The organism is Campylobacter sp. P0085 (assembly GCF_002139495.1).
In the GTDB taxonomy this organism is placed as follows: domain Bacteria; phylum Campylobacterota; class Campylobacteria; order Campylobacterales; family Campylobacteraceae; genus Campylobacter; species Campylobacter devanensis.
The window spans coordinates 173,015-221,334 of record NZ_MJKB01000005.1 but is presented as its reverse complement, the minus strand read 5'-3'; the positions used below and the strand labels follow the sequence as shown (position 1 = coordinate 221,334).

Below are 48,320 nucleotides of genomic sequence, written 5' to 3'. Positions count from 1 at the left end.
AACCCACAAATTTAATCACACCCCCATAATATTTTAATATCTCATCCAATCCAATCTAAATCCACTCTAAAAATTATAAAATCACTTAGCCTAAATCTATAATATATAATCTAAATTTTATAAATTACTCAAATTTATTAAAAATTTGCAATATTTTCTTCAAATTTATCAAAATCCCCCCCCCCATATATAAACTTTTTAATATTTGGTTCGATATAATAAAAACACACCCTAAATGGATTTAAGTTTTATAGGGAAATCTTAACACAAAGGAAAAATTATGAGCTTTAGAATAAATACTAACATCGCAGCGATGAATGCTCACGCAAACTCACAAATCACAGATAGAGAGCTTACTAGCTCACTTGGTCGCCTAAGCTCAGGTCTTAGAATTCAAACAGCAGCTGATGATGCATCTGGTCTTGTTATTGCTGATTCACTAAAAAGCCAAGCTAGCTCTTTAGGTCAAGCTATATCTAATGGTAATGATGCAATTGGTATTGTTCAAACTGCTGATAAAGCTATGGATGAACAGATTAAAATACTTGATACTATTAAAACCAAAGCTATCCAAGCAGCTCAAGATGGTCAAAATGCTGATTCTAGAAGAGCACTTCAAAATGATATATCAAGACTTCTTGAAGAACTAGATATGATAGCTACTACTACAAGCTTTAATGGCCAACAACTACTAAATGGAAATTTTTCAAACAAAAACTTCCAAATTGGTGCTTATAGTAATGAAACTGCAAAAGTAAGCATAGGTGCTACAAACTCAAATACAATTGGGCATACTAGGTTTGAGACTACAAGAAATGCTGTTGTATCTAATATTTCAAATGTTAATGATTTAACTGTAAAACTTAGCGGAATTGATGGCTATCCAAATGGTTACACTTTTCAAGTTATACCAGGTAATGTATTAAGAACTGATGGCTATAAAGCCGTAGCTGATATGATGAATGGCGTTTCAGATAAAACCGGTATTAGGGCAAAGGTTAATAATACTCAAATTATGAGTCAGGCTGTAGCTGCTGGAACTATTAAAGGTCTTACTATCAATGGCGTAACAATAGGTAATATTAAAACTCAAGTAAACGATGCCGACAATGCTTTAACTGCAGCAATCAATGCTAAAAAAGATGAAACTGGAGTAGAAGCAAGCTTGCAAAATGGTCGTCTAGTATTAGCTGCTAAAGACGGTAGATCTATTAGAATTGGCGCCATTTCAACAGGTGCTACTGCCTTAATGGGCGCTAAAGCTGGTGCTTCAATGGCCAGTATATCTACAGGTAAAAATGCTCATAGTGCTGGTTTAGTAATGTTGGGTCAAATTACCTTTATTCGCCAAGATGCTAGAGACATTAAAATCGGTTTAAATGGTATGTCTACAATATCAGGATTAGGTTTTAGCGATGCTGTTATATCGCTTGCTAGTGAGGCATCTAAAGCCTATAACCAGGCTAGTGTAAATTTAAAATATATGAATGCTGGAACAATAACCAAAGAAATGGCTCAAGCTATGGGCTTTTTTGATGGTAATGTTTCTCAAGCAAATTTATATACAGACCAAGCCGGTGGCGTAAATACTTATGGTGGTGCTCAAGCTATGGTTGATGTAGCTGAAGCAGCTAGAAAAACTCTAGATAAATTAAGAGCTGACCTAGGTTCAGTCCAAAATCAATTAGTAGCTACTATAAATAATATTACAGTTACCCAAGTAAATGTAAAATCAGCTGAATCTCAAATAAGAGATGTAGACTTTGCTAGTGAGAGTGCAAACTTCTCTAAATTTAACATACTAGCCCAAAGTGGAAGCTACGCTATGAGTCAGGCAAATGCTGTACAACAAAATATATTAAGACTACTACAGTAGCTTAAATTTAAATCTTTAATAGCTTAAATTTACTCGCAATGCTTAGCCATTGCGAGGGTTTATTTAAACATAAAATCTAAATTTATTTTATCGCTTTATTTTTTCTTTTTACACTCTAAGCTAACTTGGTTATCTTTTTGACTAAATTCATATGTATATTGGCTAGTTTCTAGCGTGATTACTGGCTCGCATTTTGGACGCTTGTTGGCTGCGATTTTATTTAAAATCCATTCGTAATTATTAGCTACAAGTAGTTTAATGCTCATATCCATTCCGTGAGATAGATTTTTGATAAATTTACCATCAACTCTAGATTTATCGCTTACGATATCAAGAGTAGCATCAAAGCCATTGGCTTGTAATTGCTCATAAAATTTAATCTTTTCATCAATTGGTGCTACACTATCACCTTTTACATGGTAGCATTTAAAAATCGGTTTTGGATAGTTGCTAAGTACTTTTAGATGATTAGGTTCATTGACGTCTCTAATCTCATATCTAGAGCGACTAAAATAGTTTGGGCTTTGCGAATTTGATGTCCAAAATGTCTTATCTGAGACGCATAGGTGAAAGTTTTCATTATCTCTACTATCTCGCCTATATCTCATAAAATCAATCTCTTTACCAAATCCAATAGTACGGAATGTTCCTGGCTGGTAGTCTTTTTTATCAAATATTTCAGTGCTTAGGTTCCAACCGCAATTATCCAAAACAGCATCTACAGCCCATGGGGCAAATTTAGCACAGAGATTAGCTATATATCCGCCATGGCTTGAGCCTACATAGATTGCAGCAAGCTGCCCATTTTGACAATTAGGATGAAGCTTAAATGGAGGATTGTTTTTAATATATAAAACTGAATTTACCACATCAAGTGCAGCCATTAGGCCAAAGTTTTGATACTCGCCATTTGGTGGAGTTAATGTCATATGCATAGGCATTTTAAAATCTCGTATAAGCTTGCCAGTTAATTTTTGCATTCCAATGAAATTATATAGATGCTCATTGACAAAGTCCCAAATCTCTTCTGATTCCATTTTGGTTAGTTCTATATTATCTGGAATTGGATTGCCAATATTCTCAGCTACTGTTTTAAGGATTAACTCATCAATCTCATCAATGCTAAATTTTGCCACTGGTGGATTGCTTTTGACACCAAAATAATTAACTGTAATTACAGCAGCATCAAGGTCTCTTGCTATGCTATGAGCTAGATTGTCTCTATAATAGGTGTCACCATCTTCGCCAAGACCTGGAATAACAGCTATAAGCGCTCTAATCTCTTTAGTGCTATCATAGGTGAGCTTAAACTCAAGCTTTGAGTTACGCTTTATATCTAGTTCAGCGTCGTTTATTCCATCTATTTGATAGTCAATTGTCTTTATCACTTATTGCCTTTATTTTTAATTATTCTTAGTGCATCTTGGGCGATGGCTAGCTCTTCGTCAGTTGGGACTATGGCTATGCGGACTTTGGAGTCGATTTGGCTTATGCGTCGTGGTTCATCTTTTGACTCTTTATTTTTAATTTTATCAATTTTGATATCAAAAATCTCTAGACCTTCGCAAACTGCCTCTCTGATTCTAGCGTCATTTTCGCCAATTCCAGCAGTAAATATAATTGAATCGATTTTACCTAAAATTGCAATATACGCACCAATGAATTTTTTCACCTTTAGCACAAACATATCAAACGCAAGCTTAGCATTCTCATCTCCTGCATCCATCTTTTGTTCTATTATACGCATATCGTTGCTACCGCCGATGGCTAATAGGCCAGATTTTTTATTCATTATATTATCAACTTCTTTAGCGCTTAAATTTGCATTTTCCATCAAAAATGGCATAATCGCTGGGTCTATGCTTCCGCAGCGTGTTCCCATCATTAACCCTTCAAGCGGAGTTAACCCCATTGTAGTATCTATACATTTGCCATTTTTTATCGCTGCAATACTAGCACCATTTCCAAGATGTAGAGTGATACAGCTAAATTTATCATAATCAATATTTAAGATTTTAGCAGCTGCTTTAGAGACAAATTGATGAGATGTACCGTGAAAGCCATATTTGCGAATTTTATATTTCTCATAAAATTCAATCGGCAAAGCATACATATATGAGCTTTTTGGCATAGTTTGGTGAAAGACTGTATCAAATACAGCGACATTTGGGATATCTGGGCGAACTTTTAGCGTCTCTCTCATTCCAGCTAGGTGAGCAGGATTGTGAAGCGGAGCTAATGGTATAAGCTCTTCAATCTTTGCCATTACACTCTCATCTATTAATACTGCATCACTAAAAACATCAGCACCTTGAACGACTCTGTGACCTACACCATCAATTTCATCTAAGCTATTTACTACTCCAGAATTAAATAGCAACTCATTCATAATATCTATACCTTGAGCGTGATTGGCTATGGGCCTAGATATCTCTTTGATACTTCCATGAGCGGTGGAGATTTTAGCAAAGGAGTTATCTGAGCCTATTTGTTCAATTAGTCCTTTGCACATTACGCTCTCATTTTTCATATCATAGAGTTTAAATTTAATAGAACTACTACCAGAGTTAATAACTAAAATTTTCATCTACTCTCCCTGGATTGCGCTAATTAGTGCAGTATTTACGATATCTTCGACCAAGCAACCACGACTTAAATCGTTAATTGGCTTATTTAATCCTTGCAATATTGGCCCAATAGCTAAAGCATTTGCTGTTCTTTGGACTGCTTTGTAGCAGATGTTTCCACAATTTAAATCTGGAAAGATAAATACATTTGCATTTCCGGCAACTTTTGAATTTGGTAGTTTTTTGGCTGCTACTACTGGATCAATGGCTGCATCAAATTGGATTGGACCTTCTACATCTAGGCTTGGGTCTAGCTCTTTTAAGATTTTAGTAGCCTCTATAATAGCATCAACGCTTGGGCCACTTCCGCTATCTCCTGTAGAGTAGCTAAGCATAGCAACTTTAGGTTCAAAGCCAAACTCACGAGCTGTAGCAGCTGTAGCAATAGCAGCACCGGCTAGATCTTTTGGTGTAGGATTTGGCATAATAGCACAATCTGCATAGAAGTGAATTTGGCCATTAGCACACATAATAAAGCTACCACTAACGCTAGTAACGCCAGGTTTTGTTTTTATAAATTGCAAGGCTGGACGGATGGTTTGGGCTGTAGTTGTACTAGCGCCACTTACCATTGCGCTTGCTAGTCCTTTATACACAAGCATAGTGCCAAAATATGTTCCATCTTTTATTAGTTCTTTGGCTTTTTCTAGCTCCATACCTTTACTTTTACGAAGATCATAAAGAGTAGTAGCAAATTCTTCTAAAAGTTCACTATTAGCTGGATTTATAATTTTAGCTTTGCTCAAATTTAGCCCTAATTCATTAGCTCTTTTATTGATATCATTCTCATCGCCAAGAAGAATTAAACTAATAGCACCGCTATTTAGCAAGATATCGCACGCTTTAAGAACTCTATCATCATCGCTTTCTGGTAATACTACAGTTTTTAGCTTTTGGGCAGCTTTTTGATAGAGTAGGGTTTCAAATTTAAGAGGAGTTATATAGTTGCTTTGAGTATTTTTAATCTCATCAATGCTTTTTAATGATTTAAATCCAAGCAGCTTAGCTTTATAAGCAGTTTGATTGCTAAGCAAAAATGGAGCATTTAGATTGCGAGCAAGCAATGAGTCAAGGAGTTCATCGCCAGATCCAATTATTATTATAAACTCAGCCTTAATGCTACTGAATTTATCCATTACAGCTTTGATTAGTTCATTTTCTTTGCCTGAATTTAGTAGAGTGATTGCTTCATTAAGAGTGAAAACTTTAAATTCGCCATCATCGCTAATGGGTAAAATCGTAACACCTTGGCTAAATTTAGAGCTTAAAACATCTCTAAATTCACCATTTTCATAGTCGCTTTTTAAGATATAAATCGATTTTAGCATTGTTTTATCCTATATTTGGTATTATTTTAACGAATTATTAGTATATTGTATCATAAAATTGAGAGTTATTTATGAAAAAAGTTTCTTTTTTTACACTAATTTGCGTTGCAGGCATTGGGCTTGGCGGTTGTACAACTGGGGCTGATCCACACATTTCAATGGCACCACCAACATATGTAGAAGAGTTGCCAAGTCGTGTTCAAGGTAATGGAGTAGGAAATCCTGGAAGTTTATTTGGTAAAGGGGATAATCCGCTATTTTCTGATAGAAAAGCGATGAATGTCAATGATATTGTAACGGTTATAATTAGAGAAAATGCCAATCAAAGCTCACAGGCTGATCGCTCAACCTCTAAAGATAGCTTAACATCGCTAAAAGGTGGAGCATTTACTACGCCTGAAGGCTCACCATTAAAAGGACCACTAAATGATATTAATAAAATAGCTGGTATAGGATTTAGCGCTGGAAGTGGTAGTAGCTATTCAGGTGGGGGTTCAACTAGTAGGACTGAGGCATTTACTACTACGATTTCAGCTAGGATTATTAAAGTTTTAAGCAATGGTAATTACTTTATCGAAGGTAGTAAGGAAATTTTGCTAAATAATGAAAAACAGATAATGCAAATTAGTGGAGTGATTCGTCCATACGATATTAGCCAGTATAATGAGATTGAATCTAGACATATATCTGATGCTAAAATATTATATAAAACCGAAGGCGACCTTCAGCGTGCGACTGATAAACCATGGGGAACTCGTGTTTTAGAGACGATTTGGCCATTTTGATTTATTAATTTATAAATTTATAATTGCTAGGGTAACAATTTGGTTACCTTAGCAATTGAATTAACTAAATTTAGTATAAATAGCAGATAGATATCTATTATCTACAAATAGCTTTAAATTTGCTCTTTGCTTTTTTCAAGTACCGAGCAGAGTCTAACTCCATACAAAAATATAATCCACGATATATATATCCAAAGTATAAAAAATAGTAAAATAGAAAATGAGCCATATATACTAGCGTAAGTTTTATTATAAAATGAGTATTGGATAAAGCCCCATTTTGATAGCGACCAAGCGAGCGAGCTAATAAATGAGCCAATGGCTATGCTTTTAAATGATAATTTTTTGTTGATACTAATTAGATATGTAATAGCAAAAATTGCCCAGATTATAATATGAGGAAATATAGCTAGAAAATTTATCGAACTGGTAAATTCACTGCTTTTTAGTGTGTTTTGAATGAAATTTGAAATCCAAAATGATAAGCCAAGCCCTAAAGGCATAAGGGTAGTAAGTGTCCAGTAATTACTAAGACTTTGCCAAAATCCTCTTTTTGGCACATTAGAAATTCGTGATATAACATGATCATATTCACTAAAAAACATCAAACTAGTAAAAAATATAGCTACAACTCCCATCACTCCAAGTGAGCTAGAGTTGCTTAAAAATTGATCTAGATATTGGGTGATATTTTGACTTGGGAGCAAGTTTGAGTAGATAAATTCCTTTATTTTAGCATAATAATCAGCAAAATTTGGCATAGTAGTAAAAATACTAAGCGATACAAAAATAATAGGAATAATTGAAAGCAAAGTGTGAAAGCTAAGACTAGAAGCAAAATGAAATATCTGCTTATCTCTTAGCTCTTTTATAATAATCTTAGCAATTTTTTTAGCTTCTTGCATTAAAGTCCCATTTTAAATGGATTTAAGATATTATTTGGGTCAAATGCTCTTTTAATAGATCTAAATAGCTCCATCTCTCCATCGCTAAAAGCTAAGCTCATAAATGGTGCTTTAGATATCCCAATGCCATGTTCGCCACTTAGCGTTCCACCAAGCTCAACAGTAGCCTTAAAAATCTCAGTAATAGCCTCATGACCTCTTTCTACTGCTTTTGGATCGGATTTATCTACCATAACATTTGTATGGACATTGCCATCACCAGTATGGCCAAAGCATGGAGTCACTACATCATATTTGGCTGAAATTTGAGCTATTTTATCAAGAAGCTCAGGAAGCTTAGAGCGTGGAACGGTGATATCTTCATTTAGTTTTAGGCTGCCATACATTGTGATTGCTTGAGAGCAGTTGCGTCTAGCAAACCATATATCAGCGCTCTCTTGTTCATCTTTTGCTACTTTGAAATCTATAGCTCCATTTTGCATAAAGCAATCTTTGATAATTGCTAAATCTCCATCAATTACATCTAAATTTGGTCCATCCACATCACTAATTAATATCGCTCCAGCATCAGTTGGTAGGCCTTTGTTGAATTTTTGTTCAACTGCTTTAATGCTTAAAGAGTCTAAAAACTCCATCGCCACAGGGGTTACGCCAGCGGCCATTGTCTTATATACGGCATTCATAGCTGAATTCACACTAGGAAATACCCCCATAGCGGTCTTTTTGAATTTAGGTTTGGCGATTAATTTTAGAGTTATTTCAGTAATTACTGCTAAGCTACCTTCACTAGCTATCAAAATCCCAGCTATATTATATCCGGCGACATCTTTTATCGTTTTTTTACCGGCTCTTATAATCTCTCCATTAGGCAATACCGCACGCAAAGCCATCACATAATCTTTGGTAATTCCATATTTTGCAGCACGCATTCCGCCGGCATTTTCACTGACATTGCCACCTATGCTACTATAATTTTCACTAGCAGGATCAGGCGGATAAAATAGCCCCACTTCTAATGCAGCCTTTTGTAAATCCATATTTATCACTCCGGGTTGGACTACGGCTACCATATTTTGCATATCTATCTCTAAAATTTTATTCATATGCTTCTCAAAGCTTAGCACCACTCCGCCACCACTAGCCAAGGCACCACCAGTAAAGCCACTCCCAGCGCCCCTTGGGACGATTATTATCTTATTTTCGTTACAATATTTTAAAATTTCACTTACATCATTTTCATCTCTTGGGAATAAAACACCATCTGGTTCATATCGCTTTTTGGTTGCGTCATAGCAGTAGGCTATCTGATGGGCTTTGTCAAATTTGGCATTATCTTGACCAATTAAATTTTCAAAATATTTTATATGTTTAGAATCCATACTTATCCCTTATCTAGCTAAAAGTTTATTGTAATATTTGTCATAATTGCCGATTTTAGCACCATCAAGTTTCCAAAATACTGTATCTATATTTTTAATTCTTGTATAAAATGGTACTTCATAATAATCTACACTGCCAGTTTTAAAGCTTTGCAAAATTTCAAAACTACCACAATCAGCAAAAACAGCCTCTTTATCAAGTGCTATAAATATCAGCCCAGCTGCATTTTGTGCGCACATTTTACGAAAATCAGATCGGCTTGGGTTTGGCTTATACTCATAGCTTAAATAAGCAGCTATAATATCGGGATGAATAAAATCAATATTACTAAAAGCTTTAGTAACTTGATCATAAATTTCTTTGTTTGGGACTACGATTAAAGATCTATTATACATAAAATTTAAAATTACTTCATCGCCAGCTTGTGGCAAGATAGTAGGGAGTGGAAGTGCTGTTTGTTTAAGCTGGTCAAATAGCTCAAATCTTAAATTTGCATAGCCATCTTTTTTGCTAGTTACAACTGCCCTGGCTATTATGGTTTTGCTGCCATCTTTTAATTTGTGTAACACAACACCACTTGAGCCAACTATAAAGCTATTATTATCTATAATTGTAGCGCCACCTTGAGTAGTATTTAAAATTAGATTGTAGCTTGGTTTTAGATCAAATTTAGCTCCAAAACTAAATGAATATATAGCAAAGATTAAAACTATAATTTTTTTCAATTGCATCCCCTTTTTGATACTTTTTATAAATTTGGCCATAATTATATCTTAGTTTGGGTAAATGTTTGCAATGTGTAAATAATTTTGAGTTATAATTACAATATTAATCTGCTTCTGTTGAGGTTTTTGATGAAAAAATTTATCTTATCTATTTTAGCTTTTATGAATTTGCATGCAGTAACTACAAGTGTTGAAGAGCTGACATGGCCGCAAGGTGATACATTTTTAACCTTTTTAGAGAGACATAATATACCATTATCTATATATTATAATCTCTCAGGCGAGGATAAAGAGTTAGCTAGCGAGTTAAGCGCTGGGACGAAATTTCAAATTTTGCGTGATTCAAATAATAATATTAGTCAAATTTTATTACCTATTAGCAATGAGATTCAAATTCATGTTTTTAAAGATTTTAATAACCATTATAGTCTAGATTTTATCCCAATTGTCTATGAAAATGAAAATTTCATACTAAATGTAGAGATAAATGACTCGCCATATAGAGAGATAAAAAGAGCAACAAATGATGAAGCGCTAGCTAATTCGTTTAATAAAGCTTTTAGTGGAAGCGTAAATTTTAAAACGCTTCAAAAGGGCGATCGACTGGCTATAGTATATGAGCGTAAAAAGCGCTTAGGCAAATATATCGGCGAGCCAAATATTAAAGTTGCTATGATAGAGACTAGGGGAAAGCCAAATTATATATATAAATTTAATGATGCGTTTTATGATCCTAATGGAAGAGAGCTTGAAAATTTCTTATTGATTAAGCCTGTGCCAAATGCTAGAATTAGCTCAAGATTTAATCCTAAAAGATTTCATCCAGTATTAAAAAGATATAGAGCGCATTTAGGTACTGATTATGCTGCGCCAAAAGGGACAAAAATTTACGCTGCTGGTGATGGCATGGTAAGCTTTGTAGGTAATAAAGGCGGATATGGCAAGACTGTTACTATCCAGCACTCAAGTGGATATATGACACTTTATGCGCATTTAAATGGTTATGCTAAAGGTATTAAAAAGGGTAAAAAAGTCAAAAAAGGTCAGTTAATAGCCTATGTAGGAAGCACTGGTTTAAGCACTGGACCGCATCTACACTTGGGATTATACAAAAATGGCAACGCTATAAATCCAGAATCTGTAGTCAAAATCACAAAATCCGAGCTAAATAAAAACCAAAAAATTGAATTTAACAAGTTAAAAGAGAGTCTAAATAATCAAATTCAAGCTAGTTTCAAAGATCATATAAACAAAGCACCGCTTGAAGATATAGCAAATATAACAGAGATATAATCATGCCAAATTCAAATTTAGAAGAGGTAAAAGAACAGCTTCAAAAACATATCGTAGATGAGAATGAGTTAAGTCCAGCTGATGTAGCAAGCCATTTAAAAAGGCTAAAAATCCTTGATGAGGATGAGTATGCTAAGTATTTAGAAAAGCTTGATGCGCAAACTCTTGGTGAAGCAGCTATGGAGATGCCTGATCACATGCTGCGAGATGTGATAGAAAATCTTCCAAATGACAAGATAGCTGAAGCAATCGATGAGCTTGAGAGTGATGACGCTACTGATCTTATACAGACTATAGAAGAGATAGATGAAGAGAAAGCCAAAGAACTTTTTAGCTCACTTGAAATAGATAGCCAAAAAGAGATTAGTAAGCTTATAAATTATGAAGAAAATGAAGCTGGTGCATATATGCAAACAGAGCTATTTAGTGCTAGATTAGATGAGAGTTTAAGTAGTGCTATAGCTAGATTTCGCATAATGAAACAAGAAGATAAGATAGAAAATGTATTTTCTTTGTTTGTTGTGGATAATGAAGGGGTATTAAAGCACACAATTGCTCTTGAGGATCTTATAACATATGATTTTGATTTAAATTTAAGCCAGATAGTAAATCAAGATGAGGAGAGATTTAAACCACATTTTGCTATTGATAGTGATGATATTAAAGTAGCTGTGGATATTATTATGGATTATGATTTGAGTGCTATTGCTGTGACTAATAGAGCTGGTGTGCTACTTGGTCGTATCACAACAGATGATATTCACGATTTTTTAGAAGAGAGTGCAACTGAGCAAATCTATAATCTAGCAGGGGTTGATGATGATGCTGAAGAAGAGGGATTAGTAAAGACTGGTCGTGCTAGGGCTGCTTGGTTATTTGTGAATTTAATCACGGCGATTTTGGGTGTAATTGTGATTGGCTTTTTTGAAAAGTCTATTGAGAGCTTGGTTGCTTTAGCTGTTTTGATGCCAATAGTTGCTAGTATGGGTGGCAACGCTGGTAATCAAACACTAGCTGTTACTGTAAGGAGATTGGCTCTTGGTGAGATAGGGATTGGGGATTTTTGGGTAGTGCTTAAAAAAGAGATTATAATGGCTATTTTTAACTCTTTTATCTTTGCTCTGTTTTTAGGTATTTTGGTGGGGCTTTGGTTTGATAAGCCAATGCTTGGAGTAGTCATAGCAATAGCGCTTGTGGCTAATATCATTATGGCGGCATTTTTAGGGACATTTATCCCACTTAGTTTAAAGAGAATAGGGCTTGATCCCGCTGTTGGTAGCACTGTGTTTTTGACTACAGCGACAGATATTATAGGATTTTTTGTATTTTTAGGATTAGCGACATGGATTTTACTATAAGTAATTTAAGGGTTATACCATTAAAAGAGTCAAAATTTGTAAAGCCTTTTAGTATCTTATATACTCAAGATGGCAAGGATAAACGCTGGGATTGCGTAGAGGCGCATGATAGCGTAAGTTGTCTTTTATATCATAGGGAATTTGATTCATTTTTGTTTGTTAGGCAGTTTCGTCCGTCTGTATGGTACTATCAAGATAAAAATCAAATTCAAAACAAAAACGGTCTTACATATGAGCTTTGTGCGGGTATTATGGATAAGGGGCTAGATGCTAAAGCAACTATAATCGAAGAGATTATGGAAGAAACCGGATATAGTATAGATAATATAGAGCGAGTTACTAGCAGCTTTACTGCACTTGGATTTGGGGCTAATTGTCAGGTTTTATTTTATGCTCAGATCGATGAGAGTATGAAGCTAGGCTTAGGTGGCGGGATAGATGATGAGAAGATAGAATTAGTTTTTATAAAACGTAGTGAGATTTTAGATTTTATCTATGATGAAAGCAAGATAAAGGCTCCAAATTTACAATTTTCTATCCTTTGGTGGATGATAAATAAAAAGGCTAAATTTGATTAAAGCCATTTTGGATTTTTAGTGAAGCTCACACTCAGCCAAATTTTATAACTTGGGATATCTAATCCCTGTTCTATCTCATCTCTGATTAGATCCATCTCATCTATATTTTGAATTTTAAATGACTCTCCCATTAAGATATTTACCTCAATCATAAAAAATCTTCCGCTTTTTGCTACATGCGTATCATAGTCGCTAAAATTATATTTTTTGGATATATTTTGAAGTAGGGTATCTATCTTATCATCCATATCTTTTGGTGCAACCATAGCTAAATCAGCTAAATTTTTTATAAAAACCTTAAGTGGCATAACACCTAAAATCATTGAAAGTACTACTAAAAGTCCTGGATCAAGGTATTTAGCCCATTCTGATTGGCTCTCTCTATCAAATAGCCAAACTGTTCCAAAAACTACAAATCCACCTAGATATAGCACACTATCAATTAGCCACTCAAGACTATCAACTGAGATTAGAGGAGATTGTAAAATTTTGGCTTGATATGATGTAAAAAGCCAAATTCCAATAGATAAGATCATAGATAAAAATGAGTAAAGCATAGCCTTATCAAATTCAACTTCATATCCACCAGATAAAATCGCCTGAATTCCATTAACCATCGCATACATACATAACAAGAGTAAAATTAGGCTTTTAAATAGATTTACCATTGGCTCAAAGCGCATATATCCATACTGAAAGGTATCATCATCTTCTTTGTATATAAATTTAGATGTGATAACGCTAAGTAGTATTAAGATAATTGATAAAAATGCTACTAATCCATCAAAAATAATTGCCTTAGAACCAATATAAATTCCATAAGCAATTCCAAAAACTGCTAGCACTACAGCACAAGCTAGTGAAATCTTTAAAACAAACTGCTCTTTTTTACACTGCATTAAAGGCTGTTCGACATTATTTCTAACTTTTTTATATTTATTATGTGGACGCTTTATCATCTTCTATCACGCAGTTGTACTTTCATTTAATGATTGATTGTGATGATGTGCAAATATCATCTCAGCAACCTTTAGCATACCTTTAGTTATATTCTTCATCAGTGCCGTATCATTCATAAGAGAAGTTGCCATTTTATTGGTAATTTTTTTATTTATGATTAGCACATCAAAGTCAAACTCACTATCATATGCATTGTAAATTTTGCGTAGATTTTTTATTTGAGCTTCTAACTCATCTATATCTTTAATGCTTGCAATATTATACATAATGCGAAGGCACTCTAACATCTCAACTCTTAATCTATCATACTCTTCTTTGGCATATTGGTTAGAACTAGTGATATATTTAAAGACATTTGGTTGAGTATTTTTCATATCCTTTAGCGTCTCAGCCATAATTAGTGCTGCATGTCTAATATCCATAAATTTACTTAACTGTTCAGGTTTTGCATTGGTTCCAGCTAATATAGCGTAGTCGATGATTTGACTATAAATCTCTTTAAATCTATTGTTATATAGTTCATCATAATCCATTTTAATTGGAGTTTGGCGTAGCTTTATTATATCTTTTGCTGAAATATCACTATTTTGGATATCGCTGTTACTTATGCTAATAGCTTTAGCTATAATGGAGTTTGCATTAGAATAAAGATGTAAAAGCTCCTTGCCAAGTACTTCAAGCGCACTATCAGGGAATTGCAAGGATTTCTCATCAAGATATTTAGCGCTATCGATTTTACTTCTTTTGCTTGAGTCTTTCATATATTTATTTAAAAGTTTTTCCATAAATGGAATAAGCGGGTAAAATATAATAACCCCTAATGCGTTAAAATATGATAAGAATACTGCTAGTCTAAGAGTGTAATCATCATCTGCGATTCCAAAATATGTACTAGTTACATCAGTAATATACATAAAAGGTACGATTAGTATAACGCTAATAATTGCACATGTTACATTAAATAACACATGAGCAACAGTGAGCTTTTTACCCTCCATATTTGCATTTAAGGAGCCAATAATTGCCATCACAGTTGAGCCGACATTTGAGCCAATGGCAATACCAACAGCATTATCATAGGTTATCTGTCCTGCACTTAGTGCTGCTAAAGCTAGAGTAAGAGATGCGTGCGAGCTTTGGATTAATACTGTAACTATAATTCCTACAAAGGTATAAATAATCAACCCAGCCATTCCAGACATCGCAAATTGCGATAGATCAATGCTATCTTTGATATGATCAAAGCCGCCTTTCATATAAGATATTCCAAGAAATAAAAGACCGATACTAAATAAAAAATATCCAAAACCTTTAATTTTTTCAGTTTTATTTACCATACATAACATACCTATAACTATTAAAGGCATAGAGTAAGCAGCGATATTTACCTTTAGACCAAAACCAGCCAAAAACCAGCCAGTAGTAATAGTGGCTAAATTTATTCCATAAATGATAGCTAAACCTGAGGCTAATGTGATTAGCCCAGCACTTAAAAATGATATTGCAAGAACGCTAACAAGGCCGCTTGATTGCATTACTGTAGCGCTAACTGCACCAAATAAAAAGCTTTGGAAGTTTCTTTTTGTCATTTTTTTTAAAAATTTATCTAGACTTGCCATCATAGAAAAACTTTTTTCTAATACACTCATAGCATATAAAAATATACAAATTCCAAAAATAATAGTAAGAAAGCTTTGGCTAAGATACATTAATACGCAGGTTAAACCAATAAAACCAAAAAATAGAATATTTTTCATTAAAATCCTCTTGAATTTTTCTCTAACAATATATGACTTAAAAATATTACAAAGAATATCTGTAAAAATAGTCCAACAAATGGCACTAATGTTAGAATATAAAATAGTACTGAAGCGCTAAAAAATTTAACCCCACCACCTTTTTGCATATCTATTTCAAAGATTAAGCTATCAGAAGTATTACTAGCTATATCAATGAGCATTAGGCGATAAAATAGATAAAAAAATGGTAAATTTAGAATAAATAAATTTAACACAGGAATAAATAAAAGGGGTATGCATATTAAAAATATTAGAATAAATTTAATAATCGTAATACCAATTAGCTTAAAAACATGCATATTACTAGGTAGTGGAGTTGAGTTATAGCCATAATACTTATCGTTTATATATTTAACTACATATGGTGTTAAAAATCCAGTTATAATACCTGCAATTGCTACACTTAATAAAATAGCTAAAAATATACTAATTATATAAAATGATGAAGTTATCATAAACTGCACAACGCTAAGAGATAAAAGCCACGCTATAAATCCATCTCCATTAGCATATGCTTCAATGCTAGGACGGGCTAAAATGCTAAAAACATCACCGCCAAAATATATCACTAACCCAATCAAGCCTCCAAGTGAAATAAAAAGCGGCAAAAATGAAAGTGCTAAAAATCTAAAAGTTAAAAAGTCGCTCAGCGAGCGTTTGATTATACTATTCATTGGATATTTTGGTAGGCAGTTTTAAGTTTAGCGTAAATTTCATCTACGCTACTAGCGCCATTTTGTAAAATTTCATTCATCACAGCATTATCCTCTACACCATTCCAAATTTTTATATAACTTCCATCTTTATAGCCGTGATCTTGACGGAATTTATTTAAAACATTTTTGCCAATATAGATATTAAATAGCTTTTGTAAATTTACTCCACATTTTAATGAAACCCTAAAATAATCTCTTAAAAGGTCGAAGAAATTTATATTAAATCCACTGCAGCGATTTATAATTAACTCAGTATCGTTTATAATTTCATAGATACTATACTCTTTTATATTATATGGCTCTTTACAAAACTCATTAAATCCACTAGTTGATACTATATCATCAGTTAAATTATCAATATCGCCAAGGGAATTTATCTTATACTTCTCTAGTCCAAGACTCATAATAAAATGCCAAATATCAACAATTTCAATGGCAACATTGTCTACATCTAGTGGAGAATTTATAGCCTTCCAATGTTTCCACGCAAAGCTATCAATTAGCTCAGCACACTCCATATAAATGCAACGTTTCCAGCTAATTAATTTACCATCTTTAGTATGCCCCATCTCCCAGCCAATACCATTAGTATCATCATTTAATTGCTGTTGGAGATTTAACATCTCTTTTATTAAATTTCTATACATCATAATATACGCCTTAAAATTTTAAATTTAAGATTATACAGTAAATTTGTTTAATTATATATGAAATTTGGCCTAAAAAAGCTTGCTAAAGTAGCAAGCTTATGCATAATAATTTAGATTATTTTGCGGTTTTAGCATATTTTCAAATAGCTTTTGAGTCTGTTCTAGTAGAGATTTATTTAAGTTGTTATTTTTAGTTTTATGTTCTTTTAGCATCTCATCAAACATATCTAAAAGTGAACTTTTTAACTCTATTTTAGCATCATTGCTATTTAAATTTGGTAACTCTTTTTTGAGTGAATTTGCAATATTTGAGATAGTTTCATCGCTAAAAGGTTCATTTTCTTTGATATGTTTCATAAAATCATCGATTTTTGGGCGGAGTTCTTCTAGCGCTTTTGCAATCTCTAATTTATCTTGCTCACTTATACCATTTTGACTATTTAGCTCAAATTTATACCCATATGTATGGCGTAGATTTAGGCTTTGTTCGTTTGAATTTTTGGAGTTCTTGCTTGAGTAGGCTAACTCTTTATTATCATACATCGCAAGATTTATGGTATCGCCAGAGCTAGTTTTAAATGAGTAGTTAAACGCATTATATGAAGCGTTTGCGTAGCTGTTTGTAATCATTGAAAATCCTTAAAATTTTATAGTATATCGGTTAAAATGCGATATATTTTAAGCCAAATTTGGCTAAAATTAAGCAAAAATAGTGCCAAAATGGATGAAAAATGGATGAAAAAATAGCTAAATTTATAGATAGTCAGCATATTTTAACCCTTGGAGTAAATGGGAAAAGTGGCGCATATCTATGTAGTTGTTTTTACGCTTTTTTAAAGCCAAATTTAATTATTGTTGCTTTTGGCGATGATAGCTATCATGCTAAAGTGATTCAAAATGATAGTAGGGTTTTTATAAATATTGCCTTGCAAACAAAAATAGTTGGCAAAATCCAGGGTCTTCAAGCGAGTGGGTCTATATATCTAGTAGATAATGAAGTGGAGAAAAATGCATATATATCACGCTTTATTTATGCTAAGCTAATGAATTTAAATTTATATAAAATAGAGTTAAAGTGGCTCAAATTTACAGATAATACCTTAGGATTTGGTAAGAAAATTGAGTTAAATTTAGCTTGAATTATTGGCAACTTGCTTGATTAATTTACCTAGCGTTTTTTTACTAATTGGCTTTACAAGAAATGCAAGTACTCCAAGCTCCATTGTCCGTTGACGAAGAGTTGCATCAGTGCTAATTACGATAATTGGAATATCTTGGAGATATTTACGACTTTTAAAATTATGTAAAAATTCAAAACCATTTAATCTTGGCATATAGATATCTAAAAGTATTAAATTTATATCAAATCGCCTCTCTAAAATTTCCATAGCCTCAAGCCCATCACTTGCTGTAGTAATGCTAGAGATATATAAATTATCAGATAAAATCAGCTCTAAAAGCTTAATGCTTATTATATCATCATCAATTGCTAAAATATTTAGTTTTGTCATTGGATTAGCTCTTTTATCTGATTTTCTAAATTAGATTTACTAATATTTGTGCTAATTAGCTGAGTAAATTGGGCTTGAATTTGTGTTGGGATTTTGCTGTTTGGTTCGATAAATAATACGACTTTACTCTCAAAATTATGCAGTTGGGAGCTATTTTTGATAATATTTAAAATTCTATTAGCATCAAAAAAGCTTGCTGTATAATCTATCAAAACCAACTTGTATGCTCTATTTTGCGTAGCCTCTTCAAGCTCATCAAATGAATCGACAGTATCTATCGTATGGCAGACTTTTGATAGTACAGCGTGATAAATTCTATTTTCCATTTTGCTCTTTTTAAATAATAAAATATCTCTTGTGCCATCTAATGCATTAAGTGGATCTTTATTATCAATACTTGCTAAGATTTCGATAATTTGCGATTTTAAAAGCGGCTTTTGTAGATAATAATCAAATAGCAAGTTTGTTTTATTAATTTGCTCTTTAGAACTTGATAACATTGCAATTATCGGTGTTCGTTCGATATCCTTTTCATCTTGAGTACTAATGATATTTGTAGCAGCAATTAGCGCATTTTGTTTATCTAGTGCAATATCTGTAAAAATTGCATCATAATTATTAATTAAAGTAAGCTCATATAAGCTTTTACCATCATTTACTACATCGACACTGGTACAAATTTCTTCAAACATCTCTTTTGTTTTTTTACTCTTATCATTTGTGCCTATTAGAATTTTTAGGTCATATTTTTGAGTTGATTTTAGGCTATTTAACAAGGCATTTATTAACGAGATTAAGCTAGGACTAAAGCCGTGATTAAGATCGCTAAATTCGATATCTTTTGAATCTTTTTCATTTTTAAATTTACCAATTGCTGGGCTTAAATTTGGTTCAACTATAACTCCAAGATAGTTTAAATATAAATTTATAATTTTTAAATTATCATCACTTATTCCTTCAGGAATGATTGAAACTTTTGAACCTTTAAAAAGATTTGCATAGCTTTTATCTACATTTGAGTGGAGTTTTAAGGTTAGATCTAGACTAAATTCGCTTCCAATTTTTAGCTGGCTTTTGACATTAATTTTGCTATTTAGCATTTTAGCATATTGGCTAATAATACTAAGCCCAAGACCGGTTCCACCATATGTTTTAGTTGCATTTTCATTGGTATAGAAGTTATCAAAAATCTTGCCTAAAGCATTTTGAGCAATACCAATTCCAGTATCTTTAACCATAAAGCTAAAGCTAATATTACCATTTGTGGATTGTAATTTTTTTACATACACGGTAATTTGTCCGCCACTTTGGGTAAATTTAATAGCATTATCGATTAGATTTATAGCGATTTGTTTAATTTTGTCTTCATCGCTAAAGACAGTTACCATCAATTCTGGATCGATGTAGTAGGTTAGGGTTAAATTCTTAGCCAAAAGTCTATTAAAGTAGGAGTTAATAATCTCATCAAATAGAGTATAAAGGCTAAAATCACTCTCATAAAGCTCGACATTTCCACCTTCAATTTTTGCCATATTTATGATGTTATTAATAGCTTTTAGTAGGTTTTGGCTACTTTGTTCAATTATATCAATTAACTCTTTTTCATCTTTACCTAGTGAGCGGCTCTTTAATAACTCACTAAAGCCTAAAATACCATTTAATGGCGCTTTAATCTCATGAGATATATTAGCTAGAAATGCTGTTTTAGAGCGGCTATCACTTTGGGCGATATCTTTTTGAGCGATTATTTTATCTAAGGCTTCATTTATAATTTTATGACCATTTTCTAAAGTTGCAGTTTGAGTAGATTCTAGCGGGTTGGTAGCCGATACGGATTTGATTTTATCGATAATTTTTGATAGGTTATCAATATTGGCTTTTATATAGTTTTTAGTATAGTATGATACTAGTGATAAAATTATACTAATAATCCAAACAATAAAAGCCAAAATAGAATCTATCCATAAATCTTTTTCAAATTCATCTAGCTCAGTTTTGATTTGAGAACTGATTACATCTTGTATTTGATATGAAAATTCTAATTCATCACTGATTAAATCATAATATTTTTGTGCTAAATAAATACTTGGTTCACCATTTTTAATCAACTCTATTGTAAAAGTACTTAGGTTGTCTATAACTTGCTTATAATTTTGGCTTTTAAATATCGCTTCTATCTGTTTTTTTGCATAACTATCAGGTAAATAGCCGTAATTTAATCCATTATTTCTAATCAAATCTAGCCACAATAAAAGCTCTTGTGTATTAAGTGCTCTGTGATTAATGATATTAGCTACCAAATCACGCTTGGCACTAATTGAAATGCTATTAGAATAAGAGGATATAAATGTAAAAATAAATAGATTTAGCCTATTTGATAGATCATGATCCATCAGGTTAAAAATTTCATTTTTAATCAGCAAGTTTAAATCTCTAAAGTAGCTTAAAACTTCGGAGTTATTTAAATTTACATCATCTAGCGTGTAGCGAATTTGAGGTAAGGACTCTAAGCGGTTTAAAATCTCGTTTAAGCCTATTTCGTTACTATGTAGCTGTTTGATATGTTCTATTGTATGGTCAGTAATTTGCCGATTGACATTTTTGCTATTAGTATCATTGATTATCATCTCTTTATCTAACTCTTTTGAGAGATTGGCAAGATCTAAAGCAATTGAAAATTCATGGCGTAGTTCTTTTAAATTCATACTAAGATTATATTGAAAAATTAGATACCAACTAGATATCAAAAATATTACAAATAGTGGCAATGTCGCAATTAAGCGTAAAATTCCAAGTAAGCTAAAGTATGATCTCATTGCATCTCGCTTTGAATTATATTTTCTATATTTGTTATAAAATTAGTATATTTATAAAATTCATCATTTAGTAGCTGTTCATCGCTAGTTGCTTGAATATTAATTAAGATTTCGCAAAATTCGGTTAGTTTTAATTTTGTTGCTAGTTGGGCAAGCTCTCTTATAGTATCATTTGCATCAATTAGTAATAGTTTTGCTTCATATAATTTTTCATAGTTTTGACGGGCAAATTGGGTAAATTCTAGCATTCTACGCTTGAATTCGGTTGCATCTAAACGGCTAATATATAAAATATCCCAAAGCCATCTATTTTTATCATTAACATATGATAGACGATTTCCATCAAATAATAATTTAACACTGTAATAATGTTCATTTACATCCTTTAAATTTACCACCTCTACAGCTATTTTTACACTCATTATCTCGCCATTATCAAGCTTAATTTGCATATCTTGGATATTACTTTGAGATTGAGAGATTATTAGGTCTATGTAGTGATTTTTAGCATTATATAGCGGACTAGTCTCTAAAAAATAGTCACTAATATCATTACAACTCCTAAAAAAATCCTCTGGATTTAAAAAGCCAAAAAGCGAAAGTCCTTCGCTACTAATACCAATCATTTCATAGTTTTGATTATAAAGTATCATCTTAAATTCCAAAATAAATTTCTTGATTTTAGCGTAATTTGCTTTAGATTGAATTTAAATAGATATAGCTAAATTAAATTTATAAAAATTCAAAGCAGTTTAAGTAAAATTTAGGTAGAATCCAAAACTTAATTTTTACCTAAAGGAAAAGTTTATGAAAAGAACTTATCAACCACATAAAACACCTAAAAAACGCACTCATGGCTTCCGCGTTAGAATGAAAACCAAAAACGGTCGTAAAGTAATTAGCGCTAGAAGAGCAAAAGGTAGAGCAAGACTAGCTGCCTAAGAGCTAAATTGAAAATTAATAAATTTGACTCTATTAGAGATAGTAAAGAGTTTAGCAGAGTCTATCAAAGTGCCAAAAAATGGCATTGTGATTTAGCAGTTGTCTATTTTTTAGAGTCAGATACGAGTAGATTCGCCGCAGTAGCAAGTAAGAAGATAGGAAAGGCAGTTGTAAGAAATAGGGTCAAAAGGCTTTTTCGTGCTGCATTTTCCACACTTAGTAGTGATCTAAAAGATGGTATATATATCTTTATTGCAAAAAGCGGAGCAGATAAGGTGCCCTTTGATAAAATTTGCAAGAGTTTTAGATGGGCGTTAAAAAGGATGGACTCTATAAGATAATGAGCGCTCTTATCCTTTAAGTAGATAATTTAGCGCTCTTTTTGTTCATTGTGATTGCAAATTTATAGGCGCAAATTAATGAAAATTGCTACTAGTTTGGTTATTTTTTATAAAAAATATATCTCACCATTATTGCCAAGGTCGTGCAGATACTATCCTAGTTGTTCTGAGTATGCTCTTTGGCAGCTTAGCCATAGCGGGATAGTCGCCTCTATTTTTGCCATTAGCCTTAGAATTCTGCGATGCAATCAACTCTTTAGAGGTGGCATAGATTATCCTATTATTAAGCGAAAATTTACGCCCTCTTATCTATTTTTAAAGCAGAGTTATGTAGAGCCAAAATTTTGGCTTATTCGGCATAAAAAAGATAAATTTTATTTAATAAAAGCATTTGACTTATCAAAGGAAAAGAAGTGTTAGATAAACTCTCAACCCAAAAAAGGCTGATAATAGCCACAGTTATATCTGTCTTATTTTTTATAGCTTATGATGCGTTGTTTGCCCCAAAGCCGTTGATTGATACAAATAAAACAGTAGAACAAAATCAAAGCGCACCAGCTACTAATTTAGCTAACTCTACGACAGATAAAGCAGCTATTGCGCCAAAACAAATTAGTAAAAATATCGCCACAATTGAAGGTGCAACTTATAGCGCTACAATTGATGAGCTTGGAAGAATTAGCAACTTTACACTAAAAGATTCTAAATTTAAAAATGAAAATGGTGAACAAATTTCACTTTTAAAACCTAGCTCGCCACTTCCGCTTGAGATTCGTTTCTCAGATACAGCTATAAATGAAAAAGCCTTTAAGGTTGCTTATACTGTAAGTAGTGATAAAATTGATGCTACTAAGTCCCCGGCCAATATTACTCTTACACAAAATTTAGATTCATTTAGTGTAGTGAAAAATTTAACTTTTCACCCAGATGGATCATATGATATTGATGTTAAGGTAAACTCAAATCACGAGTATTTTATCACTGCTGGATTTCGTCCAATTGTAGCAGTAGATGGATATACAGTTCATGGGGTTTTATTACGCAAAGAAGATGATAGTTTAGAGATTATAGAAGATGGTGATGCTAAGGGGAATGAAATATTTAGAAGTGTTGATCTTTTAGCAAATAGTGATAGATACTATACAACTCTATTTTATGATAATAAAAGATCAATGGAAGTCTTTATCCAAAATGATGCCGATGAGAATACCTTAAGCTTTGCTAGAAATATTGGAAATTTTAGCGCTAAAGGCTATATTGGGCCAAAAGATTATAAAACTTTAAAAGCTATTGAACCAAGTTTAGTTGATACTATTGAGTATGGTTGGTTTACATTCATTGCTAAACCTGCATTTTTATTACTTGATTGGCTATACTCGTTTATAGGCAACTGGGGCTTTGCTATTGTTGCGCTCACTATTATTATTCGTATAGTTTTATTCCCATTAACATATAAGGGAATGGTATCAATGAATAAACTAAAAGAGTTAGCTCCAAGAATGAAAGAGATCCAAACTAAATATAAAGGAGATCCTCAAAAAATCAACGCCCATGTAATGGAATTATATAGAAAGCATGGAGCAAACCCAATGGGCGGATGTTTGCCGATTTTAATTCAAATTCCAATTTTCTTTGCTATTTATAGGGTTTTATTAAATGCTATTGAGTTAAAAGGAGCTGAATGGATATTATGGATTAACGACCTTGCAGAGCTTGATCCATATTTTATTTTACCTATACTTATGGGTATTACGATGTATATTCAGCAACACATCACTCCAACAAATTTTACCGATCCAATGCAAGAGAAGATTATGAAATTTCTACCGCTGATATTTACATTTTTCTTTATTACATTCCCAGCTGGTTTAACGCTTTATTGGTTTATCAACAATCTGTGTTCTATAGCACAACAAATGGTAGTAAATAAAATATTTGCTCGTCATAAAGCTCAAGAGATAGCGGAGAAACGCCATGAGCATTAGGATAGAAGCTAAGGATTTAGAGGCTGCTTATATAAAAGCAGCCAGCCAACTTGGATGCTCTACTATAAATTTAGAAATTACTCCGATTAAGCCATCTAGAAAAGGCTTTTTTGGTTTTTTTCAAAAAGATGGACTTTTTGAAGTTGTAGTTAAAAAAGAGGCTGAAAAAAAGGCTAAAAAATCAAAACCAGAGCGCAGTGAAAGAGAGATAAAAGAGCTAAAACATCATACTCCAAAACCATTAAAGGCTGAAACTAGCAATAAAAGTGAAGATAAATCTGAGCTAAAATCTCAATCAGAACCAAAACTTCAATCTGAGCTAAAAACTGAAAATAGGGCCGAAGTAAGATCGGCTAAAGAACAAATAGCCAAAAAACCAGTACTAAATATCGACCACTCTATATTTGATTCATTTCATAAAATAGATGAAAACAAACCTTCTCAAGATGATATTTTATTAGAAATTAGAGCAGGACTTGATAAATTACTTATAGCAAGTTCATTTGATATTGAAGTAAGTGAACTCTCAATTTATGATGCTGATACTATATATATCAAACTTGATGGAGCTGATGCAGCGCTAATGATAGGTAAGGAGGGCTATAGATATAAGGCGATTTCATATTTATTATTTAATTGGATAAATGCTAGATATAATAAAGGAATTCGCTTAGAGATTGCTGAATTTTTAAAAAATCAAGAGAGTAGTATGGCAACATATTTAAGCGGTGTAATCGAAAGAGTAGAGCTGATTGGAAAGGCTCAAACTAAGCCACTTGATGGTGTTCTTGTTAAGATTGCTTTAGAACAGCTTAGAGATAGATTCCCAGATAAATATGTCGGAATTAAAAATAGCGATGAAGGCAAATTTATCGTTATAAATGACTTTCATAAAAAATGAATATTGTAGCACTTGCGACTCCGTATGGAGTAGGAGCAATCTCGATTATAAGACTTAGCGGCAAAGATGCTCTAAGCATTGCTGATAAAATATGTGGTAGTTTAACGCCTAGAGTTGCGCATCTAAAAGAGTTAAAAGATAGAGATGGCAATGTCTTAGATGAGGCTATTGTTATATATTTTAAGGCTCCATTTAGTTTTACTGGTGAAGATGTTGTGGAGTTTCAAACTCATGGTGGTGTAGTTGTAGCAAATTTAATTATAGATGAAATTTTAGCTTATGGAGCTAGAGTAGCTGACCCTGGAGAATTTAGTAAACGAGCACTACTAAATGGTAAAATCGATTTAGCTAAGGCTGAGAGTATTCAAGGTCTTATAAATGCTAGAAGCGAGGGTGCGGCTAAAATTTTAGCTAGAGTTATGAGTGGTGAGCTTGGTTTATTTTGCGATACTTTGCGTGATGAATTAATTTCAACTCTAGCTTATACTGAGACTTGTATTGATTATGCTGATGATGACTTGCCAGCTGATATAATGGAGCAAATTAAGCTAAAATTAAAAGAAGTATCATCAAAACTAGATCACATAATCTCAATTTCAAATTCCAAAAAAGGCTTAATTGATGGCTATAAAGTAGCTATTATTGGTTGCCCAAATGTAGGTAAAAGCTCAATTTTAAATTCACTTTTAAATTATGAACGCGCTATAATTAGCGATACTCCTGGTACTACTCGTGATACTATTGAAGAGCAGATAAAAGTAGGCACTCATTTAGTACGCATTATCGATACCGCTGGTATTAGGCATAGTGATCATGATATAGAAAATATAGGAATAGAGTATTCTAAAAGAGCTGCTAATAGCGCTGATATAATTATTTGTGTATTTGATAGCTCAAGAGTTAGTAATAGTGAAGATATAGCTATTTTAGATTTTATCAATAGTTTAAATAAAAAGGTGATTTTTGTATTGAATAAATCTGATTTGGAATTTAAATTTGATCTTGATATTGATGGGATTTTGCTTAGTGCAAAAGATGAATGCTCAGCTTTAAAATTTGCACTTGAGAGATATTTAAACTCACAAGATACAAATGAGATAATGCTAAGCTCAAATCGCCAAATAAAAGCATGCCAAGATGCTAAAAATGCAATTGATAGAGCAACCGAGCTTTTAGATGAATCAGTGTTGGAACTATTTGCTTATGAGATAAATAGAGCCATAAAAGAGATAGGAAGCATTACAAAACCACTCCAAAATTCTGAAATTTTAGATAAAATGTTTAGCAGTTTTTGTCTAGGAAAATAAATTTAAAAGGGGAAACATATGGATAAAGAAACGATACAAGCGCATAAAATTAGCGATGATGAATATAAGAAGATATTAGAGATTTTAGGGCGTGAGCCAAATTTACTTGAGCTTGGTGTATTTTCTGCAATGTGGAGTGAGCATTGTAGCTATAAATCATCTAAAAAATATTTAAATGGCTTTCCTACTAAAGCCCCATGGGTTCTTCAAGGTCCAGGCGAGAATGCTGGAGTGATTGATTGCGGTGATGGTATGGCTGCTGTATTTAAGATGGAAAGCCACAATCACCCAAGTTTTATTGAGCCGTTTGCTGGTGCTGCTACAGGAGTTGGCGGTATTTTTAGAGATATCTTTACGATGGGTGCTAGGGTTGAGGCTAGTATGAACTCTTTAAGATTTGGGCAGGTTCGTGGAGATGATAAAACTAATCGCCATCAACGCTACTTAGTAAAAGGTGTAATATCTGGTATTAGCCATTATGGCAACTGCATGGGTGTGCCAACTGTAGGTGGTGAAACTACATTTGATGAGAGTTTTAATGGTAATATTTTAGTTAATGCTTTTGGTCTTGGAATTTGTAAAAGTGATGAGATATTTTACGCAAAAGCCGAAGGTGTAGGAAATCCAGTAATGTATGTTGGGTCAAAAACAGGTAGAGATGGCTTAGGCGGTGCTGTGATGTCAAGCGATAGCTTTAATGAAGAAAATAAATCTCTACGCCCAACCGTTCAAGTAGGCGACCCATTTGCTGAAAAGCTTCTTATGGAGGCATGCTTAGAATTATTTAAGTGCGATTATATTGTAGGAATTCAAGATATGGGAGCAGCTGGTCTTACTTCAAGTAGTTTTGAAATGGCAGGCAGAAGCGGTAGCGGTATGAGAATGTATCTAGATAAAGTTCCTATGCGTGAGAGTGGAATGACTCCATATGAGCTAATGCTTAGTGAATCACAAGAAAGAATGCTAATCTGTGCTAAAAAAGGGTGCGAAGATAAGATAAAAGCAATCTTTGCTAAATGGGATTTAGATGCTGAGATTATCGGAGAGGTAACTGATACTGGCGTGATGGAGTTATATTGGCATGGAGAGCTAGCTGGTAGTGTGCCTATTGCTCCACTTAGCGAGGCTGCTCCTATGCTAGATCGCCCAACTAGCAGACCAAAATATCTTGATGAAATTGCAAAAATTAATTTAGATAATATGCCAAATATTAGTAATCAAGAAGCATTTGAGCTATTAATAAGAGATTTAAATGTGGCAAATAAAAGCCTAATATATGATCAATATGATTCAACTGTAGGTACAAATGTAATTAAAAAAGCTGGCAAACTAGGTGCTGCTGTGATGAGAATAAAAGAAAATGGCAAATCAATTGCTATGGGTATGGAGTGTAATACTAGATATAATTATGTAAATCCAAGAATTGGCGCTGCTGCAGCTGTTGCAACAAGTGGTAGAAAAGTGGCTATGAGCGGAGCTACTCCGCTAGCTATTACAGATTGTCTAAACTATGGAAATCCACAAAATCCTGAAGTAATGTGGCAGTTTGCTAATGGCTGCGAAGGGATTAAAGAGGCTTGTGCTGCGCTTAATACTCCAGTAGTTAGTGGTAATGTAAGCTTGTATAATGAAACTGATGGTATTAGCATTCAGCCAACTCCAAGTATTGTAACTGTAGGTGTAGGTGATGATGCTAATAAAAGCTTAGATAGTGAATTTAATAGTGCTGGCGTGAGTGTTTATTTGCTTGGTAAAACTACTGGTGAGTTTGCCGGATCGCTATATATGAAAGCTATAGCAAATCTATGCGCTGGAGAGCTAAAGGAGATTGATTATAAGGCAGAAAGAGCACTTTGGGATTTAGTAATTGAGGCTAATCAAAATGGAGTTTTAGCTTTTGCCAATAGTGTAGGAGTAGGTGGTATTGCTATAACTCTAGCTAAGATGGCAGCAGTTAGCTCTATTGGTTTTAGTGGAGAGATTAAATTTGATGATGGTCGCTTTGTATTTGATGAGAGTTTTTCTAGGGCAGTAGTAGGTGTTAAAGATGCTATTAAATTTGAAGAGCTAGCTAAAAAATATGGAGTTGAGTTTATTAAAATTGGCTTAAGTGGTGGTGATGAGTTTATTCTTAATGATATTAAAATGGACTTAAAAGAGCTGCAAAATATCTATTTTAGCGAGTTTGCTGCTGTTATTAAAAGTGAAGATTGATAGTGAATATATTTTTAATCTTAATTGGGCTTGTTGTTGCATTTTGGTTGCTTAGTCGAGGGTTTGTTAATTCAAACTCTAAAAAACAAAGCCTTCAAGAGCTTCAATACGATGATGCTAAATATCTTATAATGCTTACTGCAAAAGTCGCCAAAAGCGATGGAGTAGTAAGCAAAGATGAAGCTAATTATATATCACTTTTATTAGATGATATATGCTTAAAGCTTGGAGATGTTAATGTTAGAAATGATTTAAAAGAGCTATATACCTGGCATAAAGATAGCCATAGCTCAGCCTACGCCATTGCTAAAGAGTATAAGCAAAAGATGAGGTTTAGCCAAAAAATCTGGATAAATCGTATAATATTTTTTATGAATTTAGCCTATATTGATGGCGAATTTAATAACAATGAAAAGGCAATACTACAAGAGATTTGCGATGGATTTGGCTTGCATAAGAGTATTGTAGAGGATCTTTTTGCTCATTTTGAGGCTGAATTTAAAAATTTATCTAAAGAAAATACTAATATTGATCCATATGAAGTTTTAGGGCTTTCAAAAGATGCTAGTTTTGAAGAGATTAAGGCTAGTTATCGTAGATTATCTAGAGAGTATCATCCTGATTTTACGATGGATAAAAGTGATGAGATAATTACTCAAGCAACTAAAAAAATGCAACAAATAAATGAAGCATATGATATGTTAAAAGCGAAATTTAAATAAGGAGCGTAGATGAGAGCATTAATTAGTGTTAGCGATAAAAGCGGTATAGTTGAGTTTGCTTTAGGACTTGAGGCTTTAGGTTTTGAGATTTTAAGTACAGGTGGTACATATAAAACGCTAAAAGATAATGGTATTAAAGTTATAGAAGTTAGCGAATTTACTGCTAGTCCTGAGATGTTTGAAGGTAGAATCAAAACACTTCACCCAAAAATCCATGGAGGAATCTTACATAAAAGAGATAATGCTAGTCATGTAGAACAAGCTAGTAAGCACGATATTAAAGGTATTGATTTAGTATGTGTAAATTTATATCCATTTAAAGAGACTACAATCCGTACAGATGATTTTGAAGAGATTATTGAAAACATTGATATTGGTGGGCCTACAATGGTGCGAAGCGCTGCTAAGAATTTTAAAGATGTTTTGATAGTTACTGATATTAATGATTATAATATGGTCTTAAACGCCCTTAAAGATGGCGCTGATAGCTATGAATTTAGACGTGATTTAATGATTAAAGCATATGAACATACTGCAGCATATGATTCTATGATAGCTAACTATATGAATGAGAGATTTAATGGCGGATTTGGTGCTAAAAGATTTATAACGGGTTCAAAAGTATTTGATACAAGATATGGTGAAAATCCTCATCAAAAAGGTGCTGCATATGAGTTTGATAGCTTTTTAAGTTTAAATTTTACTCAGTTAAAGGGTGAAGCAAGTTTTAATAATATGACAGATATAAACTCAGCTGTAGCTATTGCTTCGGCATTTGGCGATGCTCCAGCAGTTGCTATTTGCAAACATGCTAATCCGTGTGGTTTTGCTATTGGAGAAAATGAGCTTGATAGCTATATAAAAGCTCTTAAATGCGATCCTATTAGTGCATTTGGCGGAGTAGTAGCGATAAATGGTACACTTACAAAGGAGCTAGCTCTTAAAACCAAAGAGATATTTATAGAGGTTATAATCGCTGCCAATGTAGAAGAGGGTGTTTTAGAACTTTATAGTGATAAAAAACGCACTAAAATCTTTACACAAAATAATAAATTCCTAGTAACATCTGGCTATAAATGGGATTTTAAACATATTGATGGTGGTTTTGTATTTCAAGAAAAAGATAGCATAAGCGATGCTGAAGTAGATAATGCTAAGCAAGTTACTACAAAAGCAGCAAATCCAGATGAGATAAACGACCTTAAAATTGCATGGAAAATTGCAGCTTTAACTAAATCAAATTGTGTGGTTTATGTCAAAGATAGCACTCTTTTAGCTATTGGAATGGGGATGACTAGCAGGGTGGATGCGGCTCGTGCTGCAGTAGCTAAAGCTAATGATATGGGTATAGATTTAAAAGGTTGCGCATTAGCTAGTGAGGCATTTTTCCCATTTGCTGATAGTATAGAGATAGCAGCAAGTGTTGGCGTTGCAAATGTGATTCAACCAGGCGGTTCAATTCGTGATGAAGATGTAATAGAAGCAGCTAATAAAGCTGGAATGAGTATGTATTTTACAGGCATTAGACACTTCTTGCATTAATTTAATTTGGGTCAAATTCGACCCAAGTTTGCCTATTTTAGGCGAAAATTATCTTATTAAACTTCTAGTAAGAGTTAAAGATGTATAATTTCACTATATTTTATTCAAGGTGAGACAAAATGATTAATACCATAGGTAAGAAAATAGTTCTCAGTATTATTGCTGTGCTATTTATTAGCTTTGTAGTTATGCAGTTTATTATCATAGCTCAATTTAACAGTTCATCTACACAAATTACTAAAGATAGTTTAAATATGCTTAGTTCGTCGATTTTTCAAACAGTTCAGACTGCTATGAATACAGGCGACCCACAAATTATAGAAAAATCAGTTCATGATGCAAGTTTAATTAAAGGCGTAGCATCTTTAAAGATTTATCGTTCTGATGTTGTATCTGAAGGGTTTGGATTAGATAAGGTGGTGCCTAAGGATAATATTATCAAAGAGCAATTTATAAATCCAAAAAATTATACAGAGACTATCAAAACCAAAGATAACCATCAATTAAGATTAGTTACTCCGATTATTGCTAAGAGCGAATGTTTGGCTTGTCATGCTTTATCTAAAGAAAATGATGTTTTAGGCGTGATGGATTTATCATACTCATTAAATGCTATGGATAAAGATTTACGAGATAAGAGTGTTATGTTCTTTTTAATCTTTACTATTTCACTTATTTTAACTGCTATTATTGTTTTGGTTGTACTTCGCAAGGTTGTTATTGCTCCAGTGTTGGAGTTATTAAACCGTGCCAAGGATTTAAGTAGTGGCGATGGCGATTTAAGTGCTAGAATTTCAGTTAAAAGTAGCGATGAGATTGGTCAGACTTGCCAGCATATTAATGTATTTATAGAGAAAATTCAAGACATAGTCAAAAAAGCTCAAAATAGTGCTAAGAGTGTAGAGAATGAGACAATGACGCTAAATGACAACGCCTCAATACTCCTAAATAGCACAGAAGCAGGAAAAGCTCAAGCCAAAGAGTCATACGCAATTAGTAAAAGCATATCCGATGAGTTAGAGATATCAACTGACAAATCAAGCAAAGCAGCCGGCGCTAATAAACAATCTTATGATGAGCTAGAAGAGATGATACACTCTCTTAGCGAAGTTGTAACTCATCTAAATGAAGCAAATGCTAAAGAGCAAGAGATAGCACAAAAAACAATAAGCGTAGTTAGCCAAACCGAAGATATGAAAAAGGTATTAGATATCATAGGCGATATAGCTGATCAAACAAATTTACTCGCTTTAAATGCAGCTATAGAGGCGGCTCGTGCCGGAGAGATGGGAAGGGGATTTGCCGTAGTGGCAGAAGAGGTTAGAATATTAGCTGAAAAGACCAATGAATCCTTAAGCGGTATAAACTCTAATGCTCAAAATATGATAGAATCTACTAGGGAGTTAGGTGTTTCGCTTAATGAAAACGCTAAAAATATTGCACTTATTAGCACAAGTGCAAATGATTTAATGGATAGAGCTAGATCAACCCAAAAAGCTACAAGCGAATCTATGCATATAGTTCAAGAGGTATCATCGATGGCTATAGAGATTAATAAAAAGATAAAGACTCTACTAGATCAGTCTGAAAGCTCTGTAGAAGCATTTGATAATAATGCTAAAATTGTACATCAATTCTTAGAAGTATCAACTAGTCTAAAAGATGTATCTACCAGATTAGAAGATGATCTAAATAAATTCAAAACCTAATTCTAGCTACCCAAGCGGTGGCTAGAATTATAGCTTTTTTTTAACTTAAATTTAATTATAATTAATAATTCAAAGTTACAATTTCAATTTAAAAATATTAAGGATTTGATAATGAAAAATATGGGCGAACCAAGGATAAAAATCGTCGCTATGCCAAGCGATACAAATCCAGCTGGAAATATATTTGGTGGATGGATTCTTTCTCAAATTGACCTTGCTGGGGCTATAGCTGCTAGAGAGTTAGCGCCTATAAGAGTTGTAACAATCTCGATGAAAGAGGTAATTTTTAAAGAGCCAGTATTTATTGGTGATATTGTTAGTTGCTATGCCAAAATAACTCAAGTAGGTCAAACTTCAATCACAACAGTGGTAAAAGTAGTCGTGCAAAGATTAAATTCGCAAGGATTTTGTGAGTGTGTTCCAGTTACAACTGCTGAAGTAACTTATGTTAGCGTAGATGAAAAAGGCAACAAAAAACCAATAGATAGCGATTTAAAGCGATTACACGGATTTTGATTAATAGGCTAAATTTGAGATTTTAGGTGCTCAAATTTGGCTTTAAATTTATTATTATTTACTCTGTATTTTATTGTAAATAGGTGAAATTTACCACTATCTTAATTAGATTAAATGATAGTATTGATATTTTGTAAAAAGTATGTTTGTATAAATTTAACTTATTTTAAGAAAAAAGATATTTTTTGGTAGATAAATAGTAATGCAAGTAGCACAAAAGATAAACAATGCCATTTATCAGTGCTACAAAATAAGAGCAAGGCTAGCTTGTTTTTTGTAGAGTGTTAGATTGTAGCTAAACTAGTTTTTGCTATATCTGTAAAAATTTTCATTTGCTTTAAAATAAATTCACCGCTAAATTATCCAGCTAAATTTAAATTTATAAAGATATAATATAGCTATCAAAATACTATATTTATATTCCAAAGGCAGACAAATAGCAATTTTCCAAGTAACTAACACAATTAGCATCCTAGAAAAGCTCCCACTCAAAAATGGCTATATCTATTATATTGCCAATCTTGATAATTTAAGTGATATAATAAGCCACGGCATTAGCGCTATCTCCACTGACCCAAAGCGCTCCCACGCTGAGCCGATATATGGCAAGGCAATTAGTGAATATGTAAGCCTATATTTCAACCCACGCAACGCCGCCTTATACTCAGCACAAAAGAGTTACAGAAGCAAGGTTATAATCCTACAAATTCACAAAACTGCTCTACTAGCTGATGGAGTGATATTTACTAACGCTAGTGCCACTGCTGCTAGATATGAATGTGCAAATGGGCTTAGCGACTTACTAAATACGCAGTTTATCAGCTGGAGTGAGGTGATGTCAAAAGACTGGAACCACGCCGATAGATCCATCAAACAATCTAAAATAGATAAAATGATGGCCGAGGCACTTGTGCCTACGCATTTGCCAATTGATATGATAGCTGGTATCATCTGTCAAGATAGCTCTATAGCTAAGAGTATTGCTAGTGATTATAATATTACAGCTGTAGCGGATATGGAGTATTTCTTTCCTATTAAGCTATATGCACCACAAAGCAAAGATGAGCTAAAGGGCTTAATTTATGATGAAGATATATATTTAGGCGATATAGATACTAGTGCTATAACTGATATGAGTGAGTTGTTTGCTTGGAGTGGGCGTGAAGATTTTAGTGGTATAGAGAGCTGGGATGTAAGCAGTGTAGCTAATATGAGTGAGATGTTTATAAATTGCTATAATTTCAATCAACCACTTAATAACTGGGATGTAAGCAGTGTAACTGATATGGGTCAGATGTTTATAGGTTGCACAAATTTTAATCAACCACTTAATAGCTGGGATGTAAGCAGTGTAATTGATATGAGTGAGATGTTTGCTGTTTGCACAAATTTTAATCAACCACTTAATAGCTGGGATGTAAGCAGTGTAATTGATATGAGTGAGATGTTTGCTGTTTGCATAAATTTTAATCAACCACTTGATAACTGGAATGTATCTAATGTAAAGTATATGAATTCTATGTTTTATAAAGTTAAGAATTTCAATCAACCGCTTAATAACTGGGATGTAAGCAGTGTAGTTAATATGGGCGGAATGTTTGCTTTTTGCGAAAATTTCAATCAACCACTTAATAACTGGGATGTAAGCAGTGTAACTGATATGAGTGAAATGTTTAGAAATTGCACAAAATTCAATCAACCACTTGGTAGCTGGAATGTAAGCAGTGTAACTGATATGAGTTGGATGTTTTGCCTTTGCGATAATTTCAATCAGCCGCTTAATAGCTGGGATGTAAGCAGCGTAACTGATATGGGTCAGATGTTTGCTGTTTGCAGAAATTTTAATCAACCACTTAATAACTGGGATGTAAGCAGTGTGGCTGATATGAATGGGATGTTTGCTGTTTGCAGAAATTTTAATCAACCGCTTAATAGCTGGAATGTAAGCAGTGTAGTTAAGATGAGCGGGATGTTTTCTAGTTGCGAAAATTTCAATCAACCACTTGATAACTGGAATGTAAGCAGTGTAATTTATATGGAAAATATGTTTGATGGTTGCAAAATTAATGATAAGAATAAGCCTAAATTTACTAATATGTATGATTTGATGGAAAAAGATGATGATGTGATACCATTTTAAAGCTACTTGCTTTGGTCTATTTATTAAAGCTTAGCAAGCACTAGTAAATAATATAATAGCTAAAATTTTATTCATATTTTCTTCTTGTTATTAAAATTTAATTTAATATTTTTTTGGATATATTTCCACTATTATATGAACTAGCTCTTCGTGCTTTGATAGCTCTTTTTTGATAAGATTTATATCAATTGGATTAATGGAATTTAGAGAGATTATACAAGTATATTTGTCATTTGCTACTTTTAGAAGGTGTAGATCTTTGATTTCTATATCACTTCTAAATAGGCGTAAAATATCTACCACTTCGCTAACTATTGGCTCATTCATATTAGCATCAAGTAGTATTTTGCCCGATTGTCTTAATAGCCCTATAGCCCACACTAATACCAAAATAGCGCCAATAATCCCCATAAGTGGATCTAAAAAATCAGCTCCAAAAAGCAGCCCAAATCCCAAAGCCACAATAGCCAAAATAGAAGTAAGTGCATCAGTAAGAACATGTATATAAGCAGCTTTTAAATTCAAATCATCGTGATGATGATGGTTATGATGATGATTGTGGCTAGACCTTAATAGCCAAGCACAGATTAAATTCACTATAAGTCCGATAATAGCTATCAAAATCGCCTCTTTATATGCTATGGATTCTGGATTTATAAACTTTAAAATAGAGTGATAAATCATCAAAAACGCAATCACTAAAAGCGACAAGGCACTAGTGTAACTAGCTAGAATTTCCATCTTATAAGTACCAAAACTAAATCTAGCATCGCTTTTATATCTATTTGACATAATATAAGCAAAATACGCTAGTCCAAGTGCTAATGCGTGAGAGCTCATATGCCAACCATCGGCTAGTAATGCCATAGAGTTAAAGTATATACCGCCTATAATTTCAGCTATCATCATAGATATTGTGATTATCATCGCATATAGCGTGTTTTTCTTGGCGGTAAGATTAGCTGAGTGAAAATTGTGATTATATGAAAAATTTAAAATATTATTACTCATATTAAACCCTTTTTAAAAATATTATGATACTATACCCCAGTATAACTTATAAAAAGATAAAGGAAAATTATGGCTCACATAGTAGCAAATAAAGATAAGCTTCTTTTGCGTATTAAAAAGATAAAAGGGCAAATTTCAGCTTTAGAAAAGGCCTTAGAAGATGAGAAAGATTGCTTTAAAGTACTTCAGCAAATTAGTGCCGCAAGAGGCGCTATCACATCTTTGATGGCAGAAGTCTTGGATGGGCATATCAAAGAGCATCTTGGAAATAGCGTTAGCCAAGAGCAAAGAGAGCAAGAGATAGCAAATTTAACTTCGCTTTTAAAGAGTTTTTTTAAATAATTATTAAAGGGTAAAATAGTCTATTTCACCCTTTAAATTATCTTAAATCATTTTAGCTTGGGCTTTTAAAATCTCTTTATAAAGTTCTCTAAGTTTAGTTGTATATTCTCCGATTTTGCCGCCATTTATGGCCTTGCCATCGGCTTTAATGACTGGCAAAAGGATTATAGTGACAGCACTGATAAAGCACTCATCTGCATTATAGACTTCATCCATACTAAATTTAGGCTCTTGTATTTGTAAGCCAATTTGCTTAGCCAAAGAGTATTTTTTAAGCTATTTTTCTATAAGTTTTTTGTTTAATTTTTCTAAGACATCTTTTAATCCTTTCAAATCATTACAGATGTCATTAGCGATTTCACTAATAAATTTTTCTTCATCTTCATTGTGTAAATAATCTAAAATCAAATCATCAACATTGCTAAATTTTTGATTATAATAATACCATGCCCACCATTCGCCGTTCTTCCAACTTTTACTTTCACAATAATTACTTTTTTGTACAATATCTTGAAAACAACTATTATTTAATTTATCCATTTTTTTATTACTGCGTACTAGACCAAAAATTATGTCATCACATTTATTATTTTGTGATTCTATGCAATAATAGATATAATTGCCATCGTGGTTTTTTTCATTATATTCTTTTAATTTTGTATAAAAAAATTTAGTATACGTTGCTATTTCTGTTATTTCGTGAAATTCTATTTCCCAATCATCTGTCTTTATTGTTTCTTTTAAAGTTTTAGTAACTTTGCTAAACAATTCATTTAATAAATTTATTTTTGCGTTTTCAAACTCATTATGTATAGTTGCGCAAAGCTTATAATTTTTTTTGATTTGTTCTATTATTAAGTTATTTTCCATTTTCTCTCCTTGATTTGTTAATTTTTTTACTGCTTTTTCGTATTGTGATATTAGCACATTTAAATCGGTTAAATTTATAATTTCAGCTTTTATCGCATTTAACCACTTTAAAATTTCATTTTCATATGAAATATGCCTAAAAGCTACTTGATTTTGCCCTAGTTTTAAATAGTCTTTGCCTACTTCATCAATTCCACCTAACTTTTCAATTACATAATCAAAAGGTGTAAGATATAAAACCAAAATTCTTTCATAAATTTCGCTTAATTCATCTTTGTTTTGTTCGTCTATAGTTTTTATATATCTTGCGACTTGTTCATTGTGGTCGCCAGTCCAGCGTTTATTTTCTATTATTATGTGTTTATTGCCATCAGTGATATAAATATCTATGTTTTTATACTCTCTATACACTTGCGAGTTTAAGGTATCAAGCCCAAAATCATCTATACCACACACTTCTATAAATTTATTTAAAAACAAATCACCTTGATAATGTAAGCCCTTAGGGTCAAGTAAAGAGGCTATAAATTTTGAGTGTTTTACCTCTCTTGTTTCAAGCACATCAAAAACATTATAATCATGAACTCCACGAGCCCTACGCTCTTTTACCTTATTTTCATATTCTTTATAAGCCTTTTCAAACTCAGCAAAAAACTCTTGTGTGAATTCAGCCATTTTAACTCCTAAAAAAGATTTGTAATTTTACCATAATTTTAAAAAATATAACGACCAAAAGCGTTCGTATTTTTGCGTTAGAATTCCAAAAAATGATAAAAAATGAGAAATACTCACCAAAAATAAAAGATGAGCTAATAGAGCTTGTAAATAATATAAATTTGATTTTAAGCTATATAAATACTAGCAGTGTAACTAATATGAGTGATATGTTTTATGGTTACAAAATCAATGATGAGATACCATTTTAAAGCTACTTACTTTGGTCTATTTATTAAAGCTTAGCAAAGGCTATAATATTAGCTTTGCTAGGCTTGAGTGATTTAAATCTTTATCATATCTTTATAATTAGAAATTGGTAAATGTGCTATTTATGAGCTTATATTAGCCTCTAGTTTTAAAGCCCTTTTATATAGCTCTCTAAGTTTAGTTGTATATTCTCCGATTTTGCCGCCATTTATGGCCTTACCATCGGCTTTAATGACTGGCAATAATATTATAGTCGCAGCACTTATGAAGCACTCATCTGCGTTATAGACTTCATCCATGCTAAATTTACGCTCTTGTATTTGTAAGCCAATTTGCTTAGCTAAATTTAATAGTCTATTGCGTCTAATTCCAGGTAGAATCTCATTAGATAGTGGTTTGGTGATAAGTGCGCCATCTTTTATGATAAAAGCACTGCTACTGCCAGCTTCAGTTACATATCCATCTTCGACCATAAAGCACTCATCGGCCCCGGCTATCGTAGCTTGATTTTTGGCGTAGCATTGACCTAATAAGGATATGGACTTGATATCTCGTCGCTTCCACCTTATATCAGGTGTTGAAATGATGGTAATACCGCTTTTTGCTGCTGGATGCTCTAGCACACTATCACTAAAAGCAAAGGCCATAATCGTTGGTTTAACCCCTTTTACAAAGCTAAAATCTCTTGGGGCTACACCACGGGTGATTTGGATATATAAGCCACCTTCTTTAAGTGAGTTTATCTCTATTAGATTGTTTAATATACTCTCAAATTCATCATTTGTATAGGGTAAATTTAAGTTAATCTCATTTAAGCTTCTTTGAAATCTATCCCAAAATCCATCTTTTTCTACTATAATTGAGTTTATCACCGGCACAACCTCATAAATCCCATCCCCAAAGATGAATCCACGATCAAATATGCTTATTTTCGCACTATCTTTATCTACAAATTCACCATTTAAAAAGACCTTTTGCATAGATATCAATGCCGCCATTTTAGCTCCTTTTTTAAATTTGAGCTATTTTATCAGATTTTGACTAATTTTTAGATATAATAACATACCAAAAATTATTTAAAAAGTATGAAAATGATAGAGAAAATTAAGCAATTTATGTTTAAAAATTTATTTGTAGTGTCTAAGCAGCCGGTGCTTTTTCGTGATCTTTTAGAGGCGAATTGTCTGTATAATGAGGGCATGCTAATTGATCCTGCTAAGTTAAATTTCCGTTATAGAAATCGCAGATTTTATGCTATTTATGCTCTTCTTTGTTTTATTGTTTTAACGCTTTTTGTATGGATACTTCATATTTTGTTTAGCAAATTTGAAGCTGATTTGCATATATCTGTTATTATTACAGTGATTTTAACTGCTTGCGTGTTTATCGGGTTTGATTATTTTAGAGTTTGGACTAGGAGACTCATTAGCCTTGAGCTGATTCGTGCGGCTTGGAGGGTTCATTTTCCATATTTTCCATATGAGAAATACTCTCAAAAAATTGAGATAATCTACAATGAGGCTATAAAGCTTGAAATTCCACGCAAAGATTTAGAAAAATATGTCTTAGATAGATTAGTTCATGGCATATCATCTGATAAGTAGATCGCTTTGAGCAATTATCCTATCTTGTCTTTTAGCTATCTCTAAGAGCAAAAATCTTATTTTGCTATCTTGACTTAAAATTCTATCTTCCATATTATCATAAAAGTAATATGGGAGTTTATTTACTCTTTTTTCTATCATTTCAAATCTAGTTGAGATTATGTTTATATCTGAATTTAGCGCATCTTTGGTAGTAATTAGTTTATTTGATTGTTTGAGTGAATCGGTATAAACTTTAAGATTACTAAGTAGCGAGCTAATATCTTGTAGATTTTTATAGATTTATAGATATCTTTTAAAATTGCAAAAATTCCAAGTATAATATATAATAAGAAGTAGTAAATTTTAATTTTTGTGAGTGTGTTCCAGTTACAACTGCTGAAGTAGCTTATGTTAGCGTAGATGAAAAAGGTAATAAAAAATTAATATATAAAGATTTAAAAAGATTACATGGATTTTAAGAGTATTATGCCTCGTTTGAGGCATAATAGCTATTTTTTACAACTTTTTTTGCCTATTAGTGAGTATAATGGGCAATATCCATATACTGCAGTAAGCAACGGAACAAGTCCGATTAACCACCACCAGCATTGGCATACAAATCCAAATACAAAAAATATTATAGCTGCTATTATTAGTCTTATAGTTTTATCTAAGTTACTCATATTATATCCTTTTTTTATTTTTAAGCTTTAGCATGTATCATAGCTTGCATAACCATAGGCTTCATTAAATATACCTTAACAGCCCAGTTTAGCCAACTTTCTCTTGTAGAACCCATACATTCTAATGTCGGTGCAGCTCCTTTATAATTAAACTCAACCATAACAGCCTTACCATATCTAGTAAGTAGCGGACAAGCTGTATAGCCATCGAATTTAGCCTCTAAAGGTTTATTTTTTAAGTGAGATAATATATTTGCACCTACAACTGGATATTGTTTGCGTATACTTGCTCCTGTTTTGCCTTTTGGTACTCCAGCGCAATCTCCTAGTGCAAATATATTTGGATATTTTTTGTGTTGTAATGTATATTGATCAACATCAACCCAATTGCCAGCTACATCGCCTTTGCTTGTGTTTAAACCAGCTTGAGTTATAAAATCAGCACTTTTCATTCTAGGCACTACAAATAGATAATCATATGGTATTTCTACTCTCTCTTTTGCTATTTTTTGTATTGAGTCTTGAGTATAAGGCATTAGTTTGTCAAATTTAGCTATTTGATTTATGGTATCAACTTCTACTAAAAGGTGGCGTGTTTTATACTCCATATCTCTTTGTATATACATTTGTTCAATCATCTTAGCGTGTAATGGGCTTGAGAGCATATTTGCACTACCTGTACATAGTATAGTTTTTAAAGATTTTTGGTTATTTTTTTGACCTAAATCATTTAATAGCATATTTACCTTTTTATTTGCTCCACCGCATTTTGATGGTGTATTTGGCTCGGCAAATAGAGCATTACCACCATTTTTAACCAATTCTTGAATAAATTTATTTGATTTTGTTGCTCCATTTGGAGTATATATACTAGTAATTTTAGAGTTAGGATCTTCTATAATATCAGCATTTAAACCTTTTACACTTTGAAAATCATAATACACCCCAGTAGAGATTATTAAATAATCATATTTATAGATATTGCCATCATTTGTTGTAAGTGAATTATTGTTTGGATCTACACTTTGTACATTTTGTTTTACCCATTTTACTTTTTCATTTATTAGATCTGCTTTATCATATTTTGTATCTTTGGTAGTATAAACACCAGCAGCAATTAGCGTAAATCCAGGCTCATAATGCATTGTTTGATTTGCATCATATAAGGTAACATTTGCTTTTGGCATTATATCTATTAGATGAGCACTCATTGTGATACCGCCAAGTCCAGCTCCTATGATAGCTATATTTGGAGATAAATCACTTGCAGCTTTGGCTTGTGTAGGTATAGTAACAGAAGTAGCTGCTAAGGCAGAACCTAAGGTAAATATTTTTAGAGCGTCTCTGCGGGATTTTTGAATTTCATTCATAATATATCCTTTATTAGGAAAATAGATATTATGATTATATATAGATTTTCTATTTTTATCAGTGATAAAGTCACAAAAGATTATAAATTTAAAATAATTATTTTCCCACGCTCTAATTTTATTAGATTCTCTTTTTCTATATCTTTTAAAATTCTTGATACCACCTCTCTTGCAGTACCTAAATGGCTAGCAAGTATTTCGTGTGTAATTTGAATTTGATTATTTGTAGCATTTTGTTTAAGAAAGTCAATAATCCTTTGTGTAATTGGCGTAAATAGAGCTTGTGTCATAACTTTAATAGCGCTAGCTAATCTTATGGATAAAAGCTCTACTACAAAAGATGCTATTGATGGGTATTTATCTTTTAATACTGAAAAGTAACTAGAGTGTAATAATAGTATTTTTGTATCTTTATTGGCTTGTAAATTTAATTCAAGTTGCAAATTATCAGTCATACAATTAGCACAAAGAATGCATTCATCTCCAGAGTTAAGATTAAATACTGTTATCTCTTTTCCTGTTGTAGATATTGCATATGCTCTTAAATTCCCTTTTAATACATATATAAAACCTTGACAGCTATTTTTATCGACTATTACATCATCACCTTTTTTAAATTCCATTATTTTAACATTTGAACTAACAGTATCTAAATCTTCTTTAGACAAATTAAATTTTTTAAATTTATCTATAAATTGCTCTATATCTTTTTTCATTTGGTAACTTTATCACTGAAAATTTGCATTATTTTATCTATAATTCCTTAAAAATATATAAGGATATAAGAAGATGAATAGGCGTAATTTTTTAAAATTTACCCTTATGACTAGTGCTACACCGCTTTTAGCTGATCAAGAAATATCAAGGCAGAATTCTCAGATGATGAGTATAATAGATCTTGATTTATGCGATGGGTGCGAAGGTTTTGAAGTACCAAAATGTATAAGTGCTTGCAAAACACATAATAAAGATAAATTCCCAGATCCTAAAAAGCCTATAATGAATTATTGGCCTCAAAAAAAATATGAAGATTATAGTGATAAAAAAGATATTATAGATAGATTAACCCCATATAATTGGACATATGTTCAAAAGATAGAGATAAATGGTAAAAAGATAAATATACCAAGACGCTGTATGCATTGCGATAACCCTCCATGCCAAAAATTATGCCCTTTTGGCGTTATAAGCAAAGATAAATATGGAGCTGTAGATATTGATAAGGATTTTTGTTTTGGCGGTGCTAAATGTAGAGATGCTTGTCCGTGGCAGATACCGCAGCGTCAAGCTGGTGTTGGATTATATTTAAATATAGCGCCAAAATTAGCAGGTGGCGGTGTAATGTATAAATGCGATATGTGTAAAGATCTGCTAAATAAAGGCGATAAGCCAGCATGTCAAAATCAATGTCCAAAAAAAGCTATAAAATTTGCTCCAAAAAATGAGATAATGAGTATAGTAAATAAAGAAAACAGGCATATATATGGATTAAAAGAAAATGGTGGAACATCTACAATATACTTAAGTAGTGTAGATTTTGAATCTATAAATGAAGCAATAACAAAAAAATATGAAAATTTAACAAATAAAATAGGCAGACCTCATATGGCTAGAGTAGATAGTCCATTACAAAAGAGCGAAAATTTAGCTATGGCTGCAATGATTACTCCACTAGCTGCAATAGGTGCTGCAACTATATCTGCTATAAAATGGAATAAAAAGGATAAATAATGAAAATATATAGACAGAGTTTGCAAAATCGTATCATACATTGGGGAGTTGCTATATCTACTTTTGGACTTATTTTAACTGGTATATTTCAAATGCCAGTGGCTAAAAGATATGGCGTAGCAAATATATGGGAATGGAGTGGCGAGTATTTTGAAGGTCTAGTATTGCATTATATCTTTGCTATAGGGCTTATATTTTTTGGAGTTTATCATATAGTTTATCATAGTTTAAAAAAAGAGTTTGATATCATACCTAAAAAAGGCGATATAAAAAATAGTTATTTAGTTATAAAATCTATGATAACAAAAGATCAAGAACCACCAAACCAAAAATATCTACCAGAACAACGCTTAGCATATATAGCAATTGCTTTTACGCTTTTTATACTAGTATTTACAGGATTAATAAAAACATATAAGAATTTATTAGGATTTGATATAGCAAATTGGGCATATTTTTGGGCGGCACAATTGCATAATTTGGGTATGATACTTATCATAATATTAATTATTGCCCATTTAGCAGCCTTTATACCTAAAATTAATCGCTTTTTGCTTATATCAATGTTTAGTGGCAAGGTAGATGCAAAATACACATTAAAGCGTCATCAATTGTGGAAAGAGGGTATAAAAGAGGCTAATAAAATATTAAAAAATGGCAAGGATAAAAAATGAGTAGAATAAGCAATTTTCCTATTATGTTTTTTGCCATTATAATGGGATTTGGCGGGTTTAGTATGGCTATAAAAAAAGTCAGTGTAGTATTTGAAATTAATAGTTTATATTTTGATATATTTAAAATTATTACATCTGCTATTTTTTTATTGGTTGTATTGTTGTATGCTATTAAAATATTTATAAATATCGATGAAGTAAAAAGTGAATTTAATCACCAAATAAGATTAAATTTCTTTGGTGCGATACCTATATCTTTTTTAATTTTAGCCAATCTATGGCAAAAAAGTATTGTATATGAGTGGTTATTTTATAGTGGTTTAATATTGCAAACCTATATAACTTTTAGGGTTATTGCATTTTGGATTAATAAGAATTTAGAGATCAAGCACTCCAATCCAGCTTGGTTTATACCAGTAGTAGGTAATTTAATAGTTGTTATATCATCAGATAAAAACTATGAATGGTTATGGTATTATTTTAGCATAGGGGTATTTTTTTGGATTATTTTATTTTCTATAATGTTTTATAGAATATTATTTCATGAGCAGCTAGCGCAAAAATTTATGCCTACACTATTTATTATGATAGCTCCTCCAGCTGTTGGGTTTTTGGGATATTATAAGCTTGTAGGATTTGATGTTGCTGCTAATATTATGCTTAATCTTACTATATTTTTTAGTTTTATGGTGATTTATATGTATAAAAATTTTTTAAAACTTAAATTTTTCTTATCATGGTGGGCGTTTATTTTTCCTAGTGCTGCAGCTTCTATAGCGATTTTAGAGGGTTATAATATTAATAACAACATAGCTTTTCTCTATATAGGAATGACTATTTTTATCTTGCTTTGTGTGATGGTTATATATGTATCTTATCATACTGTAAAAAATATTATAGCAAAAAATATATGCGTAATGGAATGATTAAAGAATTTTAAAGTATAATTAGCACTTTTTAATCAAAATTTCAAAAAGGTATATAGTGTTTGAACTTATTGGCGAATCATTAAAATCAGCTGTAAATAAACTTAAATTTGTTGATGATGAAAAGGCTTTAAAAACGCATTAGAAACACTTAAAAAGTCGCTTTTAAAGGCTGATGTCTATTACAAAGTAACAAAAGAGCACGAAGTCTCACGCAAAGATTTAGAAAAATATGTCTTAGATAGATTAGTTCATGGTATATCATCTGATAAGTAGATCGCTTTGAGCAATTATCCTATCTTGTCTTTTGGCAATCTCTAAGAGTAGAAATTTAATCTTTATATCTTGGCTTAATATTCTATCTTCCATATTATCATAAAAGTAATATGGGAGTTTATTTACTCTTTTTTCTATCATTTCAAATCTAGTTGAGATTATGTTTATATCTGAATTTAGCGCATCTTTGGCAGTAATTAGTTTATTTGATTGTTTGAGTGAATCGGTATAAACTTTAAGATTGCTAAGTAGCGAGCTAATATCATGAAGATTTTTATAAATTTCAAGATATCGCTTTAACTCTTTGTTTCTATCGCTTTGGGTAATTGTGTTGTGATAATTGGTAAGGCTATTTGATATCGCATTTTGCTCTATTGAAAATCTGCCTTCGATAACGCTATTACTAAGATTTTTAAATTTAGGTAAAAGATTGATATAGGTATTACTAAGCTTGATCTCATTAGTATGGCGAAATAGTATAAATGCTGCGACAAATGATAGGATAAATCCAATTAAAATATCGATAATTCTAATATATACTACGCTTATTGCATTACCTAAAATAAGAGAATATACCATAGTAAATGCACACATAAAAGCTGCCATAGCATAGGCTGGTGGGAAGTTTTTAAAATAAAAGGCTAGAAAAATACAAACTACACAAAATAGAGCAAATAGATTCTCATTTACTACTATATGAATTAAAACAAATGCTAATGTAATGCCAATTAATGCACCTTTTATATTGGCAATTCCAGTAATTTTAGTCATATATGAGCTATCTTTGCTCATGCTTATTACACCAATTGCGATCCAAACTCCATTATGTACATCACCAAAACTAGCGATGATAATAGCAATGCTTACACCAATAGCTAAGCGTAAGGAGTTTTGTACTATTGGATTATGTAAAGTTATATCTTTTATTGCCTTTTTTAGACTCTTTTTTTCTTTAAATTCAAGCGCAATTTTATCTTCACCGCCATCTTTTATTAGTTCAAATTTGGAGTATAAAACCTCTAAAGATGCCTTAAAAATCTCATAATCACTTTGCCTGGCTAATTTAAGAGCATCTATTTTTAATATGCTGTTTTTATCTATAAATATATTTTTTAATTGAATTAAATTGTTTGTAATTTCGCTATTTAGAGCGTTTAATAAATTCGGATTTTTTATAGATTTAAAATACCTTTGCATAGCAACAAGTAGATGATAAATATCTTCTAATTTATATAGGTAAAAAATTGCCCGTGAGTGGTGAATGATTAGGCGAGCATCTTTTATAGTGGAGCTTTTATGGGTAAATACTTTTTTAATTTCGTTGATATGCTCATCGCATTGTTTAGCTAAATTTAAAAATTCTTTATCACTAATATTTTGGCTCATATTAATTAAATCATCAAGCACCATTGTGCAAGATTTTTTAGTAAATTTACCATATGTGCCAAAGCGTGTAAGCCTAAAAGTAATAGCAATTATACTCCCAGCTATAAAGCTTTCTAAAGAGTCTGCAAGATTCCAGCTAGATTGGTTTGAAGCAATGATAGTAAGAAGCCCAGTAGCATTTACAATTGTAAGTATTTTATTTAAATTTTGATTAAAAAGAGTGCTAAACCCTACAAACATCATCCAAATTAGCGTAAAAAAGCAAAATAGCCAGCTAAATTTAAAAATAGTACTTACAAATAAAATTGCAAAAATTCCAAGTATAATGTATAATAAGAAGTAGTAAATTTTAATTTTTGTGCTACCATCAAGAGAAGCTAAGAAAAATATTATCATAGATGAATTTGCAGCATATACCATTCCTAAAAATCCACCAAAAAAATTCCCCGCAAAGCCGCAGATTAAGATTGATATAGTTGCCTTAATTGAGTAATTTAGCGCAAACCACGATGGGTCGTAGTGGTTTAGAAATTTAACCACTTTTTGCATTAGTCGCTCATATTATCTATAATTTGATTTTTATATCTTATAAATTCCAAATCTCTTTTTAGTAGTTTATGTTCTTCTTTTAGTACATTTAGCTTGCTTTTTAGTTCGGCAATATCTTTGCTAGTATAGTAAATTTCATTACTAAAATATACTTTTGGTAGAGTAATTATAAGAATAATAAATAAAATTATATATCCAATAATTAATCTCTTAAAGCTTAAATTCTCTTCATTTTTAACTCTACGAGTGTTGCTTTGGAGTAGGTTTTCTTTATCAGTCATCTTTGCCTCTTGATATCAAAGATTCTCATTTTTGAACATGCTGACCTTGAGTTTGCTTTTATCTCTTGAGCACTTGGCGTGATTG

Annotated in this window: 49 protein-coding genes and 1 pseudogene (1 of these 50 cut by a window edge); 25 read left to right on the top strand and 25 right to left on the bottom strand. The window is 32.3% G+C overall.

Features of this window, described 5'->3' with window-relative positions; all coding sequences use genetic code 11:
• Positions 1-280 precede the first annotated feature (280 nt).
• The gene (locus CIGNP85_RS07290; protein WP_086287681.1) at positions 281-1,876 is read left to right on the top strand and encodes a flagellin B; all 1,596 of its coding nucleotides are present in this window, start codon (positions 281-283) and stop codon (positions 1,874-1,876) included.
• Positions 1,877-1,971: 95 nt separating this feature from the next.
• On the opposite strand, the gene CIGNP85_RS07285 is transcribed toward CIGNP85_RS07290, so the two are convergent.
• From CIGNP85_RS07285 to pta, 3 genes are read right to left on the bottom strand one after another with little or no spacing between them, the layout of a single operon-like run.
• Positions 1,972-3,264: a DUF2920 family protein gene (locus CIGNP85_RS07285; protein ID WP_086287679.1), complete on the bottom strand. Its 1,293-nt coding sequence runs from the start codon at positions 3,262-3,264 to the stop codon at positions 1,972-1,974.
• A complete protein-coding gene (locus CIGNP85_RS07280; protein WP_086224869.1) occupies positions 3,261-4,463 on the bottom strand; it encodes an acetate kinase in 1,203 nt (400 codons plus the stop codon). The genes CIGNP85_RS07285 and CIGNP85_RS07280 overlap by 4 nt, the downstream gene beginning before the upstream one ends.
• On the bottom strand, positions 4,464-5,831 hold the full coding sequence (pta, locus tag CIGNP85_RS07275) for a phosphate acetyltransferase (RefSeq protein ID WP_086241000.1): 1,368 nt from the start codon (positions 5,829-5,831) through the stop codon (positions 4,464-4,466).
• Between the two features lie 71 nt (positions 5,832-5,902).
• Here pta and flgH point away from each other — a divergent pair, with 71 nt between their 5' ends.
• Positions 5,903-6,616 (top strand): flagellar basal body L-ring protein FlgH, encoded by a 714-nt coding sequence (gene flgH, locus CIGNP85_RS07270; protein WP_086241001.1) that lies wholly within the window; start codon positions 5,903-5,905, stop codon positions 6,614-6,616.
• Between the two features lie 113 nt (positions 6,617-6,729).
• On the opposite strand, the gene CIGNP85_RS07265 is transcribed toward flgH, so the two are convergent.
• Genes CIGNP85_RS07265 through CIGNP85_RS07255 form a run of 3 tightly spaced genes read right to left on the bottom strand, consistent with a single transcriptional unit; the run spans position 6,730 to position 9,626 of the window.
• On the bottom strand, positions 6,730-7,521 hold the full coding sequence (locus tag CIGNP85_RS07265) for a YhjD/YihY/BrkB family envelope integrity protein (protein WP_086224866.1): 792 nt from the start codon (positions 7,519-7,521) through the stop codon (positions 6,730-6,732).
• The gene (locus CIGNP85_RS07260; RefSeq protein ID WP_086287678.1) at positions 7,521-8,900 is read right to left on the bottom strand and encodes an FAD-linked oxidase C-terminal domain-containing protein; all 1,380 of its coding nucleotides are present in this window, start codon (positions 8,898-8,900) and stop codon (positions 7,521-7,523) included. Before CIGNP85_RS07260 ends, CIGNP85_RS07265 begins: the two co-directional genes overlap by 1 nt.
• Before the next feature lie 9 nt (positions 8,901-8,909).
• A complete protein-coding gene (locus CIGNP85_RS07255; protein WP_236844777.1) occupies positions 8,910-9,626 on the bottom strand; it encodes a plasminogen-binding N-terminal domain-containing protein in 717 nt (238 codons plus the stop codon).
• Between the two features lie 129 nt (positions 9,627-9,755).
• Between CIGNP85_RS07255 and CIGNP85_RS07250 the strand changes: the two genes are divergently transcribed.
• The 3 genes from CIGNP85_RS07250 to CIGNP85_RS07240 are packed head-to-tail and all read left to right on the top strand — an operon-like array spanning position 9,756 to position 12,855.
• Complete coding sequence (locus CIGNP85_RS07250; RefSeq protein ID WP_236845611.1) at positions 9,756-10,919, top strand: peptidoglycan DD-metalloendopeptidase family protein; 1,164 nt, start codon at positions 9,756-9,758, stop codon at positions 10,917-10,919.
• A 2-nt stretch (positions 10,920-10,921) separates the two neighbouring features.
• Positions 10,922-12,277, top strand: coding sequence for a magnesium transporter (gene mgtE / locus CIGNP85_RS07245; protein WP_086287674.1), 1,356 nt, complete (start codon positions 10,922-10,924; stop codon positions 12,275-12,277).
• Positions 12,262-12,855: an NUDIX domain-containing protein gene (locus CIGNP85_RS07240; RefSeq protein ID WP_086240588.1), complete on the top strand. Its 594-nt coding sequence runs from the start codon at positions 12,262-12,264 to the stop codon at positions 12,853-12,855. The genes mgtE and CIGNP85_RS07240 overlap by 16 nt, the downstream gene beginning before the upstream one ends.
• On the opposite strand, the gene CIGNP85_RS07235 is transcribed toward CIGNP85_RS07240, so the two are convergent.
• The 5 genes from CIGNP85_RS07235 to CIGNP85_RS07215 form a co-directional block, all read right to left on the bottom strand.
• Positions 12,852-13,814, bottom strand: a complete 963-nt coding sequence (locus tag CIGNP85_RS07235) for a cation diffusion facilitator family transporter (protein WP_236845610.1) — start codon at positions 13,812-13,814, stop codon at positions 12,852-12,854. The genes CIGNP85_RS07240 and CIGNP85_RS07235 overlap by 4 nt on opposite strands.
• A gap of 6 nt (positions 13,815-13,820) precedes the next feature.
• Positions 13,821-15,572, bottom strand: a complete 1,752-nt coding sequence (locus CIGNP85_RS07230; RefSeq protein WP_086251420.1) for a Na/Pi cotransporter family protein — start codon at positions 15,570-15,572, stop codon at positions 13,821-13,823.
• Positions 15,572-16,288, bottom strand: a complete 717-nt coding sequence (locus tag CIGNP85_RS07225) for an EI24 domain-containing protein (protein ID WP_086228125.1) — start codon at positions 16,286-16,288, stop codon at positions 15,572-15,574. Before CIGNP85_RS07225 ends, CIGNP85_RS07230 begins: the two co-directional genes overlap by 1 nt.
• A complete protein-coding gene (dut, locus tag CIGNP85_RS07220; protein ID WP_086226327.1) occupies positions 16,285-16,980 on the bottom strand; it encodes a dUTPase in 696 nt (231 codons plus the stop codon). The genes CIGNP85_RS07225 and dut overlap by 4 nt, the downstream gene beginning before the upstream one ends.
• A gap of 96 nt (positions 16,981-17,076) precedes the next feature.
• Entirely contained in the window at positions 17,077-17,610 is a 534-nt protein-coding gene (locus CIGNP85_RS07215) for an ATP/GTP-binding protein (protein ID WP_086233746.1), read from the bottom strand.
• A 101-nt stretch (positions 17,611-17,711) separates the two neighbouring features.
• On the opposite strand from CIGNP85_RS07215, the gene CIGNP85_RS07210 reads away from it, so the two are divergent.
• Positions 17,712-18,119: a hypothetical protein gene (locus tag CIGNP85_RS07210; RefSeq protein ID WP_086224857.1), complete on the top strand. Its 408-nt coding sequence runs from the start codon at positions 17,712-17,714 to the stop codon at positions 18,117-18,119.
• On the opposite strand, the gene CIGNP85_RS07205 is transcribed toward CIGNP85_RS07210, so the two are convergent.
• Genes CIGNP85_RS07205 through CIGNP85_RS07195 form a run of 3 tightly spaced genes read right to left on the bottom strand, consistent with a single transcriptional unit; the run spans position 18,111 to position 21,960 of the window.
• The gene (locus tag CIGNP85_RS07205) at positions 18,111-18,491 is read right to left on the bottom strand and encodes a response regulator (RefSeq protein WP_086226324.1); all 381 of its coding nucleotides are present in this window, start codon (positions 18,489-18,491) and stop codon (positions 18,111-18,113) included. The genes CIGNP85_RS07210 and CIGNP85_RS07205 overlap by 9 nt on opposite strands.
• Complete coding sequence (locus tag CIGNP85_RS07200; protein WP_086287671.1) at positions 18,488-21,307, bottom strand: hybrid sensor histidine kinase/response regulator; 2,820 nt, start codon at positions 21,305-21,307, stop codon at positions 18,488-18,490. The genes CIGNP85_RS07205 and CIGNP85_RS07200 overlap by 4 nt, the downstream gene beginning before the upstream one ends.
• A complete protein-coding gene (locus CIGNP85_RS07195; protein ID WP_086232704.1) occupies positions 21,304-21,960 on the bottom strand; it encodes a hypothetical protein in 657 nt (218 codons plus the stop codon). Before CIGNP85_RS07195 ends, CIGNP85_RS07200 begins: the two co-directional genes overlap by 4 nt.
• A gap of 154 nt (positions 21,961-22,114) precedes the next feature.
• Between CIGNP85_RS07195 and rpmH the strand changes: the two genes are divergently transcribed.
• From rpmH to CIGNP85_RS07135, 12 genes are all read left to right on the top strand, one after another.
• A complete protein-coding gene (gene rpmH / locus CIGNP85_RS07190) occupies positions 22,115-22,249 on the top strand; it encodes a 50S ribosomal protein L34 (RefSeq protein ID WP_086224853.1) in 135 nt (44 codons plus the stop codon).
• A gap of 8 nt (positions 22,250-22,257) precedes the next feature.
• A complete protein-coding gene (gene rnpA, locus CIGNP85_RS07185; RefSeq protein WP_179187288.1) occupies positions 22,258-22,590 on the top strand; it encodes a ribonuclease P protein component in 333 nt (110 codons plus the stop codon).
• 78 nt (positions 22,591-22,668) lie between these two features.
• Complete coding sequence (gene yidD / locus CIGNP85_RS07180; RefSeq protein WP_086224852.1) at positions 22,669-23,010, top strand: membrane protein insertion efficiency factor YidD; 342 nt, start codon at positions 22,669-22,671, stop codon at positions 23,008-23,010.
• On the top strand, positions 23,004-24,575 hold the full coding sequence (gene yidC, locus CIGNP85_RS07175; RefSeq protein ID WP_086226319.1) for a membrane protein insertase YidC: 1,572 nt from the start codon (positions 23,004-23,006) through the stop codon (positions 24,573-24,575). Before yidD ends, yidC begins: the two co-directional genes overlap by 7 nt.
• Positions 24,565-25,476, top strand: coding sequence for a Jag N-terminal domain-containing protein (locus tag CIGNP85_RS07170; protein ID WP_236845219.1), 912 nt, complete (start codon positions 24,565-24,567; stop codon positions 25,474-25,476). Before yidC ends, CIGNP85_RS07170 begins: the two co-directional genes overlap by 11 nt.
• Complete coding sequence (gene mnmE, locus CIGNP85_RS07165) at positions 25,473-26,783, top strand: tRNA uridine-5-carboxymethylaminomethyl(34) synthesis GTPase MnmE (RefSeq protein WP_086226318.1); 1,311 nt, start codon at positions 25,473-25,475, stop codon at positions 26,781-26,783. Before CIGNP85_RS07170 ends, mnmE begins: the two co-directional genes overlap by 4 nt.
• An 18-nt stretch (positions 26,784-26,801) precedes the next feature.
• A complete protein-coding gene (purL, locus tag CIGNP85_RS07160; protein WP_086244975.1) occupies positions 26,802-28,997 on the top strand; it encodes a phosphoribosylformylglycinamidine synthase subunit PurL in 2,196 nt (731 codons plus the stop codon).
• A gap of 2 nt (positions 28,998-28,999) precedes the next feature.
• Positions 29,000-29,719 (top strand): DnaJ domain-containing protein, encoded by a 720-nt coding sequence (locus CIGNP85_RS07155; protein WP_086287670.1) that lies wholly within the window; start codon positions 29,000-29,002, stop codon positions 29,717-29,719.
• Between the two features lie 9 nt (positions 29,720-29,728).
• Positions 29,729-31,261, top strand: coding sequence for a bifunctional phosphoribosylaminoimidazolecarboxamide formyltransferase/IMP cyclohydrolase (purH, locus tag CIGNP85_RS07150; RefSeq protein ID WP_086287668.1), 1,533 nt, complete (start codon positions 29,729-29,731; stop codon positions 31,259-31,261).
• 119 nt (positions 31,262-31,380) lie between these two features.
• A complete protein-coding gene (locus tag CIGNP85_RS07145; protein WP_086287667.1) occupies positions 31,381-32,970 on the top strand; it encodes a methyl-accepting chemotaxis protein in 1,590 nt (529 codons plus the stop codon).
• Positions 32,971-33,081: 111 nt separating this feature from the next.
• Positions 33,082-33,486 carry an acyl-CoA thioesterase gene (locus tag CIGNP85_RS07140; protein ID WP_086224845.1) on the top strand — a complete coding sequence of 135 codons (405 nt, stop codon included), beginning with the start codon at positions 33,082-33,084 and terminating at the stop codon, positions 33,484-33,486.
• Between the two features lie 394 nt (positions 33,487-33,880).
• Entirely contained in the window at positions 33,881-35,626 is a 1,746-nt protein-coding gene (locus CIGNP85_RS07135) for a DarT ssDNA thymidine ADP-ribosyltransferase family protein (RefSeq protein ID WP_336527221.1), read from the top strand.
• 102 nt (positions 35,627-35,728) lie between these two features.
• Here the strand turns inward: CIGNP85_RS07135 and dmeF are convergent, their stop codons facing one another.
• Positions 35,729-36,637 (bottom strand): CDF family Co(II)/Ni(II) efflux transporter DmeF, encoded by a 909-nt coding sequence (dmeF, locus tag CIGNP85_RS07130; RefSeq protein WP_086287662.1) that lies wholly within the window; start codon positions 36,635-36,637, stop codon positions 35,729-35,731.
• Positions 36,638-36,706: 69 nt separating this feature from the next.
• Between dmeF and CIGNP85_RS07125 the strand changes: the two genes are divergently transcribed.
• Positions 36,707-36,979 (top strand): metal/formaldehyde-sensitive transcriptional repressor, encoded by a 273-nt coding sequence (locus tag CIGNP85_RS07125; protein WP_086224842.1) that lies wholly within the window; start codon positions 36,707-36,709, stop codon positions 36,977-36,979.
• 42 nt (positions 36,980-37,021) lie between these two features.
• Here the strand turns inward: CIGNP85_RS07125 and CIGNP85_RS07120 are convergent, their stop codons facing one another.
• Both CIGNP85_RS07120 and CIGNP85_RS07115 read right to left on the bottom strand, forming a co-directional pair.
• A complete protein-coding gene (locus CIGNP85_RS07120) occupies positions 37,022-37,240 on the bottom strand; it encodes a hypothetical protein (RefSeq protein ID WP_086287660.1) in 219 nt (72 codons plus the stop codon).
• Positions 37,241-37,255: 15 nt separating this feature from the next.
• Positions 37,256-38,524 carry a PDDEXK-like family protein gene (locus CIGNP85_RS07115; RefSeq protein ID WP_086287658.1) on the bottom strand — a complete coding sequence of 423 codons (1,269 nt, stop codon included), beginning with the start codon at positions 38,522-38,524 and terminating at the stop codon, positions 37,256-37,258.
• Positions 38,525-38,616: 92 nt separating this feature from the next.
• On the opposite strand from CIGNP85_RS07115, the gene CIGNP85_RS08395 reads away from it, so the two are divergent.
• Entirely contained in the window at positions 38,617-38,775 is a 159-nt protein-coding gene (locus CIGNP85_RS08395) for a hypothetical protein (protein ID WP_179187398.1), read from the top strand.
• Positions 38,776-38,895: 120 nt separating this feature from the next.
• On the opposite strand, the gene CIGNP85_RS07110 is transcribed toward CIGNP85_RS08395, so the two are convergent.
• On the bottom strand, positions 38,896-39,771 hold the full coding sequence (locus CIGNP85_RS07110) for a D-amino acid aminotransferase (protein WP_086287656.1): 876 nt from the start codon (positions 39,769-39,771) through the stop codon (positions 38,896-38,898).
• Positions 39,772-39,864: 93 nt separating this feature from the next.
• Here CIGNP85_RS07110 and CIGNP85_RS07105 point away from each other — a divergent pair, with 93 nt between their 5' ends.
• On the top strand, positions 39,865-40,377 hold the full coding sequence (locus CIGNP85_RS07105) for a hypothetical protein (RefSeq protein WP_086224839.1): 513 nt from the start codon (positions 39,865-39,867) through the stop codon (positions 40,375-40,377).
• Here CIGNP85_RS07105 and CIGNP85_RS08390 read toward each other — a convergent pair.
• From CIGNP85_RS08390 to CIGNP85_RS07090, 4 genes are all read right to left on the bottom strand, one after another.
• Positions 40,363-40,518: a hypothetical protein gene (locus CIGNP85_RS08390; RefSeq protein ID WP_179187397.1), complete on the bottom strand. Its 156-nt coding sequence runs from the start codon at positions 40,516-40,518 to the stop codon at positions 40,363-40,365. The genes CIGNP85_RS07105 and CIGNP85_RS08390 overlap by 15 nt on opposite strands.
• Before the next feature lie 350 nt (positions 40,519-40,868).
• Positions 40,869-41,042, bottom strand: coding sequence for a YgaP family membrane protein (locus CIGNP85_RS07100; RefSeq protein WP_086224838.1), 174 nt, complete (start codon positions 41,040-41,042; stop codon positions 40,869-40,871).
• 20 nt (positions 41,043-41,062) lie between these two features.
• Complete coding sequence (locus tag CIGNP85_RS07095) at positions 41,063-42,412, bottom strand: NAD(P)/FAD-dependent oxidoreductase (RefSeq protein WP_086228138.1); 1,350 nt, start codon at positions 42,410-42,412, stop codon at positions 41,063-41,065.
• Positions 42,413-42,492: 80 nt separating this feature from the next.
• Positions 42,493-43,128 (bottom strand): Crp/Fnr family transcriptional regulator, encoded by a 636-nt coding sequence (locus tag CIGNP85_RS07090; protein WP_086224836.1) that lies wholly within the window; start codon positions 43,126-43,128, stop codon positions 42,493-42,495.
• A 73-nt stretch (positions 43,129-43,201) separates the two neighbouring features.
• On the opposite strand from CIGNP85_RS07090, the gene CIGNP85_RS07085 reads away from it, so the two are divergent.
• The 4 genes and pseudogenes from CIGNP85_RS07085 to CIGNP85_RS08255 all read left to right on the top strand — a co-directional run.
• The gene (locus CIGNP85_RS07085; RefSeq protein WP_086224835.1) at positions 43,202-44,143 is read left to right on the top strand and encodes a 4Fe-4S dicluster domain-containing protein; all 942 of its coding nucleotides are present in this window, start codon (positions 43,202-43,204) and stop codon (positions 44,141-44,143) included.
• Positions 44,143-44,817 carry a cytochrome b/b6 domain-containing protein gene (locus CIGNP85_RS07080; RefSeq protein ID WP_086226302.1) on the top strand — a complete coding sequence of 225 codons (675 nt, stop codon included), beginning with the start codon at positions 44,143-44,145 and terminating at the stop codon, positions 44,815-44,817. Before CIGNP85_RS07085 ends, CIGNP85_RS07080 begins: the two co-directional genes overlap by 1 nt.
• The gene (locus CIGNP85_RS07075; RefSeq protein ID WP_086224833.1) at positions 44,814-45,743 is read left to right on the top strand and encodes an SLAC1 anion channel family protein; all 930 of its coding nucleotides are present in this window, start codon (positions 44,814-44,816) and stop codon (positions 45,741-45,743) included. Before CIGNP85_RS07080 ends, CIGNP85_RS07075 begins: the two co-directional genes overlap by 4 nt.
• Before the next feature lie 58 nt (positions 45,744-45,801).
• Positions 45,802-45,944, top strand: a pseudogene (locus tag CIGNP85_RS08255) (signal recognition particle receptor subunit alpha); the annotation flags it as partial.
• Between the two features lie 60 nt (positions 45,945-46,004).
• Here the strand turns inward: CIGNP85_RS08255 and CIGNP85_RS07070 are convergent.
• The 3 genes in view from CIGNP85_RS07070 to rsmH are tightly spaced (each overlapping or abutting the next) and all read right to left on the bottom strand, a layout consistent with a single transcriptional unit that may run on beyond the window.
• Entirely contained in the window at positions 46,005-47,954 is a 1,950-nt protein-coding gene (locus tag CIGNP85_RS07070; protein ID WP_086287654.1) for an FUSC family protein, read from the bottom strand.
• A complete protein-coding gene (locus CIGNP85_RS07065) occupies positions 47,954-48,235 on the bottom strand; it encodes a hypothetical protein (RefSeq protein WP_086224831.1) in 282 nt (93 codons plus the stop codon). The genes CIGNP85_RS07070 and CIGNP85_RS07065 overlap by 1 nt, the downstream gene beginning before the upstream one ends.
• Positions 48,232-48,320 carry the 3' end of a 16S rRNA (cytosine(1402)-N(4))-methyltransferase RsmH gene (rsmH, locus tag CIGNP85_RS07060; RefSeq protein WP_086287651.1) on the bottom strand. 835 nt of this gene lie beyond the right edge of the window, so the window shows 89 of its 924 coding nt (coding positions 836-924); the start codon falls outside the window, past its right edge; its stop codon occupies positions 48,232-48,234. Before rsmH ends, CIGNP85_RS07065 begins: the two co-directional genes overlap by 4 nt.

What these genes read in the sequence shown, in the direction of transcription:
- CIGNP85_RS07290 (WP_086287681.1), top strand. Translation starts at nt 281, where the DNA reads ATGAGCTTTAGAATAAATACTAACATCGCAGCGATGAATGCTCACGCA.
- CIGNP85_RS07280 (WP_086224869.1), bottom strand. Translation starts at nt 4,463, where the DNA reads ATGAAAATTTTAGTTATTAACTCTGGTAGTAGTTCTATTAAATTTAAA.
- pta (WP_086241000.1), bottom strand. Translation starts at nt 5,831, where the DNA reads ATGCTAAAATCGATTTATATCTTAAAAAGCGACTATGAAAATGGTGAA.
- flgH (WP_086241001.1), top strand. Translation starts at nt 5,903, where the DNA reads ATGAAAAAAGTTTCTTTTTTTACACTAATTTGCGTTGCAGGCATTGGG.
- CIGNP85_RS07265 (WP_086224866.1), bottom strand. Translation starts at nt 7,521, where the DNA reads ATGCAAGAAGCTAAAAAAATTGCTAAGATTATTATAAAAGAGCTAAGA.
- CIGNP85_RS07260 (WP_086287678.1), bottom strand. Translation starts at nt 8,900, where the DNA reads ATGGATTCTAAACATATAAAATATTTTGAAAATTTAATTGGTCAAGAT.
- CIGNP85_RS07250 (WP_236845611.1), top strand. Translation starts at nt 9,756, where the DNA reads ATGAAAAAATTTATCTTATCTATTTTAGCTTTTATGAATTTGCATGCA.
- mgtE (WP_086287674.1), top strand. Translation starts at nt 10,922, where the DNA reads ATGCCAAATTCAAATTTAGAAGAGGTAAAAGAACAGCTTCAAAAACAT.
- CIGNP85_RS07240 (WP_086240588.1), top strand. Translation starts at nt 12,262, where the DNA reads ATGGATTTTACTATAAGTAATTTAAGGGTTATACCATTAAAAGAGTCA.
- CIGNP85_RS07235 (WP_236845610.1), bottom strand. Translation starts at nt 13,814, where the DNA reads ATGATAAAGCGTCCACATAATAAATATAAAAAAGTTAGAAATAATGTC.
- CIGNP85_RS07230 (WP_086251420.1), bottom strand. Translation starts at nt 15,572, where the DNA reads ATGAAAAATATTCTATTTTTTGGTTTTATTGGTTTAACCTGCGTATTA.
- CIGNP85_RS07225 (WP_086228125.1), bottom strand. Translation starts at nt 16,288, where the DNA reads ATGAATAGTATAATCAAACGCTCGCTGAGCGACTTTTTAACTTTTAGA.
- dut (WP_086226327.1), bottom strand. Translation starts at nt 16,980, where the DNA reads ATGATGTATAGAAATTTAATAAAAGAGATGTTAAATCTCCAACAGCAA.
- CIGNP85_RS07215 (WP_086233746.1), bottom strand. Translation starts at nt 17,610, where the DNA reads ATGATTACAAACAGCTACGCAAACGCTTCATATAATGCGTTTAACTAC.
- CIGNP85_RS07210 (WP_086224857.1), top strand. Translation starts at nt 17,712, where the DNA reads ATGGATGAAAAAATAGCTAAATTTATAGATAGTCAGCATATTTTAACC.
- CIGNP85_RS07205 (WP_086226324.1), bottom strand. Translation starts at nt 18,491, where the DNA reads ATGACAAAACTAAATATTTTAGCAATTGATGATGATATAATAAGCATT.
- CIGNP85_RS07200 (WP_086287671.1), bottom strand. Translation starts at nt 21,307, where the DNA reads ATGAGATCATACTTTAGCTTACTTGGAATTTTACGCTTAATTGCGACA.
- CIGNP85_RS07195 (WP_086232704.1), bottom strand. Translation starts at nt 21,960, where the DNA reads ATGATACTTTATAATCAAAACTATGAAATGATTGGTATTAGTAGCGAA.
- rpmH (WP_086224853.1), top strand. Translation starts at nt 22,115, where the DNA reads ATGAAAAGAACTTATCAACCACATAAAACACCTAAAAAACGCACTCAT.
- yidD (WP_086224852.1), top strand. Translation starts at nt 22,669, where the DNA reads ATGAAAATTGCTACTAGTTTGGTTATTTTTTATAAAAAATATATCTCA.
- CIGNP85_RS07170 (WP_236845219.1), top strand. Translation starts at nt 24,565, where the DNA reads ATGAGCATTAGGATAGAAGCTAAGGATTTAGAGGCTGCTTATATAAAA.
- mnmE (WP_086226318.1), top strand. Translation starts at nt 25,473, where the DNA reads ATGAATATTGTAGCACTTGCGACTCCGTATGGAGTAGGAGCAATCTCG.
- purL (WP_086244975.1), top strand. Translation starts at nt 26,802, where the DNA reads ATGGATAAAGAAACGATACAAGCGCATAAAATTAGCGATGATGAATAT.
- purH (WP_086287668.1), top strand. Translation starts at nt 29,729, where the DNA reads ATGAGAGCATTAATTAGTGTTAGCGATAAAAGCGGTATAGTTGAGTTT.
- CIGNP85_RS07145 (WP_086287667.1), top strand. Translation starts at nt 31,381, where the DNA reads ATGATTAATACCATAGGTAAGAAAATAGTTCTCAGTATTATTGCTGTG.
- CIGNP85_RS07140 (WP_086224845.1), top strand. Translation starts at nt 33,082, where the DNA reads ATGAAAAATATGGGCGAACCAAGGATAAAAATCGTCGCTATGCCAAGC.
- dmeF (WP_086287662.1), bottom strand. Translation starts at nt 36,637, where the DNA reads ATGAGTAATAATATTTTAAATTTTTCATATAATCACAATTTTCACTCA.
- CIGNP85_RS07125 (WP_086224842.1), top strand. Translation starts at nt 36,707, where the DNA reads ATGGCTCACATAGTAGCAAATAAAGATAAGCTTCTTTTGCGTATTAAA.
- CIGNP85_RS07115 (WP_086287658.1), bottom strand. Translation starts at nt 38,524, where the DNA reads ATGGCTGAATTCACACAAGAGTTTTTTGCTGAGTTTGAAAAGGCTTAT.
- CIGNP85_RS08395 (WP_179187398.1), top strand. Translation starts at nt 38,617, where the DNA reads ATGATAAAAAATGAGAAATACTCACCAAAAATAAAAGATGAGCTAATA.
- CIGNP85_RS07110 (WP_086287656.1), bottom strand. Translation starts at nt 39,771, where the DNA reads ATGGCGGCATTGATATCTATGCAAAAGGTCTTTTTAAATGGTGAATTT.
- CIGNP85_RS07105 (WP_086224839.1), top strand. Translation starts at nt 39,865, where the DNA reads ATGATAGAGAAAATTAAGCAATTTATGTTTAAAAATTTATTTGTAGTG.
- CIGNP85_RS08390 (WP_179187397.1), bottom strand. Translation starts at nt 40,518, where the DNA reads ATGATAGAAAAAAGAGTAAATAAACTCCCATATTACTTTTATGATAAT.
- CIGNP85_RS07100 (WP_086224838.1), bottom strand. Translation starts at nt 41,042, where the DNA reads ATGAGTAACTTAGATAAAACTATAAGACTAATAATAGCAGCTATAATA.
- CIGNP85_RS07095 (WP_086228138.1), bottom strand. Translation starts at nt 42,412, where the DNA reads ATGAATGAAATTCAAAAATCCCGCAGAGACGCTCTAAAAATATTTACC.
- CIGNP85_RS07090 (WP_086224836.1), bottom strand. Translation starts at nt 43,128, where the DNA reads ATGAAAAAAGATATAGAGCAATTTATAGATAAATTTAAAAAATTTAAT.
- CIGNP85_RS07085 (WP_086224835.1), top strand. Translation starts at nt 43,202, where the DNA reads ATGAATAGGCGTAATTTTTTAAAATTTACCCTTATGACTAGTGCTACA.
- CIGNP85_RS07080 (WP_086226302.1), top strand. Translation starts at nt 44,143, where the DNA reads ATGAAAATATATAGACAGAGTTTGCAAAATCGTATCATACATTGGGGA.
- CIGNP85_RS07075 (WP_086224833.1), top strand. Translation starts at nt 44,814, where the DNA reads ATGAGTAGAATAAGCAATTTTCCTATTATGTTTTTTGCCATTATAATG.
- CIGNP85_RS07070 (WP_086287654.1), bottom strand. Translation starts at nt 47,954, where the DNA reads ATGCAAAAAGTGGTTAAATTTCTAAACCACTACGACCCATCGTGGTTT.
- CIGNP85_RS07065 (WP_086224831.1), bottom strand. Translation starts at nt 48,235, where the DNA reads ATGACTGATAAAGAAAACCTACTCCAAAGCAACACTCGTAGAGTTAAA.